At 39.7% G+C, this 57,671-nt stretch carries 56 protein-coding genes (1 of these 56 running past the window's edge); 11 read left to right on the forward strand and 45 right to left on the reverse strand.

Annotated elements, in window-relative coordinates:
• From ACO1D1_RS06625 to ACO1D1_RS06700, 16 genes are all read right to left on the reverse strand, one after another.
• On the reverse strand, positions 1-531 hold a 531-nt coding region (locus ACO1D1_RS06625), incomplete at its 3' end, for a carbohydrate ABC transporter permease (protein WP_423335329.1).
• Between the two features lie 107 nt (positions 532-638).
• Positions 639-803, reverse strand: a complete 165-nt coding sequence (locus ACO1D1_RS06630; RefSeq protein WP_423335330.1) for a hypothetical protein — start codon at positions 801-803, stop codon at positions 639-641.
• On the reverse strand, positions 800-1,429 hold the full coding sequence (locus tag ACO1D1_RS06635) for a carbohydrate ABC transporter permease (protein ID WP_423335331.1): 630 nt from the start codon (positions 1,427-1,429) through the stop codon (positions 800-802). Before ACO1D1_RS06635 ends, ACO1D1_RS06630 begins: the two co-directional genes overlap by 4 nt.
• A gap of 107 nt (positions 1,430-1,536) precedes the next feature.
• Positions 1,537-1,722: a hypothetical protein gene (locus ACO1D1_RS06640; protein ID WP_423335332.1), complete on the reverse strand. Its 186-nt coding sequence runs from the start codon at positions 1,720-1,722 to the stop codon at positions 1,537-1,539.
• An 88-nt stretch (positions 1,723-1,810) separates the two neighbouring features.
• Positions 1,811-3,103, reverse strand: a complete 1,293-nt coding sequence (locus ACO1D1_RS06645; RefSeq protein ID WP_423335333.1) for an ABC transporter substrate-binding protein — start codon at positions 3,101-3,103, stop codon at positions 1,811-1,813.
• Between the two features lie 27 nt (positions 3,104-3,130).
• The gene (gene gcvPB, locus ACO1D1_RS06650) at positions 3,131-4,705 is read right to left on the reverse strand and encodes an aminomethyl-transferring glycine dehydrogenase subunit GcvPB (protein ID WP_149868559.1); all 1,575 of its coding nucleotides are present in this window, start codon (positions 4,703-4,705) and stop codon (positions 3,131-3,133) included.
• A 16-nt stretch (positions 4,706-4,721) separates the two neighbouring features.
• On the reverse strand, positions 4,722-6,110 hold the full coding sequence (gcvPA, locus tag ACO1D1_RS06655) for an aminomethyl-transferring glycine dehydrogenase subunit GcvPA (protein ID WP_423335334.1): 1,389 nt from the start codon (positions 6,108-6,110) through the stop codon (positions 4,722-4,724).
• Positions 6,111-6,146: 36 nt separating this feature from the next.
• Entirely contained in the window at positions 6,147-6,926 is a 780-nt protein-coding gene (locus ACO1D1_RS06660; RefSeq protein WP_423335335.1) for an SDR family NAD(P)-dependent oxidoreductase, read from the reverse strand.
• Between the two features lie 65 nt (positions 6,927-6,991).
• Positions 6,992-8,260: an ABC transporter substrate-binding protein gene (locus tag ACO1D1_RS06665; protein ID WP_423335336.1), complete on the reverse strand. Its 1,269-nt coding sequence runs from the start codon at positions 8,258-8,260 to the stop codon at positions 6,992-6,994.
• A gap of 133 nt (positions 8,261-8,393) precedes the next feature.
• A complete protein-coding gene (locus tag ACO1D1_RS06670) occupies positions 8,394-9,152 on the reverse strand; it encodes a helix-turn-helix domain-containing protein (protein ID WP_423335337.1) in 759 nt (252 codons plus the stop codon).
• A complete protein-coding gene (locus ACO1D1_RS06675) occupies positions 9,145-9,531 on the reverse strand; it encodes a response regulator (protein ID WP_423335338.1) in 387 nt (128 codons plus the stop codon). Before ACO1D1_RS06675 ends, ACO1D1_RS06670 begins: the two co-directional genes overlap by 8 nt.
• 5 nt (positions 9,532-9,536) lie before the next feature.
• Positions 9,537-10,817, reverse strand: coding sequence for a sensor histidine kinase (locus ACO1D1_RS06680; RefSeq protein WP_423335339.1), 1,281 nt, complete (start codon positions 10,815-10,817; stop codon positions 9,537-9,539).
• Positions 10,818-10,881: 64 nt separating this feature from the next.
• Complete coding sequence (locus tag ACO1D1_RS06685) at positions 10,882-11,271, reverse strand: hypothetical protein (RefSeq protein ID WP_423335340.1); 390 nt, start codon at positions 11,269-11,271, stop codon at positions 10,882-10,884.
• A gap of 77 nt (positions 11,272-11,348) precedes the next feature.
• Positions 11,349-12,347 (reverse strand): LacI family DNA-binding transcriptional regulator, encoded by a 999-nt coding sequence (locus tag ACO1D1_RS06690; protein WP_423335341.1) that lies wholly within the window; start codon positions 12,345-12,347, stop codon positions 11,349-11,351.
• 11 nt (positions 12,348-12,358) lie between these two features.
• Positions 12,359-13,243, reverse strand: coding sequence for a DMT family transporter (locus ACO1D1_RS06695; RefSeq protein ID WP_423335342.1), 885 nt, complete (start codon positions 13,241-13,243; stop codon positions 12,359-12,361).
• Positions 13,244-13,262: 19 nt separating this feature from the next.
• Positions 13,263-13,418, reverse strand: a complete 156-nt coding sequence (locus ACO1D1_RS06700) for a hypothetical protein (protein ID WP_423335343.1) — start codon at positions 13,416-13,418, stop codon at positions 13,263-13,265.
• A gap of 433 nt (positions 13,419-13,851) precedes the next feature.
• On the opposite strand from ACO1D1_RS06700, the gene ACO1D1_RS06705 reads away from it, so the two are divergent.
• Both ACO1D1_RS06705 and tatC read left to right on the forward strand, forming a co-directional pair.
• Positions 13,852-14,052, forward strand: a complete 201-nt coding sequence (locus ACO1D1_RS06705) for a twin-arginine translocase TatA/TatE family subunit (RefSeq protein WP_149868551.1) — start codon at positions 13,852-13,854, stop codon at positions 14,050-14,052.
• Positions 14,053-14,122: 70 nt separating this feature from the next.
• A complete protein-coding gene (tatC, locus tag ACO1D1_RS06710; protein ID WP_423335344.1) occupies positions 14,123-14,848 on the forward strand; it encodes a twin-arginine translocase subunit TatC in 726 nt (241 codons plus the stop codon).
• Here tatC and ACO1D1_RS06715 read toward each other — a convergent pair.
• Positions 14,845-17,037 (reverse strand): alpha-galactosidase, encoded by a 2,193-nt coding sequence (locus tag ACO1D1_RS06715; protein ID WP_423335345.1) that lies wholly within the window; start codon positions 17,035-17,037, stop codon positions 14,845-14,847. The two genes, tatC and ACO1D1_RS06715, sit on opposite strands and share 4 nt — an antisense overlap.
• Positions 17,038-17,199: 162 nt before the next feature.
• Between ACO1D1_RS06715 and ACO1D1_RS06720 the strand changes: the two genes are divergently transcribed.
• On the forward strand, positions 17,200-17,826 hold the full coding sequence (locus tag ACO1D1_RS06720) for a DedA family protein (protein ID WP_423335346.1): 627 nt from the start codon (positions 17,200-17,202) through the stop codon (positions 17,824-17,826).
• A 309-nt stretch (positions 17,827-18,135) separates the two neighbouring features.
• Here ACO1D1_RS06720 and ACO1D1_RS06725 read toward each other — a convergent pair whose 3' ends face one another.
• The 13 genes from ACO1D1_RS06725 to cysC form a co-directional block, all read right to left on the reverse strand.
• Positions 18,136-18,909, reverse strand: coding sequence for a TPM domain-containing protein (locus ACO1D1_RS06725; protein ID WP_423335347.1), 774 nt, complete (start codon positions 18,907-18,909; stop codon positions 18,136-18,138).
• Complete coding sequence (locus ACO1D1_RS06730) at positions 18,909-19,484, reverse strand: LemA family protein (protein ID WP_423335348.1); 576 nt, start codon at positions 19,482-19,484, stop codon at positions 18,909-18,911. Before ACO1D1_RS06730 ends, ACO1D1_RS06725 begins: the two co-directional genes overlap by 1 nt.
• Before the next feature lie 82 nt (positions 19,485-19,566).
• Positions 19,567-20,322 carry an NRDE family protein gene (locus ACO1D1_RS06735; RefSeq protein ID WP_423335349.1) on the reverse strand — a complete coding sequence of 252 codons (756 nt, stop codon included), beginning with the start codon at positions 20,320-20,322 and terminating at the stop codon, positions 19,567-19,569.
• A 73-nt stretch (positions 20,323-20,395) separates the two neighbouring features.
• Positions 20,396-21,424 (reverse strand): YheC/YheD family protein, encoded by a 1,029-nt coding sequence (locus tag ACO1D1_RS06740; RefSeq protein WP_423335350.1) that lies wholly within the window; start codon positions 21,422-21,424, stop codon positions 20,396-20,398.
• 12 nt (positions 21,425-21,436) lie between these two features.
• Positions 21,437-21,547 carry a hypothetical protein gene (locus tag ACO1D1_RS06745; RefSeq protein WP_423335351.1) on the reverse strand — a complete coding sequence of 37 codons (111 nt, stop codon included), beginning with the start codon at positions 21,545-21,547 and terminating at the stop codon, positions 21,437-21,439.
• A complete protein-coding gene (locus ACO1D1_RS06750) occupies positions 21,510-22,676 on the reverse strand; it encodes an ATP-grasp domain-containing protein (protein ID WP_423335352.1) in 1,167 nt (388 codons plus the stop codon). Before ACO1D1_RS06750 ends, ACO1D1_RS06745 begins: the two co-directional genes overlap by 38 nt.
• Positions 22,677-22,776: 100 nt before the next feature.
• Entirely contained in the window at positions 22,777-24,165 is a 1,389-nt protein-coding gene (locus ACO1D1_RS06755; RefSeq protein ID WP_423335353.1) for a UDP-N-acetylmuramoyl-tripeptide--D-alanyl-D-alanine ligase, read from the reverse strand.
• Between the two features lie 5 nt (positions 24,166-24,170).
• Positions 24,171-25,247, reverse strand: coding sequence for a YheC/YheD family protein (locus ACO1D1_RS06760; protein WP_423335354.1), 1,077 nt, complete (start codon positions 25,245-25,247; stop codon positions 24,171-24,173).
• A 47-nt stretch (positions 25,248-25,294) separates the two neighbouring features.
• Entirely contained in the window at positions 25,295-26,608 is a 1,314-nt protein-coding gene (locus ACO1D1_RS06765; protein WP_423335355.1) for a YheC/YheD family protein, read from the reverse strand.
• Between the two features lie 32 nt (positions 26,609-26,640).
• The gene (locus ACO1D1_RS06770) at positions 26,641-27,381 is read right to left on the reverse strand and encodes a glycosyltransferase family 2 protein (RefSeq protein ID WP_423335356.1); all 741 of its coding nucleotides are present in this window, start codon (positions 27,379-27,381) and stop codon (positions 26,641-26,643) included.
• Positions 27,382-27,401: 20 nt separating this feature from the next.
• On the reverse strand, positions 27,402-28,118 hold the full coding sequence (locus ACO1D1_RS06775) for a glycosyltransferase (RefSeq protein ID WP_423335357.1): 717 nt from the start codon (positions 28,116-28,118) through the stop codon (positions 27,402-27,404).
• 160 nt (positions 28,119-28,278) lie between these two features.
• Positions 28,279-29,421: a sulfate adenylyltransferase gene (sat, locus tag ACO1D1_RS06780; RefSeq protein WP_423335358.1), complete on the reverse strand. Its 1,143-nt coding sequence runs from the start codon at positions 29,419-29,421 to the stop codon at positions 28,279-28,281.
• A 5-nt stretch (positions 29,422-29,426) separates the two neighbouring features.
• Complete coding sequence (gene cysC / locus ACO1D1_RS06785; protein WP_423335359.1) at positions 29,427-30,056, reverse strand: adenylyl-sulfate kinase; 630 nt, start codon at positions 30,054-30,056, stop codon at positions 29,427-29,429.
• Positions 30,057-30,311: 255 nt separating this feature from the next.
• Between cysC and ACO1D1_RS06790 the strand changes: the two genes are divergently transcribed.
• Both ACO1D1_RS06790 and ACO1D1_RS06795 read left to right on the forward strand, forming a co-directional pair.
• On the forward strand, positions 30,312-31,079 hold the full coding sequence (locus ACO1D1_RS06790) for a sulfite exporter TauE/SafE family protein (protein ID WP_423335360.1): 768 nt from the start codon (positions 30,312-30,314) through the stop codon (positions 31,077-31,079).
• A gap of 22 nt (positions 31,080-31,101) precedes the next feature.
• Positions 31,102-31,926: a hypothetical protein gene (locus tag ACO1D1_RS06795; protein ID WP_423335361.1), complete on the forward strand. Its 825-nt coding sequence runs from the start codon at positions 31,102-31,104 to the stop codon at positions 31,924-31,926.
• A gap of 92 nt (positions 31,927-32,018) precedes the next feature.
• On the opposite strand, the gene ACO1D1_RS06800 is transcribed toward ACO1D1_RS06795, so the two are convergent.
• The 4 genes from ACO1D1_RS06800 to ACO1D1_RS06815 all read right to left on the reverse strand — a co-directional run bounded on the left by ACO1D1_RS06800 (position 32,019) and on the right by ACO1D1_RS06815 (position 37,876).
• Complete coding sequence (locus ACO1D1_RS06800) at positions 32,019-33,368, reverse strand: YheC/YheD family protein (protein ID WP_423335362.1); 1,350 nt, start codon at positions 33,366-33,368, stop codon at positions 32,019-32,021.
• Positions 33,346-34,692, reverse strand: a complete 1,347-nt coding sequence (locus ACO1D1_RS06805) for a YheC/YheD family protein (protein ID WP_423335363.1) — start codon at positions 34,690-34,692, stop codon at positions 33,346-33,348. Before ACO1D1_RS06805 ends, ACO1D1_RS06800 begins: the two co-directional genes overlap by 23 nt.
• Positions 34,658-37,000, reverse strand: a complete 2,343-nt coding sequence (locus ACO1D1_RS06810) for a YheC/YheD family protein (protein WP_423335364.1) — start codon at positions 36,998-37,000, stop codon at positions 34,658-34,660. The genes ACO1D1_RS06805 and ACO1D1_RS06810 overlap by 35 nt, the downstream gene beginning before the upstream one ends.
• Before the next feature lie 138 nt (positions 37,001-37,138).
• On the reverse strand, positions 37,139-37,876 hold the full coding sequence (locus ACO1D1_RS06815; RefSeq protein ID WP_423335365.1) for a YheC/YheD family protein: 738 nt from the start codon (positions 37,874-37,876) through the stop codon (positions 37,139-37,141).
• Positions 37,877-38,142: 266 nt separating this feature from the next.
• Between ACO1D1_RS06815 and ACO1D1_RS06820 the strand changes: the two genes are divergently transcribed.
• The 3 genes from ACO1D1_RS06820 to ACO1D1_RS06830 all read left to right on the forward strand — a co-directional run bounded on the left by ACO1D1_RS06820 (position 38,143) and on the right by ACO1D1_RS06830 (position 41,447).
• The gene (locus tag ACO1D1_RS06820; protein WP_423335366.1) at positions 38,143-38,745 is read left to right on the forward strand and encodes a hypothetical protein; all 603 of its coding nucleotides are present in this window, start codon (positions 38,143-38,145) and stop codon (positions 38,743-38,745) included.
• Positions 38,746-38,897: 152 nt separating this feature from the next.
• Positions 38,898-40,013 (forward strand): GDP-mannose 4,6-dehydratase, encoded by a 1,116-nt coding sequence (gmd, locus tag ACO1D1_RS06825; RefSeq protein WP_423335367.1) that lies wholly within the window; start codon positions 38,898-38,900, stop codon positions 40,011-40,013.
• A 57-nt stretch (positions 40,014-40,070) separates the two neighbouring features.
• Complete coding sequence (locus ACO1D1_RS06830; protein ID WP_423335368.1) at positions 40,071-41,447, forward strand: sugar phosphate nucleotidyltransferase; 1,377 nt, start codon at positions 40,071-40,073, stop codon at positions 41,445-41,447.
• An 11-nt stretch (positions 41,448-41,458) separates the two neighbouring features.
• Here the strand turns inward: ACO1D1_RS06830 and ACO1D1_RS06835 are convergent, their stop codons facing one another.
• From ACO1D1_RS06835 to ACO1D1_RS06845, 3 genes are all read right to left on the reverse strand, one after another.
• The gene (locus ACO1D1_RS06835; RefSeq protein ID WP_423335369.1) at positions 41,459-42,394 is read right to left on the reverse strand and encodes a GDP-L-fucose synthase family protein; all 936 of its coding nucleotides are present in this window, start codon (positions 42,392-42,394) and stop codon (positions 41,459-41,461) included.
• A gap of 14 nt (positions 42,395-42,408) precedes the next feature.
• Positions 42,409-43,413, reverse strand: a complete 1,005-nt coding sequence (locus ACO1D1_RS06840; protein ID WP_423335370.1) for a glycosyltransferase family 10 domain-containing protein — start codon at positions 43,411-43,413, stop codon at positions 42,409-42,411.
• 254 nt (positions 43,414-43,667) lie between these two features.
• Entirely contained in the window at positions 43,668-44,513 is an 846-nt protein-coding gene (locus tag ACO1D1_RS06845; protein ID WP_423335371.1) for a VOC family protein, read from the reverse strand.
• Between the two features lie 248 nt (positions 44,514-44,761).
• On the opposite strand from ACO1D1_RS06845, the gene ACO1D1_RS06850 reads away from it, so the two are divergent.
• The gene (locus tag ACO1D1_RS06850; RefSeq protein WP_423335372.1) at positions 44,762-45,580 is read left to right on the forward strand and encodes a UDP-glucose dehydrogenase family protein; all 819 of its coding nucleotides are present in this window, start codon (positions 44,762-44,764) and stop codon (positions 45,578-45,580) included.
• Between the two features lie 24 nt (positions 45,581-45,604).
• On the forward strand, positions 45,605-46,135 hold the full coding sequence (locus tag ACO1D1_RS06855; protein WP_423335373.1) for a phosphatase PAP2 family protein: 531 nt from the start codon (positions 45,605-45,607) through the stop codon (positions 46,133-46,135).
• 88 nt (positions 46,136-46,223) lie between these two features.
• On the opposite strand, the gene ACO1D1_RS06860 is transcribed toward ACO1D1_RS06855, so the two are convergent.
• The 5 genes from ACO1D1_RS06860 to ACO1D1_RS06880 form a co-directional block, all read right to left on the reverse strand.
• Positions 46,224-47,606: an L-cystine transporter gene (locus ACO1D1_RS06860; RefSeq protein WP_423335374.1), complete on the reverse strand. Its 1,383-nt coding sequence runs from the start codon at positions 47,604-47,606 to the stop codon at positions 46,224-46,226.
• Positions 47,607-47,827: 221 nt separating this feature from the next.
• A complete protein-coding gene (locus ACO1D1_RS06865) occupies positions 47,828-49,459 on the reverse strand; it encodes a M20/M25/M40 family metallo-hydrolase (RefSeq protein WP_423335375.1) in 1,632 nt (543 codons plus the stop codon).
• 124 nt (positions 49,460-49,583) lie between these two features.
• On the reverse strand, positions 49,584-51,023 hold the full coding sequence (locus ACO1D1_RS06870; RefSeq protein WP_149868520.1) for an amino acid permease: 1,440 nt from the start codon (positions 51,021-51,023) through the stop codon (positions 49,584-49,586).
• A gap of 39 nt (positions 51,024-51,062) precedes the next feature.
• Entirely contained in the window at positions 51,063-51,824 is a 762-nt protein-coding gene (locus tag ACO1D1_RS06875) for a dimethylarginine dimethylaminohydrolase family protein (protein WP_149868519.1), read from the reverse strand.
• A 23-nt stretch (positions 51,825-51,847) separates the two neighbouring features.
• On the reverse strand, positions 51,848-52,702 hold the full coding sequence (locus tag ACO1D1_RS06880) for a dimethylarginine dimethylaminohydrolase family protein (RefSeq protein WP_423335448.1): 855 nt from the start codon (positions 52,700-52,702) through the stop codon (positions 51,848-51,850).
• Between the two features lie 186 nt (positions 52,703-52,888).
• Here ACO1D1_RS06880 and ACO1D1_RS06885 point away from each other — a divergent pair, with 186 nt between their 5' ends.
• The gene (locus ACO1D1_RS06885) at positions 52,889-53,626 is read left to right on the forward strand and encodes an IclR family transcriptional regulator (RefSeq protein WP_149868517.1); all 738 of its coding nucleotides are present in this window, start codon (positions 52,889-52,891) and stop codon (positions 53,624-53,626) included.
• A 101-nt stretch (positions 53,627-53,727) separates the two neighbouring features.
• On the opposite strand, the gene ACO1D1_RS06890 is transcribed toward ACO1D1_RS06885, so the two are convergent.
• The 3 genes from ACO1D1_RS06890 to ACO1D1_RS06900 all read right to left on the reverse strand — a co-directional run.
• Entirely contained in the window at positions 53,728-55,353 is a 1,626-nt protein-coding gene (locus ACO1D1_RS06890) for an ATP-binding protein (protein ID WP_423335376.1), read from the reverse strand.
• A gap of 150 nt (positions 55,354-55,503) precedes the next feature.
• Complete coding sequence (locus ACO1D1_RS06895) at positions 55,504-56,925, reverse strand: sigma-54 interaction domain-containing protein (RefSeq protein ID WP_423335377.1); 1,422 nt, start codon at positions 56,923-56,925, stop codon at positions 55,504-55,506.
• A gap of 113 nt (positions 56,926-57,038) precedes the next feature.
• On the reverse strand, positions 57,039-57,671 hold the 3' portion of the coding sequence (locus ACO1D1_RS06900) for a 3-hydroxybutyrate dehydrogenase (protein ID WP_423335378.1). The gene runs 153 nt beyond the window's last position; only the last 633 of its 786 coding nucleotides appear in the window; its start codon lies off the right edge, out of view; the stop codon is at positions 57,039-57,041.

Here is a 57,671-nt window from a genome sequence, read left to right on the forward strand (position 1 = left end):
TCTTGAGATAAATTGCTTTTGCAGCAATAAAAAGAAAATCATAATGGGAATAGTTGACAGAGTGGTCCCCAACATTAATTCCCCATAATCGATTCGTGCCATCCCAATTAAGCTGGATAACGCTACAGGCAGTGTAAACATGTCCTTAGAGTTTAGCGTGATGAGCGGCCATAGTAAGCTGTTCCACTGTGACATAAATTGGAAGATTGCAACAGCAGCCAATGCTGGTCTTGTTACTGGTAAAATAACGGAAAAGAAAATCTTTAATTCCCCTGCCCCATCGACACGGGACGCCTCAATAATAGAGTCTGGAACCGCCTTCATATTTTGCCTCATCAAATAAATCGAAAATGGAGCAGCCAAACTCGGTAAAATAATCGCTTGATACGTATTTAACCAGTCAAATGTCACCATCATTTCAAATAACGGAATTAATGTTACTTGGAAAGGAATCATCAATGAACATAAAATGACAAAAAAGAATATTTTTTTCCCCTTAAAACGGAATTTAGCAAAGGCATACCCTGCCATTGCGCTAATAAGCGTACTTAACAGTGTATAGACAACGGCAATATATAAGGAATTCCAAAAGATTTTTGCAATTCCTAAAGACTCACTAAGTGACTGGAAGTTTTTAGCTAAATAATCACCAGAAGAAGCCTTGGCGGCACACGGAAAATCTCCCCGGAAGGAAGAGTTGCTCCGACAATCATCCAGTAGAATGGAGCGATTGACAGGATTACACCTACGATCAATAAAATATAAATACAGATTTTAGTTGAAAGCTTTTTTGAAGTAATCATTCCTCTGTGTCACCTACCAATTTCATCTGAATCCACGAAATGATTGCAGTTATGAGGACGAGAACATAGGCAATGGCTGAGGCATAACCAAAATCAAAAAACTTAAATCCAGCCTCATATAAATATAGCGTTATGGTCATGGTCGCACTGTTCGGACCGCCATGTGTTAATATAAATGGCTCGTCGAATAATTGAAGTGTTCCTATTGTTGACATTACCACTGTAAAAATGAACACCGGTTTTAATTGTGGAATGGTAATCAGGAAAAATTGTTTTATTTTACCTGCTCCGTCAATACTTGCCGCTTCGTATAAATCAGCTGGAATATTTTGCAGCCCCGCTAAAAAAATCACCATATTATACCCTGTCCATCTCCATGTCATAACTAGAATCACTGATACCTTTGCCCAAAATGGGGTGGTCAGCCATGGAATATTTTCTACTCCAATGAAGGAAAGAAAATAGTTTACTAATCCAAAGTGTTCATCTAAAAGAATCATAAATACGATAGAGGCTGCGACAAGAGCTGTAATCGCAGGCATAAAATAGGCGATTCTAAACAGCGTCTTAGCTTTAACCAGTTTTGAATTTAGTCCAACTGCGATTAATAGAGCTAAAAAAATCATAATTGGCACTTGGACAACTAGGATTTGAAACGTATTAAGGAGAGATTTATAGAATATAGGATCATGGATTAATCGAGCATAATTAGCGAAACCCACAAACGTTTTCTCTACCCCCGAACCTCTTGGAAGCTTAAAATAAATGAGGAGATAACTGGATAAACAGTAAATATTACTATTAATAAAAACGCCGGGGCCATAAACACGTATGGGGCATTTTTGGGCGTTAATACATTTTTCTTAGGTTTAACGTGATAATTGGTTGCCGTATTTACTGCCTTTTCTGTTTGTTCCACCTAAAGGCACCTCCTTAAATCTAGGGAAAACATTGGTATGGATGGAAATGAGAGGAGCAAAAATGCCCTCTCCCATCTGATAAACCAATTATTTAATTTCATTCTCTAATTGCTTTTGAGCATCCTTTAAGGCAGCTTCTACTGATTTATTTTCTAAAAGAATAGCGGCTTGAGCGTTACTAGTAAGCTTGCTCGCCTTTGCAAAATTTTCGTTCAAATGAATTTTCGGCACATCGTCAACAATATCGGCGAACTTTTTGAATACTGGGCTATTATTGAAATACTCACTGTTTTCGGTAAACTGCGGCGCGTTATAGGTTTCTTTTAATGACGGGAAAAGCCCATATTTTTCAAAGCCCAGCATTTGTGAATCTTGATCCGTTGTAAAGAAATCAACAAAGGCATAGGCAGCAGATTGATTTTTGCTAGTAGAAGGAATTAGCAAGGATGAGCCCCCCAAATTCGCATACCTGTTACCGCCTTTTTCAAAGCTCGGTAAATAAAATACATCCCATTTTCCCTTCAAGTCTGGTGCCTGGTCCATTATAGAGCCTGTATACCAAACACCGTAAGGAACAGTTGCCACGGTACCGTTAACGGTTGCTGTAACAATGCCATCCCAGCCATTGTTATTTAAAACTAAATCCTCATCATGGAGCTTTTTAATGACGTTCATCGCACCAACAGCTTCTGGTGAATCAAGTGTGATTTTTCCATCTTGATCAAAATAAGAAAGTCCTTGCTGCTGCATCATCATTTGGAATATACCATCATAGTTGGGGATATCAATTGGCAGCATTTTTGCACCAGTTGCTTCTTTAATCTTCTTCCCTGCTGCAATATAGTCATCCCATGTCTCGATAGATTTTGGATCAACACTGGCTTTTTCAAAATAATCGACTCGGTAGAATACTCCCGCAGGACCGATATCCCATGGTGCCGCGACGAAATTCCCATCCTTATCCTGGACAGCTGCTACCTTTGCTGGATTAAACGAGTCTTTGTATTTGTCGTATCCCAGCTTGGTTAGATTTGAAAAGCCTTGCGGGAATTGAAAGGTATAGCCAGGAATACGCTCATCCTCCATTAACACAACATCTGGCAGTCCGGAACCTCTTGCTGCAAGACCAACCGTTAGCTTCTCATATAAGTCTCCGCTATTAAAATCCTCTACTTTTACTTTTACATCAGGATATTTCTTTTGAAACTTTTCAACTGAAGCCTTCATCGTTGCCGCAGCAACATCCCAGCCCCATACAGTTATCGTACCTGCGGGATGTTTGGAATCACCGGTTTTCGCTTCATTCCCGGATGAATTGTTTGAACAGGCGGATAGCATTAATAAAAGAGCGGCAAGTAAAACAGACAAATACTTTTTCATATTGATCCCCCAACTTTTATATAGTTTTTATTTAACAGTTTCACATGGTTGCGTCTTTTTTAAATAGGAACGCCAAGTAATACACCATTTCTCTGGGTGATCAAGGAAATCTTGCTCGTCCATTTTGTGAATGGTACTAGTATGCGGAGCCGTTTTGACGATTTCCGGATTTTCGTAGGCTTCCTGTGAAATTTGCTCCAATGCATGAATATATTCATCCAGATCCTCTTTGGAATAGGACTCAGTCGGCTCTAAAGTGAACGGCTGTTTTACAATGTATGGGTGATGACTTGTCCAATAATGGAGACCAAAATCAGTCATTCTCCTCGTAACGTCTTCTGTCGTTACGCCCGTTTCCATTGTCATTTGCTCCCAGCTATAACGGACCTGTTCAAGGCGGTGCCCCTCGACATATGGTGCGCTGGCGCCGCGAATATCTAAGACTTTATGGTACATATAGTTATTATTTAGGACAGCAATCTTTGCCACTTCCTTAAGACCCTCAGCTCCAAGAGCGCGAATCCAAGCATACGCACGCAAAACAGTTTGTGCAACACCATGGAAGGAACGAACCTTTCCTATGGAATGCTCTAGATTGTATTGAAGTGAATATTTGCCGTTATGATGCTCAACAATTGGCGCCGGCAGGTACTCTTTCAATTCTGCAACAACACCAAGTGCCCCAGTTGCTGGTCCGCCGCACATATGTGGTGCCGCAAACGTTTTGTGAAGATTGAAGAAACACATATCAAAGCCTGCTTCTTTTGCTCTCGTCATTCCTAAAAGACCGTTTGCATTCGCTTGGTCGTAAAAGCAAAGACCACCAGCTTGGTGAATGATATCGGTAAATTCTTTAATATTTGGGTTAAAGATTCCTGTATCTTCAGGGTTTGCCACCACAAAACCTGCTGTCCTCTCTGACACAACTGCCTTTAGCTTCTCGATATCAGGAAATCCATTTTCATCTGGATGCAGAGTAATAATTTTATAGCCCTTTACTGCTGCCGTTGCTGCTTGTGACGGATGCGAGAAAATGGTCGTGATGATTTCATCCCGCTTCTCTCCTTCACCTCTTGTTTCATGATATTTTCTTACAATCGATGCCATCGCAAATAGCGCCTGTGTCCCACTACTTGGCTGGAATGAGAAATAATCCATCCCTGAAATTTCGCGCATACATAAATCTAGATTATGAAAAATTTCAAGCATTCCTTGAACTGTCTCTTCATTTTGTAACGGGTGCAGTTCCATCATTTTTGGGTCACGAACTAATAGCTCATTAATTTTTGGAATGTACTTCATCGTACATGTCCCTTGGCCAATTTCAACATTAAAATCGGAACCTAGTGTTTCCTGCGAAAGTCTTACATAATGTCGTAATACACGCGCCTGGCCAATTTCAGGCAAGTTCGGCTTTTCCTTTCGCTGCATCGTTTCAGGAATAACCGATAGTCCATCCCCTACAGATAATGCAACTTCTTTATTAACAGGCGGAATCTCTACACCTTTTTCTCCAGGCTGATGAAGTTCGAAAATAATCGGCTCATTCCATTTCGCTTGATGGAAATCCCTGGTTTTGCTCGTGCGCTTGATCCTTTTCATATCAAAAAACTCCTCTCTATTTTGTTAAAACCTCTTTAATAGATTGAATAAGGGTGTCAATATCCTCTTTCATATGAACCTCGGTTACGCAAAATAGTGCCGACTGCCCAAACTCAGGAAACTCTTGCGAAAGGTCTTTACCGCCAAAAATATTCTTCTCTAACAATCTTTGATTGATTTGTTCCACTGAAAGTCCTGTTTGATTAAAATCGACGATAAACTCTTTAAAAAATGGCGAAACTAAACGAGAACCAGTTACACCGGTAATTTGATTTAGTTCCTGTACTGCATATTGGCTATTTTGCATAATGGTTTTTCCAACCTCCTGCATGCCATCCGGACCAAGCAATGCTAAATATACACCCGCTGTAATTCCCCATAATGCCGTTTGTGTACCAACCGATTCTTTTCCTTTTTCTCTTAAGGCAAATGATGTCCGTTCATATGCAACATCGCCAAATCCGTATTCTCCTTCTTTTATGGTTGGAACGATTCCGAATAGGCGGGATGGATACTCTTGTACAAATTTCACCTCATCACGAGTGGCAATAAATCCCGCCTGACCACCGCTAAAATTCATATGCATGCCAAGCGGCTGCAGATCGCCACAGACAATATCAGCACCATACTGACTTGGCGGTGCCAGCACACCAAGGGAAATTGGATCTACCCCAACTACCATTAGGGAACCATTTTCCTTCAACAATTTTGAAATCTCTGGTCCTTGTGACTCAATAAAACCGAGATATGATGGATTTTCAAAATAAACTGCAGCAACATCGTCTGTTAATTTTGCTTTTAAATCTACTAAATCCATCGCGCCTGATTGGGTATCAAATTGAATAAATTCAAATTCCAATTGCGGTGTGCCATAGTTAATCATAATTTTGCTGCGTTCAGGGGCAACGGATTTGGCGAGCAAAACCTTTTTCCTTCCGGTAATCCGCGCTGCCATTCTGACAGATGTAGCTGCTGCTTGTCCCCAATCAAATGTTGGTACATTCACAACATCCATATCTACTAATTCTGCTACTAAACTCTGATACTCAAAAAGTGCCTGGAAACGGCCGTGATCCTCATACGGCTCCCCAGCATAGGCGGTTAAAAATTCAGAGCGCTGATTGATTTCATCACAAACTGCTGGAATAAAATGCTGCCAGCAGCCTGCTCCAAGAAAATTCAAATATTCCTTTGTACTTGTATTTTTATTAAGGATCCCTTCAATATGGCGTCTAAGCTCATACTCTGTTAAGGCGGCAGGAATCTTCATATCTTCCTTAAGCATTAATTCATCTGGTATGCAGGAATATAACTCCATAATAGATTCAGCACCGATTACTTTTAACATTTCAGCCTGTACTTCAGGAACCATATTTGGTATATAAGGATGAACCTTTTGTGTCATGAAAATATCCTCCTTGTTATCACTTTTTTAATAAAATTATGCCAATCCTCCGCCATCGACAATTAAATCAGTACCTGTAATCCAGGATGACAGATCACTTGCAAGGAATAATACACCTTTCGCAATGTCTCTTGGTGTTCCTAGTCTTTCCAATGGGCGTCCTTTGGCGGACGATACTAAGAAAGCATCTTCTTGAAGGTTTAATTGCTTTGCTTCACTTCTAAGTAACGGGGTATCTGTGTCTCCTGGACAAATACAGTTCACACGAATATTTTGTGGACCATGATCGATTGCCATTGCTTTTGTTAAATTCACTACCCCAGCTTTAGCTGCACAATAGGCTGCAGCTTGGTCGCCGCCTTTTAGCCCCCACCCTGAGCCAGTGTTGATAATACTCCCGCCGCCATTCTTTGACATAAGCGGAATTAAACTTTTTGAAAGAAGATAGACTCCCTTTAACGATACATCGATGACCAAATCCCATTCAGACTCTTCTAAGTCGACAACCGTCTTTCGTCTAATGACACCTGCGTTGTTAAAAAGGACATCGACTTTACCGTAATTCTCTTCAATATGATTTCTTACTGAAGCACAGTCATCTGCATTTGTTACATCACAATGAACAAATTCAACTTTATAATCGTTCAATCGCAGTTCAGCCGCTGCTTTTCGTCCATTTTCTTCATTAATATCTAGCAGAATGACCCTCGAACCAACTTCAGCCAACAGCGTTGCCGTAGCTAAACCTATTCCTGATGCAGCACCTGTTACCACACAAACTTTATCCTCTAATTCGAAATAATCTTGACTTGTCATTCAAATCCCCTCCTGAAATGATTTAGTTGATTTATCTTTATGAATCATTCAACCCGTTTTTTAATTTACTGCCCTAAATATTTCTCAGAATCCTTCACAGCATTATTCAATAATGTTTCAACATCTTGTTCCTGCAATATCGCATTTATTGCCGCAGATAAATTTCGATCGATTTCATCCCAATTCTTATTTAGGAGAAATGCTGGGGTAACATTTGATCTTTCTAGCATTTTATAAAATGGATCTAGTAAAGGGTCTTGCTCTGTTTTCATTTCTTTCACCATGCTAATACGAACCGGTAAATCATTCGTTCGCAGCTTTATGGCCGCTGGTGAATTGTAAAATTTCACGAATTCCCATGCTAGATCCTTATTCTTTGAATCCTTCGCGATTGAAATCGCTGAAGAAGAAATAACACCTTTCACTGGTTTTCCGGGAAAAGCAGGCATTTCCACGGTTCCAAAATTCATCTTGGCCTTTTTAAATCCCTCTAACGGTCCAATACCGCTTTCCCACATTGCCATTTTCCCTGCTTTAAAAAACTCCTCACCACTTTGTTGATTTTTACCGCCTACAAGCACTGCACTCTTAGCCTGAACCAAGTCTGCCAACACTTTTATCGCTTCAATCGTTTGTACACTATTCATATATCCGGCGATTTCCATCCCATCTTCACTTATAAAACTAGAACCATTGCTCCAAACAATTCCCTGAAGGCTATAGGAATCTAACTCTGGACTTAATCCAAATCCATACTGCTCTTTATCTAGATTGGTTAATTCTTTTGCTATACTCTTAAAGTCATCCCATGTCCACCCATCATTGGGGTACGCAATCCCCGCTGCATCAAATAAATCCTTGTTATAATAGATTACTCTTGTGGTAAATCCTGCAGGCATACCGTACAGTTTTCGATACATCGTCGAATAGTTAAAGAGCCCTTGGTAAAAATCATCTACGTCAATAAAGGGATCCCTTTTAATAAAATTATCGAGAGGTTCCAGCAGCTGAAAGTAGGCTGGAAAATTCCTCATATACATGACATCTGGAGGATTCTTTGCACCAAATGAAGCAGTCAGCTTTTGGTCAAACTCATCACCGTAGGCCTCAACTTGTACTTTTATATACGGATTTTTTTCTTCAAATTTTTCAGCAATCACTTTTTGAATTTCTAATGCATCTCCTGTCTCTCCTGTTGCAAAACGAAGATGAATGATGTCGAATTGGTCCTTTTCAGTTTCTGTTGTCTCTTTTTTGTTAGACAGATTATTTGAACAAGCAGCAGTTATACAAACCAGCATAAGGGCAACAATTGTTATCCAACATTTGTTCATGATTAGTTCCTCTTTTTTTATTTATAGTAGAAACCGCTTTCATTGTAACGTGAATGAAAGCGGTTTAGAACTTACTATTATCTTGAATTTTTCGGAAAATTGTTTGAACATTTTAAAAATACTAGTAAATCTGTTAGCTTACATTCGTCTTTTTGTTCTGCCTATAATCGGATGGTGTTCTGCCAATACATTTTTTAAACCATTTGCTGAAATACTTTCCATCCTGAATACCAATTTTTTCGCCGATTTCCTGCAAAGGGAGCGAGGTATTCTCAAGAAGATCACAAGCCGCTTGAATTTTCATCTTTTCTGTAAAACCGCTAAAGCTATCCCCAACCGCCTTTTTAAACATTGTGCTAAAGTGGCTCCTGCTTAGCCCAACTTCTTTTGCAATAGAACTAGAGGATAGAGATTGGTCTAATTGGTCGATCATAATCTGAACTGCCTTTTGAATTGGAGTCGGCCAATCCTCCATCGAAAATTTAAATTTCTTTTCGAATTTTAATTGGTGATAGAGCTTTAAAACTCCCTCCATCCAATTAGCCATTCCTTGATTAGGACCATTCACCTTCCAGCGAATGGATGAATCTTTACTTCTTGATTCTATTAAAAGATGCTCAAACCATTCTTGTGATGGTTCTGGAATAAAAATAAATGCTTGATCCTGTCCACAAGGAATTTCTGCATATTGTCTTTCCTCATACATCTCTTGAAAAAGCTCACCACTATTTATTCCATTTATTAAATAAATAAAATACGTCTGCATCATCCAGTTCCACTCTTTAGAAAAGAGTTTTTCTAGTCGTTTTGGAAAAGAATTCTCGAAATCACATAACCATTCATAGAATTCAGTGGCTAAAGATGGCGAATGACTGGTATTTCCATTATTCAAATAATTCGAGTTCGTTTTTAAACCGTTCCAGATAATCTTCAAACTCTTGATCCTGAAAGGCGGTTTTGACGATATACCCAGAAGCACCTATATTCATTCCCTCTTGTGCAAAAGTGAAATCTCGATGACAGCTTAGCAACAATATTTTTACATCCGGGGAACGTTGTTTAATTTTTCTAGCAAACTCTATTCCATTCATTTCTGGCATGACAATATCCGTTATCACCACTTCAGGCGAATATTCTTTGAACAATTCCAACGCCTTTAGCCCGTTTGGGGCATCTGCAACAACCTTCATGCCATATTTCTCCCAATCCACCGTTGCGATTAATCCTTTTCTAACAATTAACTCATCATCTGCAATTAGTACTTTAATCAACTTGCTTACCTCCTTTTTGGCCATTTAATGGTAAAAATCGTCTTGAGACCCACAACGGATTCGATTGATAAGCCATAATCTGTTCCAAAGTGAAGCTTAATGCGTTGATCTACATTATAAACACCGATTCCCTTCCCTTTTTCCTCATGGTGATTTGGGTCAAGCAGCTTTCTTATCATTTCTGCATTCATTCCTTTGCCGTTATCGCAGAGGGTAAGTTCCAAATATTCCTGTTTGGCGTTTACCGCTAGCTCAATTCGGCCTTGGCCATCCTCAAAGGCATGAAAAAAGATATTTTCAAATAAAGGCTGAAGGGTCATCCTAGGGATTAAATAGTCTAGGCAATCTTCTTTCATTTCTTCTATATATTCAAATGTGTTTCCGTAGCGAACCTCTTGGACTTTCAAATAGTGCAATATCGTCTGCAATTCTTTTTTTAATGGAATTAACTCATCGGAAAAATTTAAATTTTCATGGAGAACCTCTGTTAAATGATAAATCATCTCTTGAACTTCCTTAACTCCTGAGAGTCTAGCTTTCCATTGAATAGAATTTAAAGTATTAAATAATAAATGGGGATTTATTTGATAATGGAACGCCCTTAATTCAGCTTGTCTTTTTAAACGTTCTGTTTGGCTAATTTGATCGATTAATTCCTTAATTTGATTGACCATATCATCAAAACTTTGCGCTAACACTCCTAATTCATCATTTGAAGTATCCGCTATTTGCGTATTGAGATCCCCTTCACTTACCTGTTTCATTGAGGATTTAAGACGTTTAATCCGCTTCGTGAACGGTATGGAAAAGACGGCAGCTAAGATACATACAAGAATAATAGAGAATATGATAGCTAGTAGGGTATAACGATAAATTACATTTGATGATTGATAATAGAATTCCTCTGGAATGCGAATATGGATATCCCACCCATATGCATCAAAATGTCTATTCCAGACAATGTCCGTTGCCAATTCTTTTGGTGAATTCTTCGTCTTATACACTACCTGATGCTCGCCATTTTTTAGGGTGACCGAGGAATGAAGTTTATTCTCTAGAAAGCCTATATAAGAGAATAACTCCTCAGCATCAGTCTCAATTAAAAGTTTACTTCCTTTTAACACCCCAAATTGGCTTTCAATTGGAAAAACCAGCCCCATTAACTGCTTATCTTTCTCACCTGTGTAATAATGGTCAGCCGTATAAAATCCTATCCAAAGATCCCCTTCTTTTAAACTATTTGTTTCCTTCCAAAAAGGTTTTTGAAAGAGTTTATGAATATCCAATCGACTATTCCCATAATAGTAGCCTGTATTGGTAATTAAATAGATACCCTTGGTATTGTACGTCTTATGTGCTTCCAAATATCTTTTCGAAGTTTTTATTCTCAATAAACCCTGTATATGTTCGCGGTATTTCCTCATTTAAGATAACCAGCGTTGGGTCGGATAAATAATGATTGATGTCTTTCGAGACAACATACATTTGCTCAAATGTGTTTTCAATTTGTTTATTGAGCTGAGAAACAGCAAATTGTTCATAATCATTAAATTGTTTATTCACGATTTCGGACGACTTTTCGTATGATAGCAGCCCAAATAGAATTAATGGAATGAGGGCAACCATAAGGAAAAACAACACCATTTTTGCCCGTATGCTCCTATAAAGTTGGCTTTTTACTTTTTCTTCTAGCTTTTTATAAACCGAAATCACACAGATCCCGCCTCCTTTGGCATACATTCCATGAAAAAAAAGCGAGGAGCATCAATATATACTCTTCGCTTCATTTCGTTTAAAATAACCCGCTAAATATCTCCTTATTTCTTTCGTGGAGCTGCTGCACTTTCTCTTATAATCAATTTCGTATTAATCGTGATTTTCTTACTAACTTCCCTTTTGGTGGACAGTTTATCTATCAGTAAATCTACCGCCGTTTCTCCCATAATTTCTGTATATAGTTTAACTGTTGTCAGAGGAGGAACCATATATTGTGCGGTAGCGACATCGTTAAAGCCAACAATGCTTAGTTCAGCCGGAATTTTTATACCAAGCTCATAAGCCGCTTTATAGCATCCAACAGCAATGGTGTCATTAGCAACAAATATAGCAGTAGGCTTTTGTTCACCGGCTAACATTTCTTTTAAAAGGGTATATCCATCTTTCGGATCATAACCGCCAATTTTCACTAATTCTTCTTTAAAAATATTCTTTTGCTTTAAATAATTTTCAAAAACGTCCTGACGCAAATCTTTAAATCGATTTCCATACATATCCGTTTCGACTCCACCGATAAAACCGATACTCTTATGACCTAATTCTGTTAAATACTGAAGAGCATTTTGGGTAGCCGAAGGGAAATCGATAATAACCGAATCAAAATACCGTTGGTCCGGATTTGAATCGATAAAGACACACGGTTTGTCAAAGTTCTTGATCTTGTCGATATCCTTGCTTTTGAACGTTCCAAGACATATAATGCCGTCGATTTTTTTACTATAATCAGCATTGCCGCCCTTATCAATGCGATAGAAGTCAATGCCTTTTAATTTCAGTTTCTTTTCCAAGGCAACCCTAATCGATAGGTAATAGGTATCGACTAATTCCTCCTCCAGCGAGAAAGAATCGTATAAACCTATCTTCCATTTACTTTTTGCCTTTTTCTTTGGTGTGATTACATAGGATAATTCCTCTGCCGCTTCAAAGACTCTTTTTCTTGTTCCTGGTGAGACATTTAATGTTTCATCGTAGTTTAATACTCGTGATACGGTAGTTATTGAAACATTAGCTAAAGTGGCTATCTCTTTTATTGTGGCCATTATTTCTCTACCTACCTTGTCAGTTCCTTTAATTTATTTCTTTTTAAAAAAGGAATTTTTGTTTCCGATATGATAATAGCACTAAGAATGAGGATGGCACCAAACACCATTTTAATGGTCATCACCTCATTTAAAATGATAACGGAAAATACCATGCCCCAAAACGATTCTGTCGAAAGGATAATGGCAGCTTTTGTTTCTGAAATCATTTTTTGAGCAACGGTTTGCAATAAAAAGGCAACTGATGTAGAAAAAACCCCAAGGTAAAGGAGTGATAACATCCCGTCCATCTTGACTGCGGTGAAGGTTTCTCCTTTGAAGAAGACAACGATCATTCCAATGACGGCTGCGGACATCATTTGGATAAGCGTTAAGAGAATCGGATCGGAATCCTTCACAAATTTTGCCGTATAGAAAATATGGAACGCAAAGCCAACGGCACAGCCTAATGTCAGCAAATCTCCAATATTGATATCGGACGATAATTTCAACGATAACACACCGACACCGACCATCGCTAAGACAGCCCCCGTCAGTTCATAAAAATCCATTCTTCGTTTATACAATAGGAAGCCGATAAACGGAACAATTACGACATTTACGGCTGTTAAGAAGGCATTTTTTGATGGTGTCGTAAATTGAAGACCCACCGTTTGCAGAGCAAACGCAAAATATAAAAAGACCCCCAATATCGCTCCTTTAATGATGGTGCTTTTATTAATCATTTTTATTTTCCTATGGAAAATAACACCTAGGATGACAGCTCCTACTAAAAACCGGCCTGCTAAAATTTGGTACGGAGTGAAGTGCTCCAAGGCAATCGCACTCGCCACAAAGCCACTGCCCCAGATAATCGCAGTAATCGTAAGAGCAAGTTCCCCGAAATACTTATGCATTTAATCCCCCCTAACTTTATTAGCCAACAGCAGCAAAAATACACTCGATGTCCATGTAAAGGAGGTTATCTACTAAACCTTTACCTGTAAGCAGATCAAAGTTTTCCGCCATTCCGCCTACAAGAGTGAGCTCGAGAAACTTATCCCGCAAGCGGTTCCCTGCTTCTGAACCCATTTTAAACGATGGTCAACCTTACCTTTTTCATCTTATCTATCGTAGAACTTTATAGGATTATTATAATTGCAATTTTACTAAAGGTAAACGCCTTTAATTGGTATTTTACTAAAATATATTTTGTCAATTTGCAATTATTACATTTTACTATATAGGTAAAACTTATTTCCAATACTGTTTTTCACTAATTTAAATGGTTCGCCCTGGAATTGTTGTTTATGGTCGTGCTCCTCGTAATTTACAAATAGTTAAGAAAGTTCATCATCTCTTATTATTTCTTTACACTCTCTTCATTCATCTTTTACAGTACTGCCCTATACTCAGAGTTGTGAGCGACCAAATCACCTCAAAAGGAGAGCAAAGTATGTACTGTTTAATACCATTCATCAAAGGATGAAAATAAAGGAAGCTATCTAATTGGAGGTAATCTGCCATGCTTCAAAACATAGGCATTCCCGGCTTAATTCTTGTTCTTGTGATTGCACTAATTATTTTTGGTCCATCAAAATTACCGGAATTAGGCCGTGCCGTTGGTTCAACCTTAAAGGAATTTAAAAAGTCCACACGTGACTTGGTTTCTGAGGATGAGCCCGCCAAAGAACTATCTAAGAAAAAAGAAGAAAAAACGATCTAGTTCAAATCATTTTTAGAAGATGCCAGCAGAATGTGTGCTCGCATCTTCTTTTACCTAAAGGAGGGGTATTGTGAATAATCATGAAATGGACCTTATCGGTCATTTTGAAGAATTGCGGAAACGGCTAATTTACATCTTAGGCACGTTTATCCTTTTGTTTATCCTATCCTTTGTGTTTGTCCAAGATATTTATAACTTTCTTGTTCAAGGATTAGAGGTGAAGCTGGCAATCTTAGGCCCAAGTGATATTTTATGGGTGTACTTGATCCTTTCTTGCATCTGTGCGTTTTCTGGGACGATTCCGATGGCTGCCTATCAAATCTGGCTGTTTGTCCGCCCGGCATTGAAAGCGGCTGAGCGAAAAATAACTTTGGCATATATTCCGGCATTATTCATCTTATTTCTTGTTGGAATCTGCTTCGGCTACTTCGTGATTTTCCCAATGGTCTATAAATTCCTGCTGTCTTTATCGGCGGATATGTTTATGACCTTTTTTACGACCGAAAAATATTTCCGTTTCTTAATACACACCACCCTTCCATTCGGATTTTTATTCGAACTGCCGGTGATCATCATGTTTTTGACAAGTTTAGGGGTGTTAAATCCGTACCGATTGCAAAAGATGAGAAAATACTCCTACTTTGGATTAATCGTGACTGCGGTCATAATTACGCCGCCGGACTTATTATCCGACATTTTGGTCGTCATCCCTTTGCTATTTTTATATGAATGCAGTGTTTTATTATCAAAGGTCGTGTACCGGCGGAAACAACGGCAATTAAACTTGGCGGCCTAGCATCGTATTGCTTCAATCTGAAAAATGAATGAAGTATAATCCTTTTTGATCAGCGGCATGGCTAAACCAATTTGCATGAGTTCGGAGCCATAGTACAGCTGCTCACCGCTGTTTATTTTGTATTTAAAGTTTGGATTTAGCCCGCGTAGTTTGAGACGAAAAAAAGGCGGATTTGGCATTGCCAATATTTTGTAGTAAAAAACGACTGCCTGATTCCGATTCGGTTTCACATACATCCAGGCTGTGTCCATTCCGACGAATGGATTTAACAGCCGATACAGGTCACCGAAAAGGACGATCTCCTTTATTTGATGGTAAAGACTGATTTGATCGTGCACAACTGTTTTATCCTTAGACCCGAGTTTATCGACATTTAGTTCGAAACCTAAATTGGCTGCCATCGCCACATGACACCTCATTTGTAGAGGTGTCATTCTTCCTGTCTGATGGTTCGGCACATCCGAAACATGAGCACCCATCGTAATCGCCGGATAGACGATGCTTGTTCCATATTGAATTTTTAACCGCTCTACTGCATCCGTATCATCACTCGTCCACGTTTGCGGCATGTAATAAAGCATACCCGGATCAAAGCGTCCGCCCCCGCCCGAGCAGCTTTCAAACAAAATCTGTGGAAAGCGTTCAGTTAATTTTCTCAAAATCCAATATAGGCCAAGCATATAGCGATGAGCTGTTTCCTTTTGTCTTTCAGGAGGAAGTGCTGCCGACCCCGCCTCTGTCATATTTCGGTTCATATCCCATTTCACATAGGAAATCGGTGCGCTGGTGAAGATGCTGGTCATTGTTTCGAGCAGGAAATCACACACCTCCCTCCGGCCTAAATCCAAGACGAGCTGGTTTCGGGAAAGTGTCCGGCTTCGTCCGGGCACATGGAGGCACCAGTCGGGATGCCTGCGGTACAAGTCGCTGTCGGGTGAAACCATTTCCGGCTCGACCCATACGCCAAACTTCATTCCCTTTTTCTCTACATAATCAGCAAGCCCAGCTAAACCATGAGGCAATTTTTTCTTATTGACGACCCAATCCCCCAACGAGCTTTTATCATTGTCACGACGGCCAAACCAGCCGTCATCAAGAACAAACAGCTCCATTCCCAGTCCCTTCGCCGCATCCGCAATATCCTTTAATTTTTTCTCATTAAAATTGAAATAGGTAGCTTCCCAATTATTGATCAGAATCGGGCGCGATTGATTGCGGTAAACACCGCGGCACACCCTGGTTCGCAATAGCTTATGAAAGGTTCTCGACATTCCGCCAAGACCTTCTGACGAATAGACCATGAGTGTCTCCGGCGTTTGAAACGTTTCTCCCGGATTTAACTGCCAAATAAACTCAAACGGATTGATTCCGATGCTGAGCCTGGTTGTTTCAAAAGGATCTACTTCGATAGATGCTTGGAAATTGCCGCTGTATACAAGGCTTACGCCATAAACATCGCCATATTCTTCCGTAGTGTTCTTTGAAAGTAACGCAACAAATGGATTATGCTGATGGCTGCTCGCCCCTCTGGCAGAAGAGATCGATTGGATTCCATGATGCAGCGGCCTGCGTTCTATGTGACGCTCCCTTGCCCATGTTCCGTGAAGGTGCAGCCAGTCCCAATCCGATTGATGGAAATCGACTGACATGCTCATACATTTATGTATTTCTACGGTGTGGCTGCCTAGGTGCTCGAAAGACACCGATCTCGTAATGACATCAAGGTCACGGTAAATGGTATACATTAGATTCAGCCCGATTCCCAGTTTAGAATCTACCATGGTGATGACAAGTGTTTCTGCTTCCGAATCATCTTCAATGTAGGATGATGGCAATCCTTTAAGCGAAGGTTTCCCTTTTCGTATTTCGTGTGAATCATAGACAAACTCGGTAATCGTGGATCCGTCGTGGGTGCGAAGCTGATAGGCCGGTTCCCGGAAATCTCCATTTCCATATGCAGGGTACTCCTGCGGCAGCGTATCAAGTGAGAATTTGGGATCTTCTGGTTCCGTCGTCGGCGAAAATGCCCTTCCTTTAAAAGCAAGGATGGCTGAAGGCTGCAAAAACCGCACCCGCTTCCCCCAATACAAATGGGCTGGATACTTCCCATGAACAAGCTGAATCAAATAACTAATATTTCCATTAAACAAATGAAACACCTGATCCGCCTCACACCACTCAATCGCCATACTCCCACACTCCTAACAAACGAATTTATACTATTATATTTACGAATATGGTGACAATGATGAAATTGGTGTCAGGCACCAAAAACTGTATTTGCAACGGGATAAAGTTTAAAATTTTGAGGATGATAAGTTTGGGTAGTTTTGTTTTTTTTCTTTAAAGAAATGAATGTGGGACGTGTGATGATGCAGCATTTGAATGGTCTTATTGAGCATTTTGGCTATTTTGGAATTATTATTGCTTTATTCGGCGGGATTGTCGGCCTGCCTATTCCTGATGAGGTTCTGCTTACTTATGTAGGGTATACTGTGTTTGCTGGAAAAATGGCTTACCTGCCTTCACTCATTTGTGCTTTTATTGGGGCAGGCTGCGGGATTACGATTAGCTTCATTTTAGGTGTAAAATTAGGGGTACCGTTTTTGCATAAGTTTGGTCCTAAGCTTCATATCACTGAGGCGCGGATTGAGAGAACGAGAAAATTATTTATTAAGTTAGGGCCCTTCCTCCTGATCATTGGCTTTTTTATACCCGGGGTCCGGCATATTACGGCATATCTCGTTGGAATGAACCGCTATTCCTATAAAAAGTTTGCCTTATTTGCCTATATTGGGGCGGTTATCTGGTGTTTTACTTTTATCACCTTGGGCAGAACGCTGGGAGAGAATTGGGTTCATGTAGGAACCTACCTTTCTAGGTATAGTATCTATTTAATCGTCCTTTTCCTACTCGGATTTATTATTTTATATTCCTATCGAAGGAAAAGAAGATTACTAAAAAATGCCTCATCATGACTTCAGGAATATTACATACAAAAAAGATGCCTCCCGATAATGGAAGAGCATCTTTTTACAATATTAGAATTTATAAGTTACGACTCTGAGAAATGTCCAGCTCCAGCGCCCTAGCGGCTAGTGTCCTTCGCTCTCCGCCCTACGATAAGTCAAGCACGAATGCGCCTCCGGCTCTTCGTGTTTCCTTTATCTCAGTTGGAGCGCTCCACAAGGAACGCTTCGGCAGCATAGGCATCGCACGAAGGAAAAGCGTTAGCTTTTCCGAGGAGGCCATACGCCGCTGACCAGGGCGCTTGCGCTTTTCTTAATTTACCATCCCCGGCTGGCTCCGCCGCCTCCTGATGATCCACCGCCGCCGCCGCGTGAACCACCACCACCGCCTCCTCTGCCACCACCACGAGTGATGATAGAAAGGAGGAGGTATGTAAGGGTGCCGCCGAAGAACTTAAAATCGAGAAATACGACCACCACCACAATAATGACAAGCAGCCAAGATGGGATCCCTATCCCGCCTCCTTGGTCATTAGAGACAACCGGGCGGCCTGGAGTCGGTGCGGTTTCTGCTCCACCCTCAATGCCGTACTCCGCGAAAACTTCAGAAGCAAGAGCCTTATAGGTTTCAGCAACTGCTTTATTCGGCTGCCCGCTTTTCAAATAGGGAATCGCATATTCATCAAGAATCCGGCCTGCCTTTCCATCCGGTATCCTGCCCTCGAGCCCATAGCCCACTTCAATTCTAGCTGCCCGTTCCTTCATCGCTAACACGAGCAATACGCCATTGTTTTCTTTTTTGCTTCCGATTCCGTATTGCCGAAAGGCCTCGTTTGCAAATTCCTCTATCGATCGGTCTCCAATTGTTTCAACTGTTAACACTGCCACTTGTGCTGTTGTTTGATCTTCAATACTTCTGCCTAAATGGATTAATTCCGCCCTTTCAGCATCAGTTAATACCGCGGCAAAATCCTGTACATAAATATCTCCTATAGGAGCAGGAATTTGGAAATCCTCAGCAAGTGCCGCCTGCGCACACAGAAACATAGTGAAAAACACCAATATACAGCTGAAGACCCTATTCGTTTTCATTATCCATTGCCCCCAAAGTCAACCTTTGGTGCTTCTCCAGCTTTAGGGTCCGCTTTGAAATACTCTTTCTCGTCAAACCCGGCGATCCGCGCAATAATGGATCCCGGCATCCGTTTCACCTTTTTGTTAAAAATTGCCACTTGATCATTATAATCTTTCCGGGCAACGGCAATTCGATTTTCCGTTCCGGCCAGTTCATCCATTAATTGCGTAAACTGCTGATCCGCCTTTAGGTTGGGATAATTTTCTACGACTACAAGCAGCCGGCTTAATGCGCCCGATAATTCAGCATTAGCAGTCGCTTCCTCCTGAGGCGTGTTTGCCCCGGCAAGCCTTGCCCGGGCATCAGAAATCGATGCAATGACTTCTTTTTCATGCGAAGCATACCCTTTGACGGTATTCACTAGGTTGGGGATCAAATCCAGTCGTCTTTGCAGTTGATTTTCGATTTGAGCATGTGACTGGTCTACGTTTTCTTCTAGATTGACAAAGCTGTTATAGCTGGACATGAACATGAGGCCGAAAATAACAATAATGGCGACCACGATTCCAATTCCTAACCATCCTTTTTTCAAACGAATCACGCTCCCTTCTCACTTATAGTATATATCAACGCACTAATATCTTCCCTTTTTTCGCAGAAAGAAAACCTTTCTTTCAACTCATTAGGCGAAACTCCCGGTCCTCTGACCCATCCATCGAAAAGACCCGTTCCACATATTGAATCTCTTCATCAGACATTAGGAGGACCGTCGAACTTCTTGTCCCGTATTGCTCACTTTTTATAAAAAGCGGCGAAAGCATTCGTTCCCATTCCAGCGATACACCTGTACTTGGCAGGGATTCATCCGGGGCGGGATCTGCATTTTTCAATAGGGAAAACAGCTGTTCAACCAATCCCTCCCTATTTCCACCGATAATGTTCGCCAAGTCTGTCTTTCCCTTTTTCACTTTTGGCCATTCCGTGTCTAATAAATGATTACTAACCCCGTAGATCCCCGGCTTCAGCTTTTGAAGCTCCCCTCCAACATTGGAATAATAGTACAGTTCATTTGCATCGCCTGATAATAAGTTATAGCCCGGATACTGATGCTTATTTATCTCTAGAGTTTTCATATAATCGGCGATCTTTCCTTGATAGGCCAAGGCATCTGCCACCAGTTCACCGCGTGAACGTTTTCCTTCTCTTTCTTCCAAAGGGTCGCGATAATTAGTCAGGGCGGCAAAACGTCCAGTCTTTGTGACCCCCATCCAAGTACCCATTCTTTCTAAATCACGGCCGGCAAGAATTTCAGGCTGATCCATCCAAAACTGTGCCGGAGCAGTGGGTCTTTGATGAAATTCATCCCGGTTAGCAGCAACAATCAGCTTATAAATAGGATGGGCCTGATACGCAAACAGGATTAAGCACATTCACTAAACACCGTCCTTCGTGGTCGTTATTTGCTATCCATTGTATCATGGCTTACAACCATTGGGCGGCTGCTCACGAAAGTTTAGTATCTAATCCTTTCTCCGCTAAAAATCGGCAATAAGGAATCAGCCGTTTCCCTACATCAAACTCTCGGTTTTTTGAACCAGGACGCCAATTCACTTCAAATATCCACAGCTTTTGCTGCTGATCTACCCCAATATCGATCCCCAGCTCATCAAATGGTTTCGGATAAAGCGAGTCGAAATGGGCGGCAAACGTTAAAGCAAATTCTTCCAATGTCTGTTTCATTTTCAGCGAATCCTCACCGAATTCCGCTTTGAGAAATGGATCCAGTTCTCCGCGATACCCGCCGCTGCTGATATTACTAACCATCCTCGAATTGCCGCTTATACGCGGATAGATTAACGTGATTTCCCATTGTCCCGTACCATTTTTTTGTACATGGAGCCGAAAGTCGTAGGTTAATCCTGACTTCGTTTTACATTCAATAAAAGGCTGCAGTAAATATTTCTGATTGGTTATTACTTGTAAAATCAAAGCCTTCAATTCTTCTTTTTTATACAAATGAACGTTTAACCCATCTGTCCATTTGTACATCTCATCTATATTATTAATAAAATAGATTCGTTTACCGTGATTCCCCGACAAAGGTTTTAAAACAGCGGCGGAATGTTTTTCTAAGAAGGAAAAAAGGTCATTTGCATCATTAACCACTATCGAAGGAATTAAGTAGGGGGCAAAAGTTTTGGCCTTTTTTACCTTCCGATAAACTTTAATTTTATTGCCGACCGGGTAACTGGTAAACACGGCAAATTTTTTTAACCGTTCTACAATCATAGATTGTTTATTGTTTTTGGGATTACAGCTGTTGATAATAACCTTAGGAATTTCCGTCTGTTTTGTGACCCATTTTCCTTGCTCATAGACCAAGCCCTTCACGATTTTTTTATTAAAATCGACATCATTGTAAGTAAAATAGATAAAGTCCAGCCCTTCCATCTTTGCAACTGCCGCAAATGGATAGGCTTTCTTCACTGTATCTGGATTGTAATGATAGTGCAGCATCCCGATCAGCACCATAACCTCACGTCCTTAAAGGGGTTCTAAATAAAATTTTATTTCATTCGCGGCAGAAACAGCGGCAAGTCTTGCACCTTCCTCCGTATCAGCAACAGCAATAACATAGGCATACCGATCCCCCATTGCAGCGGGGTTCCCTTAATACCGCTCCTTTTTTAGGCTTAACGAATACTTCTTTGATCCCCTCATGTTTTAACGCTCTATTTTTACCCGTCACCTTCATTAACTTTCCTTTCGCCTCAACAATCAGATATTTGGCATAAACATATTTCATAAAGGATTTTTCCAGGATAGGTTCGATACCTATGAATAACTTGATGGTTTCTTTGACCAAGTTAATCCCGGTTCCTTCTTGAATAATGCGATTCATGGCCCCGCCGGACATTCTCGGGTTGATTTCAATCAATTTCCACTGGCTATTCACATATCTCATTTCAAGGTGACATGTTCCATTTATTAATTCAAGCTCGCGGATGATACTTATCACGGCAAGTTCCAATGTCTCATTTTCTTCCATGTTTAATAAGGCAGGAAACATATATCCGGTGATAATGAAACGGTTCCCATTTAAAATTTCTTGTTCAATAACGGCGATAATCGAGATTTCCCCATTTACCACCATCACTTCAATTAAATATTGCGGTCCGACAAGATATTCTTCCATTAATATATCAATTTTTGGAAACCCTTTTTTTAATACTTGTAATCCTTCACTTAATTCATTAAATGTATGAACCAGCAGCACATCTTTTGACCCGTTGGAAACAGGTGATTTTAAAATGAGCGGAAAGGAACCTTCAAATTCTTTGATAAGTTTATCAATGGGTTCGTCGAATGGAATAACGGAAAATTGAGGGGAAACAGGAAGTCCTTTTAAGTGTGATCGAAAACGATTTTTATCCTCCATCACCGATAAAGCCTCTATTGATAAATTGCCCCGCCCAAATCCCCATGCTTGCGAGAGCCTCCCTGCATATGAGACAAATGGATCAATGAAACTAATAATTGCACAGATTTGTTTTCCTTCTTGTTCTAAATCATGAACAATCGAGAAAACTTTACCTTTCTCAAATAGGTTTTCAACAAACATCATTCGCTGAACCTCAGGGAATTCATCTCTTTGCTGAATGAATTTTTTTCGATCCGTTAATAAAACAGTGAAGTATCCCATTTCAGTGGAGGTGATGAGGGCTTCCCTGCTTGTTCCGGATTTATTGCTTCCAATAAAGACGATCGTTTGCATACCAACCATTCATCCCCTGTTTAAAAATTGTTCTATCCTAAAGTATGTACTGACTAAATTGAATGACACATAAAAGCCGCCATGAAAAACAAAGCGGCTTTTGACTCTTTTAGATAAATCGATACTTTTCTACAACCCTTCGGAATGAAGGATTCATTTTGCCGAGAGACATTTTAAATAAAATGATCATGTCTTCTCTCTGAATTTCAGCTAGGACGTCCTCCAATTCTGTTGCATTCATTACACAATGAACTTGATTTGGAGACATTCCTAATGCTATTGCCTGCTCTCCTGTCAGCCTTGCCGACGTACCTACGGTTATAAGATGATCGACCCCGCCAACATCGACGATGGTTTTCCCCATTTGAATATGCTGCTTTTTTTCCTGATTTCCGAGACGTTGCATTTTCCCAAGAACAAGTACCTCCATTTTTCCGTTCGACGTCTTTTTCAGCACATCAATAGCCGATCGGACAGAGCTGGGATTGCAGCTCCAGGTATCATCAATCACCGTCACATTCCCCGCACCATGATACATTTTTACATGGCGCTCCATTGTTCTAAAGGTGCTGAGACATTGAATTGAGTCCTCGATTGGAATGTCAAGTGCGGCTGTTGAGGCAATAGCTGCCAGACTATTATACACATTGTGCTCGCCATATCCAGGGATTGATACTTTATATTCTTTATCTTCCACATGCAAGGTATAAATCATCCGATTGTTCTCATATTGGATATTCACCGCTCGGTATGCAGCAGCTGAATCCTTGCCAAATGATAAGACCCTTCCTCTAAATGAAGCAATTGGTAAGGTTTTGATATTTTCATCATCGGCATTGATCAATAAAACTCCATCATCGGGTAGAACGTCCAACATTTCTCCCTTTGCCCTGATATAATTTCCTAACGTCCTGCAGCCTTCCAAATGGGCCTCACCAATGTTTATGATAATTCCAATGGTTGGTTTAAAATATTTCCCGCTGCTCTTAATATTCCCAGGATAAGCAACACCCATTTCAAATACCGCAGCTTCCGTTTGTTCATTTAATCCCAGCAAATAGTGTAAATTTAAATGAAGACCATTTTGACTATAAAGGGTGGAATGCACCTTCATGCTCCGATTTAATATATGCTTTATCATGTCCTTTGTCGTTGTTTTTCCACATGTACCGGTTACACCTATGACAGGAATCTGGAATTGGTTTCGATAGTAATCGATAAATCGCCAATACGAATCCTTACAATTTGCTGTCAAAATGATATTTGCAGTCCCAGATACCTTTGACATAATATCCTTATCTTCGGTTACAATGGTGTAATTCGATTTGTCCTGCAATGATTCTGCACTGATGTTTTTTTTATTGCTATGAAAATACAATGTATGTTCTTTAAGATTATTTACCTTCTTTACGATTGTTTGAATTTCATCATCAGGATTTCCTTGAAGCAGCTGGCCATTAATCGCGCTAAGAAAATCAGAAAGTTTGAGAGTTTTCATAAAAGTTACTCCTGTTCAGTCTTTAAATCTAAAAGATACCGTGCATAACTGATCGGGGTCGTATGGGTGGCTTTCCAAACATCCATCATCCCAGCCTTGCCAAAGGTAATCCGTAAATCACGTCCGTTACATTCAATAAACATGGGAAATCCATCTTCCGTTAAGCCTATATCTAAACCTACATCCGCCAAGCCAGGGAAATGAGCGGCTAATTCCTCGACTGCCTTAATGGAGAAATTTTCAATATCTTGATAGACTTTGTCTAAGTCTAGACTAGGAGAGTTGCTTACCAATTCCTGAAGTGTTTTACACGTACCGCCCTTCGCTACATTGGTCACGTAGTTTCCATGTTTAGCGACTTTTCCAACAATCCCCGTTACCTGCCAATCTCCCGAGCCATTTTTTTGCACGGACACACGTAAATCAAAGGGGCTGCCTTGATACTTGGCCAGCGGGATTCGCTGCTGAATTAAGTAATATTTATTCGCAGCCTTTTTCCGAAGCATATCCGGCCATTCAGCCGTAAAAGGCTCCCTTTTTTGATTGTAATTGAACACCCAGCCTTCATTGTCCCTATTCTCGACCATCATCACCCCGCCGCCAAGACTGCCACTATTCGGCTTAATTATCAGCTCATTATGTTTTTTCATCATCTCTTTCAAGTTTTCAAAACTTGCTCGCTTCGTTTCAGGCAAATGAGGGCGTAATTCCTCATTTTGCATGAGAATTTCATGCACCCTCATTTTCCCATAACGATTCCAGCCGTTGAAAATCATCACACCCGTTTTCTGGAGCTGTAAAAGTTTAACCTTTGCTCGCTCCGTAAAAAAAAGACCTCGATTATGAATGACCGCAGGCATCGAAACAGTTTTCAATTGATATCGGCCACTTGTTTCCCTTACTAATGCCTGAATCCATTCCGATCCCGGTGTGACATCCTTTAACCGAAAATAACATGGAATAAGTTCCAATTTTTTGCCAGCCTCTTCATAAAAAGCCAGGCGTTCAAAATAAGAATAGCCACGTCTAATTCCGTTATAAACCAATCCATCAACTAAAATCCCAATATATGAGTTTTCCAATTTATCAATCCTCCGCGGTTGTCCATCTATCTAGTTGTTCTGTAACGTTAAAATCCAGCCAGAGTCTTTGCATATTCGAAAGGAGTTGTATAGAGTGTACGAAGCAGCTGGCGCTTTTTCAGCTTAACGAGACTTTGATAGCCGAAATCTTTATTAATCTCCAGAATCCATACACGCTGATTAGCATCCACAATCACATCTATTGCAACATCGCCGTATTTGCCAAATTTCTTATCTAATTCTTCACAAACACCAATGCACTGGTTATATATCTTACTTTGGATTTTTGCAGCATTGGCATTGTCCACATGAAAGATTGTTTTAATGGCTTCAAGGCCTGGCAGCAATTTTTCTGTAAAGGATAAATTTGTGACCACCGAGCCCTTTTTGGCTAATCGGGCAATCATTCCTTGACACACCCATTGGCCCATTTTATTTTTTTGTGCATATACTCTAAAATCAACCTGCTTCTGATTAACTTCAGAATCAATGCCCTGTTGAATGATATATTTTTTGGTTTTACTTTTAGTTAGAAAATGATTTAATTGTACACCCTTTGCAAGAGAAAACACCTTTTTCCTTCTATCCATAAATTGATAATTCCCTCGTGGGTCCCTGGTTACCTTATAAATTCCGATCCCTTGTCGCCCATTTGATGGCTTTAAATAAACACATTGAAACTGTTCAATCAACCTGCTTAATTGCTCTTCCGTATCCAGCATTTCAGTATAAGGAAAATATTTTTGAAATTTTTTATCCTTTTGGCACATTTCGGCAATGTCAGCCTTTAGAAAAAAGAAAGAATTAATAATCCGATCGCCGATGGACGATATCAGATCATTGTACCGATACCCATCAATCGGTTTTCTTTTATATACTGCATTTGGATAAGGAAACACACCGTAAATCCATCTTGTAGCTGCGTTTTTACCATTAGGATTATAATAATAGCCTTCAATGGTTTTGGTAATGGGATCGATCCCGCTTGCGGCACAAATAAATATTAAGCCATTAACTTTTTGGTAATTTGTAAAACGTTGTTTATATAATTCTAGATTTTTCGGTGACATATTTCTCTTACCGCGATAGGCCACAAATGCGATAACAGGCCCAATGGTTAGGGTACGTTTATTTATAACAATTTCATAGGAAAGTTCTTCTGGAAGTGAAAAGAGCTGTTTTAATTCTTTAGGTAATCCAATTATATCCACAGGTAATTCGTCATTAATTTTCACAAACATTTCTCGAACCCAGGCACCAATTCTTATGATTAGTTTTGAAGAATTTATGTCGTGAACTTCTGCAAGATTCATAGAAAATTCAATCGTGTTGGGCTCAGCTATATAACTAATTTTAATCATTCTTCACCTTCTTTTCACCGGCTCTAGGAAAATCATTCTGGAGTAACATATGCTTGGAAATTATCAGTAAATGCGATTTGTTTTGAGGTTTGATTGAAGTAATTGGTTGAAGGGTTCCATGTATGTGAGTCATCGCCATGTCTGATATAGGCAAAATTAAATCTGCTCGTGGAAAAGATTCGATACCCTTTCGCTCGGCATCTTTGAGTAAAGCTCAATCCTTCACCAACGTTTTTATCCGGAAAAGGTATCTTTTCCATAATCTCTTTCTTAGCCATGATCGTCCCTCCTTGGAGAATCGATACGGACTTGTGTTCTCTTTTAGGAAAGCGGAGCCTTAACTCATTCGTCAGGGCATTATACATATAACATGTACGTTTTCCTACTACATCAGCATTCCTTTTTTCAAACGTGTCCATTGCCTCGGTTAAAAACTTTGAACCATAATAATCATCATCATCAAATTTTGCTATATAACCATATTTTGCTTTGTTTACCCCGAAGTTCAAGCAGCTTCCTAGCGTAATGTGATCTGAAAGTTGATAAACAGATACTTGGTTATACTTTTTTGAAATTTCCTGCCACTCCAGAAGATTCATTGAGTCATTATTTAAAATTATGATCAGTTCCTTTTCTGGCCAGATTTGATTTTCGTAGCTTGAAAAAACATTATCGATGAATTCCATTCTATTAGTTACTGTTACAATGGAAACTCCCTTACTGACTTTTTGTAATGTCTCATCATTCAAAAATACTCCCCGACCTTTCAGCATCTTAATTTCACCTAGTTATTTCAATTGATATCTTTATCAACAAACCGTTTAAAATCATTGGTATACCCGATCCTTAAAGAGGTGCTTGCTATATACCGGTATCTTGGGTTCCACGTATGTGTCCCATCCTCTCTTCTAATGACGGTATAATTGAATCGACTAGTTGAATAAATTTTTAAGCCTCGTTGCCTGCAACGGAGTAAAAAGTTTACATCTTCTCCTAAAGAAATATGTGCAAATGGTACTTTTTTGAATACCTCTTTCTTTGCCATAAGGGTTGCTCCATGAACTCTTGTTACCCACTTTCTCCCATTCCTAGGAAAACGAAGTCTTAATTGTTTAGACTTTAAATAATACATATAAGCCGTACGCTTTCCAACTACATCGGCATTCGTTGTCTCAAACGCTCTCATTGCCTCTGTTATATAGGAAGGTGCATAATAATCGTCATCATCAAATTTAGCAATATATTCATATTTCGCTTTATTAATTCCAAAATTCAGACATTCACCTAATGTATAGCTTTGCGGCAGTTGATAAACAGTTACAGACTGGTATTGTTCTGCTTTAGCTATGAAATCTTCAATTTTTAATGAATCATTGTTTAGGATGATAATTAACTCTTTATTCTCCCATTTCTGATTCTCAAAATTCAAATATATATTTTCCATGAGGCCAATTTTATTCGTACAAATAATAATGGTAACCCCATTTTTTACCTCATTCTGTTCAGTCAATATCTAGTTCACCCTTTCCGTTTACAATTCCCCTCATATCCAGATTTCTTTTTCATTTCCCCTTTTAATAGGACAGGACAATCTCATAATATTAAGGTATTCAATTAAATGAAAAATGTTTGGGGGGTTTTCCGTTTTCGTATTTATTAATTTGCAGCTTTCATTTTGAATTCTTTAACCCTTTCATTAAGATTTCTATCACTTCAGGGCGGCTAAATTCCGGAGGGGGCGTAATCCCATTACGGAGCATTTCTCGGACCTTTGTACCGGATAAATGTAAATGGTCTTTTTTGTCATGTGGGCACGTTTTACTAGAAGCCATATTTTTACATTTCGTACAATAAAAGCTGTGTTCAAAGGAAAGGATCGTGATACCCATCTCTTCAAAGCTAAACTGAGTAAAAATCTTCTGTGCATCATAGGTTCCATAATAATTACCTACTCCAGCATGGTCTCGTCCAACAATGAAATGGGTACAGCCATAATTTTTCCGAACAAGTGCATGGAAGATGGCTTCTTTTGGTCCAGCGTACCTCATAGATGCGAGAAAAACGCCTAAATAAACACGGTGGGCTGGATAATAGTTTTTTAGTAATGCCTCGTAACTTTTCAATCGAATTGCTGCTGGAATATCATCCGATTTTGTTTCACCGACTAAAGGATTGAGAAACAATCCGTCAACGGTTTCTAATGCGGTCTTTTGGATATACTCATGTGCTCTGTGAACAGGATTTCTTGTTTGGAATCCTACAACAGTGTTCCAATTCTTCTTTTCAAATTCTTTTCTTATTTCCAAAGGCGTCTTATAGTAGGGGATAAAATCAGGATGTTTTGGCGGTATTTTAATTAAAATAATTGGGCCTGCTGCATAAATATTGGGCCGATCCAAAAGCTTTTTGACGCCAGGATGTATGGGGTCTGTAGTTTGATACACTTTTTCTGCTTCCACTTTTTTATCAGGTGTATAAAGCTCTTGCAGTTCTAATACACCGTACGTTTCATGATTGAAGGTTAACCTCACCTTTTCCCCTATCTTTAGTTTCTGTGCAGCTGCTTCAGTAACAGGGAGGGTAATCGGGATACTCCAAACAAGCCCATTTGCCAATCTAATATTCTCCAAAACAGATTCATAGTCTTCTTTTCCAAGAAAGCCAACTAATGGGCTGTATGCTCCATTTGCGATTAACTCCAAATCAGATAATGCCGTTGCATCTAATGCAATTTCACTTGTAAGCGCAGAAAAATGGAAATCAAAGTCTATCCGATTAACTAACGTGCCGCCATGAGGAATACTTAATGTCACATTGTTCACTCCTTTGCATTTGGTATAAGATGAAATTGATCGAGAAGGTAGGATAAGAGGCGTTCAACAGAATCATCAATCGAGAGTTTATTTGTATCAATAACGACTTCAGGATTTTTTGGTTCTTCATATGGCTGATCGATTCCGGTAAAATGTTTTATTTCTCCTTTTCTTGCCTTTTTATAAAGCCCCTTCGGATCTCTGTTTTCACACTCCTGCAAGGAGCATTTGATATAAACTTCAATAAATTCATCTTGTTGAAAAAGTGCTCTTGCATTCAACCGCTCTTTTTCATATGGAGAAATAAGTGCTGCAAGTACAACAACACCGGCATCCACAAACAGTCTCCCGATCTCAGCTGTTCTCCTAATGTTTTCTTGTCTGTCCTCAGCCGTAAATGAGAGATTCTTATTAATGCCATGCCGGAGATTATCCCCATCTAATAAATAAACGCTGATGCCTTTTTGGAATAATTTATGCTGAAGGGCATTGGCTATAGTTGACTTTCCTGATCCTGATAGCCCCGTAAACCAAATCATGATGCTTTTATGTCCATGTTGTTTTTCTCGATCCTCTTTTTTTATTGCTGATTGATGCCAGAAAACATTATTCTCTGACTCTCCAGTATGATTCAAGGTACTCCTCTCCTTTCAAATGTTTTAACTATTCCATTAAAAAGATCCTAGCCGAGAGAACCAATAGTGAACCGTATTTCAATGTATGAATAGATGAATAAAAGGGAAACCGAATGAACGTAAAACAAGCACATGCCCAGAAAAGCAACGATTTAGGGCCATTTTTGAGCAAGATAACTAGTCCAACTTAACGTCATTTTACATATTCTGTAATAAGAACGAATCTATTGTTATGATTTGATTGGGGTAGTGAAAATGGAAATAGGAATTATTGTTATGGGGGTGTTTGTTGGGTTTCTTGTTGGTTTGACGGGAGTAGGAGGTGCAGCACTTTTAACTCCAATATTAATGCTAATAGGGATAAACCCCCTCGTGGCTGTTGGAACCGACCTATTTTATAATTCTATAACTAAATTATTCGGAACCATCCAGCATTGGAGACAGAAAACCATTAATGGCTGGTTAGTCCTGTATTTGTCTTTCGGCAGTATTCCTGGTGCAGTTATTGCAATCGTTTTACTGAGATGTTTCGATTTTAACTCACACAATTTGGAATTGATTATAAAGCATTCCATAGGGTATGTTCTGATCTTCGTCGCTACCGCCATGATGTTTCAACTTTTTTTGAGTAATCACTTTAAAACTGAATCAGTGGAAACCAATCCAATAGAAGGAAAAAAGGGGATTACTATTTTAATTGGATTCCTATTAGGGTTTGTAGTAGGTCTTACATCGATCGGGTCAGGTTCATTATTTGCACTTGCATTGTTGTACATTTATCGAATAAGAGCATCAAAAGTTGTTGGAACAGATATTGCCCATGCTTTTGCTTTAGTGACTGTAGCAGGGCTCCTGCATGCCGGTTATGGAAATGTCGATTTCCTCTTAGCGGCTAATCTGTTAATAGGATCAATACCGGGGGTGATTATAGGAAGCACCCTATCCGCAAAAGTCCCTGCAAAACCACTTCGAATCATAATGGCCATGATTATATTGATAAGCGGCGTAAAACTTATTTTCTAGTTTGAATAGGAGGCACCATTCAATGACTGAATTTAAAAAAGATGTAATTCTAACCGGAATTCCAAGAGGAGGTACAACATTATCAGCGGCTTTATTCGATAATTTAGAAAATGCAGTTTGCTTAAGTGAGCCTAACTGGCAATCAAACTGGTTTAATAGAATCAAAGATGCAAATACGGTTACGGAATATGTAGTAAATGATTACCAAAGAGTCCGCAGCCTGATTATGGAGAATAAACCAATTAAAGATCGCCGCAATAAAAATGGGAGCCCGATTACAAACTATTTTTCCGATAAAAGGAACGGGAGGCGGGTAAGACTTCTCAAACAAGGCGAGTTTACATTCCAAGTAGAAAATGAAAACTTTTTGCTAGGTATGAAACATAATGAACACTATACGAGTATTCTGCCTCAATTAATAGCAACCGATGCATTTTCTATTATTGCCATTGTCAGGCACCCCATTCCTACAATCTTGTCATGGAAATCATTAAATCTTGGTGTTAGTAATGGGAGGCTGCCCTTCGCTGAACCATTTTGGAAAGAACTTCAAGAAATAACCCGCACAAGAGATAAGTCAATTCTTACATTAGTGAAAATTTACGATTTATTTTGTGAGCGCTACTTATCTTTTAGTAACGACATACATCTTCTGAAATATGAGGAAATCATTAATAACCCGAATGTTTTTGAAGAGCTTACGGGATTATCATTTAAAAATAATGTTGAATTATCCAATCGCAACCAAAGTAAGAACTATAATTTCGCCTTAGCTGATCAAATAAAAAATGCGATTTCGAATCATGCACCGAATGCATTAAAGCTTTATCAACTTGATGAGTTTTAAACAAAGGTTTTAATGCCGGTATCAAAACCGCCAGTAAAAAAAAGATGATAACGAAAAATGACTTCGGTATACATTCGAAGTCATTTTTCAGTTCACTGCTCATAATCAGAATCAAAAAACAGGTTATTTTCCATTGCCAAATACTTTGCATATAAAACTGGATTCGATTTAACCGAATAATACATCTTTCGATCTTTTATGATTAACGGAAAGTCGTGATCAGGTCTCTTGTTCATTTCGATGACCCAGACATTATCCTCTTGGTCAATACCAACATCAATCCCTAAGTCAGCATAGGCTCCTGCCATTTCGTCTATTTTACAGGCCATCTTTGTACAAATAGAAATGATTTCTTGAGATTTCTTAAATGCCGTTAATTCGTCATAGCCAAATTGGGTCATTAACGCTAATGTCCCCTCCATGGCAAATCCATTTGCTTTAAAATTAGAGGAAATCGCATTTGTTTTGCCAAATCTCGCAATCATTCCTGTACACTGCCAATGACCTGTTCCATCTTTTTGTAATATTACACGGTAGTCAACCTTCCGGTCCTCAAAGGTATGGAGACGGATTGGCTGCTGTAATAAGGAATAGGGGTGCCTTTTTAGAAATTTAGTCATTTGCTCAGCTGATAACTGATTAATATTGTCTTGATAATTTTCCAACACGACATAAAGATCTTCATTTTTTTCAATATAATAGATTCCTTGTCCCCGTGAACCATTTTTCGGCTTTAAATAGACACCATTATATTTTTCAATGAATGAATTAAGATTAGTTAAAGTTACTTTATTTGTCGTTTCTGAGAGATGCTTTCTAAGTTCCTCATATGGCGACAGCCAATTCCAAAACTGCCATTTATCAAAATACTGGGCATTAAAAAAGCCCTTTCCCATTTTCTCCCGAAGTCCTTTTAATGTTGTTTGCGATAGTTCCACCCTTCTAAAAACGGCCTTAGGAAAGGGCAATACTGCTTCCCTCCAGTTCTCAGGTAAAGAAGGATCAAATATATAACCAGTTATTGTATCATTGGTAAAATCAATCTCCTCCTCGCAAAAAACAAATAAAATTCCATTTATTTGTTCGTACAACATGGTATATATCAAATAATGCTGCAAATTCCGTTGCAATCTGACTTGTGATTTTGCCAATAATAATCCAATGATCGGTCCTATAATTAATTCATTGTTTGAATAAACCATTTCATATTTAACATCGGTATCCAATAAGAGTTCAGATTTCACATTTTCACTAACTAAAATCGTGTAATTGTTAGCAGAAGGGACTATGTTTACGGTTACTGCCAGCCTTCTGTTTCCAAATGATAATGTAACAGTTTGCTTATCTTCAATACCGTAAAATTCCGCAGCTGATTGCGGTAAGAAAAGGGAATGGTTAGAAAAAGCTTCCGTATTTACTTCATAAAACATTGCTTTGTTCACCCCCAAAGCCTGCTAACCATTTTGCATAGTGGAATGGTGCTGATTTAATTTTATAGTAGAGTTGGAAGTCATTCGCATCTAAGGCAATCGTCATATCCGGGTTACGATTATTGATTTCAATTATCCAGAGACGATGCTCTTCGTCAATCCCAATGTCGATTCCAATATAACCGAGATGAAGTCCTTTTCTTTCCAGAACTTCACAACAAGTAAGGGCCAACTGCTCCAACTCCTTATATTTTTTAAACGCCTGCTGGGGGGCCTCCGGATACATTTCCGAGAGGGCCTGCCAGCCTTTTTCTGCTGAACCTCCGCTGGAAATATTGCTGACTATACTATTTACATCACCAAACTTTGTGACCATTCCTGGAACAGACCAAGCCCCATTTTGATCTTTAATAACAATCACCCGAATATCCATTACTCGGTTATTATTTCGAAGTAAAGGGATTTTCTGTTGAATGATATACCTCTGCAGGTTTAGTTCTGATTGCAAATACAGTTGAACGGCTTCCCAGTTTTCTAATATAGTCACGATATTTTTGTCTTTTACTCGATATCTTAATTTATACTCTTGACCGGACTTTGAAAGCTGATAGATCCCTGTCCCTTGCATGCCAGTCTTTGGCTTAATAAATGTTTTTTGATAGACATCCATTAACTGTTTAACAGCTTCCATATTTTCTGCCATGACGGTTTCCGGCAAGTTTTGCTTCAATTTTTCGTGCCCCGAAAACCATTCCCACATTTCCCATTTATTAAAAACATGGGAATTAAAAAATCTGTCGCCAATTAATTTTTGTAATTTTTTCCGCGATGATTCCTTGATGGTTTTTCTGATAAAAACTGCTGATGGAAACGGAAATATCCCTTTTATCCATTCTTTTTCGATTGGATGATAGGCATAACCGTTAATCACTTTTTTCTTATAGTTGATTCCATCAGAAGTAAAGAGGACAATAAGTCCATTAATATGTTGATAATCATTTAAATAATTCTTATAGATTTTTATTCTACTCAAGTTCATTTCATCGATATTTCCACGAACCAGCATCCCCAAGATAGGTCCAATCATCAAGAGCCCATCTTGAATGTTTATTTCATATTCAACAAATTCTGGAAGAGACATATTTTTTATTAAATCAGAAGAAATATAGATACATCGTGGTTGGTCATCATGGGATACTAAACTAGCACTTGTCTGAATAGCCCCAATCCCTATAGTAAGGACCTGTTTTTCCTTCAATGATAGTTTTTCAATTACAATCAATGGCAAAGAAATGGTGGAATTAGATGTTGGAGTTGCTTTGATGATAAATCTCATCTTCATTTCCCCCTTCTGCTTCCGTTACGGCAAATCCTTGCAAATGGACCGCATAAATAAGGGGCTGATAGCGAATCGTTAAATACGTATTAAGGTCCATTGCTTTAAAACCTTTAAAGCTTGGAAAAATGTTTGCCTCAATAATCCATGGGTATCCCTCTTGATCTAGGCCAATATCTAGACCAAACTCCGCAAAATGGACATTTTCCTTTTTATCCATTAAACTGCAGAATTTTCGACATAATTTTAATATGCCTTTTTGAACCTTTTCAAACGATAAATCAATGCCAGTCTCCTTTACCACTTCCTCCAAGGTCATTGCCTCTCCGCCTCTGGCAATATTCGTTAAGACCTCGTTCTCACCCGCAACCCTGCATTCAATTCCTGTGCAATTCCAATGTTCCTTATCATATTTTTGCATCACAACTCTAACGTCAAACGGACGATTGTTAACCTTTAATAATGGAATATACGTTTGATATAAATACTTCTCATGAAAAATATTTAAATTGCTCAGCATTTCTTTTAAGCCTTCTGCATCAGGAATGAGGTGCTGGAGCCGAAATCCTTTACGATGATCGTAAAGAATATATCCTTCACTTTCGCCTGCATTCTTTTCAATGACAAAAATGCCGCGTCCCCTGGACAGACTTACCGGCTTTAAAATTACCTTTTGCTTTTCATTTACAAATTCAATAAACTCATTCATATTTTTATATAGATGAGTATCCGGCAAATGATTTTTCATATTCTTTTCATCTTGGAACAGTAAAAGATCTGACTTTTTATAATGGTGCGAGTTAAATAATTTATCATTTGTTAATTCGATTAATTGTTTAATACGATCCGGTTTCTGATGAAAATTTCTCCGATATATGGCAGCTGGTATGGGCGCAATTCCATACTCCCATTTTTTTTGAACCGGGTCATAAATCAGTCCATAAGCAATCTTTTCCTCCCAATCGATCGAGCGGGAAGAAAAGGCCATCACTAAACCACCGAATTTTTCATAGATCCCTAGCCGGTCTGAAAACTTTTCCATATATGATGGGTTATAAAGCTGATTTTTTTCCCCTAATAGTAACCCGATAGTGGGTCCTATAATTACTTTTTCTGATGAAAAATGGAGCTGGTACACAATATTGAGTGGAATATGCAGCTTTGTTAATAAGGAACGAGATATTAAAATTTCAATAGGCGTATTAAATGTGTTGTTTTTTAAAAGAACAGCCCCTTCTTTCATAATGGTACACGGCTGTTCTTTGATGCCAAACTGAAGCACGTTAAGCTCGCTATTTTGTGACTTCATTAATTCGCCAGGCAATTTGATGGTCATCTCTTCATCCTCATAGACCCTAAGTTTAATCCAAACGTAGGAACTATCTTTTAGTATCTGTTTTATTTTTTTACTTTCTTTCACTGAGCCAGAGATAAGTTCGTTCCTTCTTATTAAATCATGAGACTGACTTTGACTATTTGTTTCTTCCGGATTGATCTTTTGCTGCATCAGTTCCTTCGCAACTTTTAAGGAAGTTTCGAAGATGGATTGACAAAGCAGCTGATCCCATCCATAAAGCTCTTTTAAAATAATATTAAATGAACAGGTGGAATCAAAAGTAATGTGTCCATTACTTTTGATTGAAAACTGCAGCCCAATCTCATAGATCCCAGGATAATAAAAATGAATGATTCTTAGCAGTCTTTCACTATGCTCATACAGGATTTTCTGTATTTCCTTTACATCTTTAGGCTCTTTCAGTAATTCTTTCAGTAAAGGTGAGGCATCTTCCAAAAACTGTTTTTGTCCACTTGTATCCTCTACATAAATAATGGGAATTTCCCATTCCCTATTTGAATATTTTTGACCTAATACATAAAATGTCACAGGAGGATGGTTATGTTCATTTTCTGTTTCACTTATTACATCCTCCTTTAGATCGGAGTGTGCCTGAATTAATTCAAACAAGTTTTTTTTCTTAATGACATGGTGCTCATTGATTATCTGCAATTCAGGATGGATAGATAGCTCTCTTAATTGTTTAATATACTTTTTTTGATAAAGTTTGGTTGGATTATAAATGATTGAGGGAATATCGATTGTTTGCCTTTTTATCTCTGAATTTTCAATTTCAATTGCTTCCGTTTTTAATAATGGAAGAGAAACGTGCTGCAGCGTAAAATAAACAACTTTCAGGTTAATCTCTTCCGCTTTTTCGGTAAACAGATGCCAAATTCCGTTCTTAGTGTCTTTATTCCGTCTTAAATGATTCCATTCTTTAATGGAAAGTAAAACCCCAATGGTTTCCATCTGCTAATTTCCGTCCTCCTTGCAAGCCGCATTTGTGACCTTTATCTTTCTTTATATTCAAAACCAATTAAATTTGTATAGGCAAAAAAGCACCCACTGCCGCTATCTAGCTGAGGATGTACCAGCCATTTTTCCTAATTATCCTCTTTGAAAGCTTCTAATTGTTTCATATGAGCCATCTTTTAAAAGTTTAAACATGAATGTTGAGGGCGATAGGTTCGCTTCAATGATCCACACTTTACCTTCTTGATCGATTCCTAAGTCAATTCCGTATACACGATTTTTTGGATATGATTTTGCTAATTGTTCTGCAACTAAGAGGGACACCTGGTCTATTTCAGCTAATATATTGTTCATTTTTTCGCTGGGAAGTGATGCTCGATTGATTGCCTCTTCGGCACCTAATAACGCCTTGGCTACATTGGTAATGACATAGTTATTGGACGCAATCTTTGCCAGTTTTCCGGTTACAACCCATTCGGATGAGTTTCTTTTCCGTTGTACCATTACACGCAAATCAAAGGGATTATTATTAATGGTGGCAAGGGGAATTTTTTGCTGTACGATATAGCGGGGCTTTTTCCTTCTAAAGTGATTCTCGTTTAAATACGCGATAGTCTCTGTTTTTCCGTTTAAAATGATTTTTTTATTTTCTTTATGAAGTTCAATCTGTTCATCTTCCAGAGCTGATAATTGGGCCACTCCGATTCCTTGATAACCGAAACATGGCTTTAATATGACTTGGCTATGTTTCTCCAGCATTTCCCGCAATGTCTCTTCTGTAAAGTATTGGGTATCAGGCAGATAACCTAAAAGCCGCTCATCGCGAGACATCAGTTTATGTTTTGTATGTTTCCCATACGAAATTTTCATCATGTTGCTCCTTTCTTTGTTATAGCTCCTATTAAATGACTTATATATAGTATGTAAGTTTCGTATATTGGCTTGTACCCTTTGACTAATCATGTATCTATTTATCCCCTGTACTCGCCCTCTTGCACCATTAAAAGTTGGTTGTTTGGTCTGACTCCCTATACGAATATAGGTTTTTTTATCATTTTGTAATGCTATAAGAAACAAGCCTATTCTTTTTTCAAAGATTTAAATAGTATATTCTATCCAAATAAAAGGAGTGTGAAAAAATGGGAATTCGTATACCTTTTTGCCCGCGTTCTCAAGGGTTTTATGCACAGCGCTTCAGTACAACTGTTTTTACTGATTTGGAAGTTTGTGATGCCATCCAATGTATTAGTGCCAATTCAGCATTCTTTAATTCTGTATTAGCAACAGAAACAACCTGTGCTACTGTTCAAGGTGGACCATGTCCTGGAAACACGGCTACTCTTGAAGCATGTGCAACTTTTATCAGAGGGTTATTAACCAACGCTGGTGCTGATGCTGTATTAACAACATTTTGTGGAGTTGGCTTTCCTTCGGCTTTGAATAGCATTTTCCGGCAATATCTTACCAACCTATTAAATATCTGTATTTCTACCACAGTACAGCCATTTGGTTGTGTTGGCGGTGTTCTAGAGGAATACCGCGTAAACTTAACAGATGCACAAAGAGCAGCTTTGGGCTTTGCGGCAGGACAATGTGTGACTGTAGCAGACATTTTAGCCTTAGCCGAGTCTGCACTTTCTTCTTGCGGCGCTGTCTCTTTTGACCTGGCAATACTTGCAACTGTTCTAGGTGATATGGCACAAGACGCTGGAACAACTATTATTGTACCAGCTTTCTGTTAAGTTCCATCATCGGGGCAAACAAAGGGTAGAGTCAATTTATTGGGGTCTACCCTTTATTTGCATGCAAAAAAATTCTATTTTAGGACAAGTTTTGGAACCCTTCACTACTTGTACCATCTTATAGAGTAATGGCAACAGACAGGAGGTATATCATGGGAAATGTGGCTTTAATAACAGGAATTACAGGGCAGGATGGAGCCTATCTTGCTGAATTATTATTGAATAAAGGATACACGGTTCATGGCTTAAAACGAAGAAGCTCCCTTTTTAATACCGATCGAATCGACCACTTATATCAAGATCCCCGTGAACCTAATGCTAAATTTTTTCTGCATTATGGAGATTTGACCGACTCTACCAATCTGATTCGATTGATTCAGACCGTCCAACCAGATGAGATTTATAATCTTGGCGCGATGAGCCATGTCCATGTTAGTTTTGATACACCGGAATATACAGCGAATGTCGATGGTCTGGGAACACTTCGCATCCTGGAGGCTGTCCGAATTCTAGGACTTACCGCTAAAACAAAAATCTATCAAGCTTCCACCTCAGAGCTATATGGTCTTGTTCAGGCAGCACCACAAACAGAGAGCACGCCTTTTTATCCCCGCAGCCCTTATGCTGTTGCTAAGCTTTATGGATATTGGATTACCATAAATTATCGAGAAGCATACGGGATGTTTGCCTGCAATGGAATCCTCTTTAATCATGAAAGCCCTATCCGCGGTGAGACATTTGTTACTCGGAAGATTACCAGGGCCACAGCCAGAATCGCCTTGGGTCTGCAGGATCAATTGTATCTTGGGAATCTAAACGCCCAGAGGGATTGGGGACATGCCAAAGACTATGTGGAGGCTATGTGGCTCATGCTTCAGCAGAAGAATCCGCAAGACTTTGTCATAGCCACGGGAATTACTACAAAGGTGAGGGAATTTGTTCGTTTGGCATTTGGCCAAGTAGGCATTGAAATAGAATTTAAGGGAGAGAACCAAGAGGAAAAGGGGTACGTTAAAACGTGCCATCATCCGGAATTTCAGCTACCGGCTGGTAAGCAAGTTGTAGCTGTTGACCCTCGATATTTCCGTCCTACAGAAGTTGATTTCTTGTTAGGGGATCCGACTAAAGCGAAACAAGAATTAGGCTGGAATCCTAAATATGATTTGGATGGGCTGATTAAAGAAATGGTAGAAAGCGATATAACGGAAGCGAGAATGGAAGAATATTTAAGAAAGGGCGGTTACCACAGACATGATCATTTTGAATAAACAGATTCAAAGACAATGCTCCAGCCACCCTCTGAAGAAAGGATGTTTGCCTCCATTATGAAAATAATCATTTTATCTGGAGGTTCAGGAAAACGACTATGGCCTTTATCAAATGATTCAAGATCAAAACAGTTCCTAAAGGTTTTAAAAAAGGATGACGGAGAGTTTGAATCCATGATTCAAAGGGTTTGGAATCAGTTGAAAGCAGTCAATCTTCATCAATCCTCGTATATCGCTACCGGTCAAGCCCAAGCCGACATAGTTCTAAGCCAGCTTGGATCCGACGCCCCCCTCATCATTGAGCCGCAGAGAAACGATACCTTTCCAGCCATAGCGCTAGCCTCCGCTTATCTTTATTCCTGTATGAACGTAAATCCCGAAGAAGTGATCTGTGTGCTCCCTGTCGATCCCTTTGTCGAAAAAGATTACTTTGAACAAATCAAGGTATTGGAAAATGTTGTTCTGGAATCCGGCGCAAATATAGCTTTAATGGGCGGTAATCCAACTTATCCATCCGAAAAATATGGATACATTGTTCCAGAAAAAGAAAGTCAAATTTCTGGAAATAAATACCATATAAAGGTAAGCAATTTTGCAGAGAAGCCAAAGGAAGATCAAGCTAGACAATTCATTCAGCAAGGCGCTCTATGGAACTTAGGCGTTTTTGCCTTCAGACTTAAGTACATGCTCACATTAATGCAACATGAGGGGATTCCCGTGGAATATGAGGAGTTGAAAAATATCTATAGCCAGCTGCCTAAAATCAGTTTTGATTATGAAGTAGTAGAGAAAGCCGAGCATATTGTCGCCATCCCCTATGACGGAAAGTGGAAGGACCTGGGGACTTGGAACACATTAACTGAAGAAATGGATACCACCCTAATCGGAAAAGGGATTATCAGCGAGGACTCTGCCAATACCCATGTTGTCAATGAATTGGACATCCCTGTTACAGTTATTGCCGTTTCGGATATTGTAGTAGCCAGCAGTCCACAAGGCATATTAGTTGCGAATAAAGCTGCCAGTCACAAAATCAAGGATATGATGAAAGATGAGAAAGAAAGGCCCATGATTGAAGAGCTCAGGTGGGGATGGTATCAAGTCTTGTCCTACACCAAGTATTCAGATAATCATGAAACTTTGACCAAAAAAGTCGTGGTGGAATCTGGAAAAAATATCAGCTACCAATACCATTCAAAGAGAAGCGAGATCTGGATGATCCTTTCCGGCGTTGGCGAGTTTGTCCTTCAGGATCAGCTTTACAATGTCAAGCAGGGAGATGTGCTGAAGATTCCTGTAGGAGCGAAGCACGGGATTAAAGCAATCAGCAGTTTAGAATTTATTTCCGTGCAAATGGGCAGTGAACTGACCGAAAAAGATAGCACTTTACTTTTTATGACATGGGAAGAAGTCATTAAACATTGTAAAAAATAAGAACAGGATGCTTATTCGGTCATCCTGTTCTTTACATACCAATCAATCGTTTTTTGTAAGCCTTCTTTCAATGTTGTACTAGCTTCAAATCCAAAAAGAGCTTTTGATTTGGCTACATCCAAGCATCTCCTTGGTTGACCGTCCGGCTTGTTGCTGTCCCATACGATTTCTCCCGTGAACCCAGTTTGATTTGCAATCATGGACGCCAAGGCATGAATGCTAATTTCCTCACCCGTTCCAACATTAACCGGTTCTGCGCCATTATATTTTTCCGTCGCCAGCACAATGGCTTCAGCGGCATCCTCTACATATATGAATTCTCTTGTTACTTTCCCCGTTCCCCAAGCTTGAATGCGCTCTTGTCCTTTTTCCTTTGCCTCCACACATTTTCGAATAAGAGCAGGAATGACATGTGAGCTTTCAAGATCAAAATTATCCCTCGGTCCATACAAATTAACCGGAAGCAGGAAAATGGAATTGAATCCGTACTGCTGACGATAGGCTTGTGATTGCACAAGAAGCATCTTTTTCGCAAGACCATATGGGGCATTAGTTTCCTCCGGATACCCCTCCCATAATGCTTCTTCTTTAAATGGGATGGCAGCAAATTTGGGATAAGCACAAATCGTTCCGCAAATTACAACCTTTTCCACTTGGTTTAGACGGGCCGCCTCCATCAAGTGAATCCCCATCGCAGCATTGTCGTAAAATAATGTTCCCGGCTTTTTACTGTTGGCGCCAATCCCCCCCACAGATGCTGCCAGATGAACGATGATATCGGGTTTGGTATCCTTCACGAGTGAAAAGGCAACAGAGGAATCCCGAAGATCGTATTGGTGGCTGCGCGGGATAATGAGCTCAGCACAGCCTTTCTCCTTAAACTGCTCTATAACATGGGAACCTAGAAAACCTGCTCCTCCTGTAACCATGATTTTTTTCCCCTTCATGTACACTCTCCTTCCTATTGAGGTTTCAACTGGATCACTTTCTTCTCGCTTGTCACTAAATTACTTTTGGCGCGAATAAAATCATCTATAATGGCGAATAAATTATATTTGTTTAATATCATCTCTTTAGCTGCTGCAATCTTGCCTATGGATTTTTCGTAGAAGTTGTTTTGAATACATGCTTCAATAGTTTTGATGGAATTCCCAACATCATGTATGTCAATGGTAGAGAAAGCGCTTGGATCAAAATAATCATTCAAATTAGGGCAGCCGCAATAGATGGGATAAGCGCCTCCCAAAAATGTATCTGCAATTTTTTCTGTCCAATAATCTGTATAATTGCTATTTTCAATTGTAATGTGATATTTATAATCAGCAATCGCATCCCATTTATCATTAATGCTCCGAATACCACTCCCAAAAATATCAAGTTGGTCTCCAAAATGATTGGATAAGGCTCTTACGAAGTTGATCCTATTTCTATGTCCTTGCGAAAACCTTTTATTAGAGGTAATAACTGACATTAACTTAGTTTTTTTATACTCTTTATGTGCTAAAAGCTGGTCATAATCCTTTGCTATTTTAAATTTTCCTGGAATATTTTGACGCATACTTTCACGTCTTTTTCTACGCCTATTTCTACGTATATTTTGATGATTATTTTTAGGCATCTCTTTAATAAGACCAATATGCCATGGCAATCCTAGCTCCATATGAAGGACATTGGGATGATCTAAATTTCTATGGCATGTAATGACAGTGTTAAATTGCTTTAAAAAATTCGGCTTAAACCGAACCAATGATGGCGGCTCCACTGTTATCAATATAATGTTTTCTGGAGGGCATCTGGCCGTCTCTACCTTGTTTAAACCTTGGAATACAATCCAATAGTCACATTCTTCAATATTCTCATTTACAAAAAACTGGCAGTCTCCCCATATTCCCTTGGACCCGGGTGTTTGCCGTAATAAAGGTATTCGAGGATTAATAAATGAAATCTTCACTTTTTTATAGTCCATAATAGGTAAAAATCCTTCCCTCGTAAATTGGGACCAGCTTCAGTTAAGCCCCTTGTGTTTATATATTTTCAAACATGATTGACTCCCTCTTCATGCTAGATATTATCCCGGTCTTCTATTCTATGTGTCGGTACTTTTAATGATTGGGTATATATAAGTCTTTAAACAAAGAAAAAACCACAGTCCAAACGACTATGGCAATTCTACAATGATATACTTAACTTTCAAGAAAATTTTACCTATAGTTGGAAATTTTAGACCACTAATCGGATTTGATTTCCTGATGGGTCATTTGTTACATAATAATCTGCTTCTTGGTTTATCGGGGCGCCAAGCAGCCTTAGCTGCTGTATTGCTTTCTCTCTTTCTGCTTCATCCGGGAAGACCAGAGTATACCAGCTTAAGCCGACACTATTTTCCGGAGGGGTTGGAGCCCCCACACCCTGCCAAGTGTTTATTGCAATATGATGATGGTATTTTCCTGTTGAAAGAAAGGCTGCCTGCGGATAATAACTGACCACTTCAAAGCCAAGCCCATTTGTGTAGAAATCTTCTGCTTTTTTCAAATCGCCAACGTGAAGATGGATGTGGCCCATAATTGTCCCGGGAGGAAGACCAGTCCATTCCGCATTACTTTCCGCAAGAATCCCTTCCGCATCCAGTTGTTCGGTTGCCATCTCCACTAAATTATTTTTCCAAGTCCACTCGCCAGATGGGCGATCTCGGTATACTTCAATCCCATTGCCGTCCGGGTCATTGAGGTAGAGCGCCTCACTGACATAATGATCCGCAGCACCCAGGGGATAGCCCGTTTGAAGCAAGTGCCTTAAAAAGACCGATAAATCGGCACGTGATGGCAATAAGATGGCAAAATGATACAAACCAGATGTATTAGCCGGCTTCGGGCTCACATCTGCAGGCTGTTCAAGCGTTAATAGCGGTTTTTTCCCGTCTGCTGTTAAAACGGCCTGCTGTACGGTTTTCTCCAATACTTGAAGTCCAATGATATTTTGATAAAAGGTAACTGAATAGTCCAGATTCTTTACCTTAATTGTGACCTCACCAACATAAATATTAGGTTCTTGATGAAACTTTTCCATTTTATCTATCCTCCACTTCTTTTTTAGAAGTTGCTTTTATTATTCTTAATTTAATTTAATATTTCATTCATATTGTCGGCATTCGCTTCACTTAAAGTGTACCTTGTATTTATCTTGAATTCAATTATTTTAAAATCAAATTACTTTTAATAACTATATATAGTCTTTATACTTTCTTTACAGTAAGTTAAGAAAATATCCATGTTTCTCTAATACAATGGAGTTAACAAACACATTGGAGGGATTGGATGAAGGTTTCAGTTGCTGGAGCAGGATATGTAGGCTTGGTCACGAGTGCTTGTTTAGCAGAATTAGGACATCAGGTAACGTGCATAGATATACAAAAAGAGAAAATCGACATGCTCCAGTGCGGACGTTCACCCATTTATGAGCCAGGATTAGAGACACTATTAGAAAAAAATCTGCGTAACGGGCAACTGCATTTTACCACGGATCCTCATCAGGCATATTCAGGTGCAGCCATCATTTTCATAGCAGTTGGAACACCTGAAACACATGACGGTTTTGCAGACCTAAAATACATACATGTGGTTGCTCATACCATTGCCAACTATATTGATCAGGATGTCATTGTCTGTACAAAAAGCACGGTTCCAGTCGGTACAAACGAGATCGTTCAACAAATTATTGACAGTAGGAAACCTCCTAACCTACATGCAGAAGTGGTGGCCAATCCCGAATTTCTACGCGAAGGCGCAGCAATTATTGACTTTTTCCACCGAGACCAAATTGTGATTGGCACCAGTCATCGTGAAACAGCAGCTTTTATGGAACAATTTTATCTGCCGTTAAATATTCCGATTATGAAGACAGACACCAGAAGTGCAGAAATGATTAAATATGCTGCTAATGCCTTTTTAGCTACAAAAATTAGTTTTATCAATGAAATAGCAGCCATTTGCGATAATGTCGGTGCGGATATAGAGGAAGTTGCTTTTGGCATCGGTCAAGATAAACGGATTGGCCATCATTTTTTTAAAACTGGGATTGGCAATGGCGGTTCCTGTTTTCCTAAGGATATTAAGCAATTGATACGTTTCGAATGAAAAATTTTTAAAGGAGCAGCGAACATGACAAGATGGATTCAGACAATGTATGGCTTTGAGTGCCGGGTGTTACTACGGGTAAACCGTCATTTTGATAAAAAGCTGTTAAATCTATTTTTCCGAACGGTTACACATCTTGGAGGAGCGGACGTCACCATTGCTTCTGCACTCCTCCTTATCTTTTTATCATCTGGTGAGGCAAAATTGACAGCAATCGCCAGTGCACTTGCGTTATCAGCGAGCCATATTCCGGTCCATATAATCAAACAGCTGTTTCCACGAAAAAGGCCGTATTTAATGATCAATGAAACCAAGTTCCCTGCGAACCCATTGCAGGATCATTCATTCCCATCGGGGCATACAACAGCAATTTTCTCTGTTGTGACCCCTTATGTATTATTCAACCCGCAATTGGCAAGTGTTCTTATTCCTTTAGGTATCTGTGTGGGAATATCGCGCATTTATTTAGGGCTTCACTATCCTTCAGATGTCCTCGCAGGAGGAATGCTTGGAGCCATTACGGGGATTTTATGCTTTTGCATTTTAGTTCTATAACAAAATGAAAAAAGGTAAAAAGGGTGTCAGGCACCATGAATATGGTGCCTGACACCCTAAATAATATATGCACGATACATTTGTTTAATTATGCTTCGACTACGTTTGGCTGTTGGTAAACTTCTGTTTCGATTTCACCTGTTGCTTTGCCTGTTAGGACACCGGCTGTTAAGGCGCCGCTTACGTTTAGGGCTGTACGGCCCATGTCGATTAACGGTTCAACAGAGATTAATAGTCCTACAATTGCAACTGGAAGATTCATAACCGAAAGAACGATTAAGGCAGCAAATGTCGCACCGCCGCCAACGCCCGCGACTCCAAATGAACTGATTGCAACTACTAGAATAAGAGTAAGAATAAATGATGGGCTGAATGGATCGATTCCTGCAGCAGGAGCGACCATTACCGCTAACATCGCTGGGTAAATACCGGCACAGCCATTTTGACCGATGGAAAGTCCGAATGAACCGGCAAAGTTGGCAATTCCTTCAGATACACCAAAGTCTTTTGTTTGTGTTTTGATTGTCATTGGCAATGTTCCCGCACTTGAACGTGAGGTAAAAGCAAAGGTTAAGGTCGGCAATGCTTTTTTCACAAAGTTTACAGGGCTCAGCTTTGCAAATGAAATAAGCAGTAAATGAACAATGAACATCAGAATAAGCGCCACATATGAGGCAATGACAAACTTACCTAACTTCGCAATCGCTGCAAAATCACTCGTTGCTGTTACCTTGGTGATAATAGCCAAAATTCCATACGGTGTAAGACGTAAAATAAGTGTAACAACCCTCATGATAATCTTATAAAAAGTATCAATAATCTTGGCAAAGAACTCTGCATGCTCGGGATCTTTTCTCTTAACTCCCAGGTAAGCCACACCAAGAAAAGCAGCAAAGATAACAACCGCAATTGTCGATGTCGGACGGGCACCTGTTAAATCTTGAAACGGATTACTTGGAATTAATTCGAGTAATTGCTGCGGCATCGTCATATTTTCAACGCTAGCCACCCGTTCCACTAACAGTTCATTCCGTGCTTTTTCGGCATCACCCTCAGCTAGATGAATACCATCAAGACCAAATCCTAAAGCAGAACCAATACCAATTGCTGCAGAAATAGCGGTTGTTCCGAGCAGGATTCCAATCACAAGAAAACTAATTTTTCCGATATTTTTAGTCAACTTTAACTTAGTAAAGGCACCGACAATTGAAATAAATACAAGTGGCATGACCACCATTTGTAAAAGTTTAACGTATCCGTACCCTACAACGTTAAACCAATCGATCGAACCAGTAGTTACTTCATGCGTTGTTCCGTAGATTAAATGAATAATAAAACCAAAAACAATACCTAACCCCAATGCAGTAAATACACGTTTTGAAAATGAAACATGTTTTTTCTGCATGATAAATAATCCAAACATTAATAATAATAGGATTGCAATATTCACAATGATTAGAATGGTATTCACAATAATCCCCCTTATTTAATTTATTGAAAATTTTAATACATTTATTCCAATGAGTCAAGTCGGAATTTAATTTTTCTTTCCCCGCTTTCTCCATGGATAATTAATCATTTAGCATTCAAATAATGTGCCATCATAGAAAATTCTATTCCAATCACTAAAAAATGGTGTCAGGCACCACTTGTGGACAAATGTCCATTTATGGTGCCTGACACCGTTTGTCCCTATTCACAAGTGGCAATAGTGGATTCATTACGAAAAAACTCTCTGATCATCCCTTCGACAAGGGCAGGGACTTCCTCAAATGCATTTTTTATATGCAGTCGCTCTGTCCGTTTGTGAGCGTCTTTTCCAAATGGACCAACATTTAAGACAGGGGCCTGCAGCTTAGCCATTGCATCAAATGGGATACTGTAGCTTCTGCCCCAGACAGGTGTATTTGCTTTGAAAGCCGTCCATCCCTCTTCTAAGTCTTGATAATTCACATAGCTTAAATCGCTGATTCCATTGAAATAATGTACTTGCCCCACATCTAAGCCAAATTGTTGAAGACCCTGTTTTTTCACGTATTCAACACACTGCTTAACCAGTGCATTCGCAGAAGAATTAACCGCAGGGTAGTATGGCGGCGCAAAAAGCAGGACCATAGCCGGGGCCAGTTCTTGACACTCGATCATCAGCGTATCGGCGATTCGAAATGACTTTTCCCGGTCATCCCACTCTGCATGTTTATTAACCGCAGCTTTAACCTCCTCCACAAAATCGGGGCCAAATTTATGAATCGCATGGTCTTGGAGATCCTCATAACGCATGACCCTGACTTCTCGGATCGCATCCACGGCTTGTGCTTTACAAACCTCCCTGTACGCAAGATTACAGGCTCTAGCTGCATCTGCTGCAACAGTTTCAAAAATCCGCATGATTTCGTCAGCATTTCGTTCCATTAAAAACACATTATACAAGGCGGCTGCCCGGTAAGGGGTTTGAACCGAATACTCCAGCTTTAAATCCTTTTGCTGAAGGGTAACCGGCAGTGGTGTTGTTTCTCCCTTCACCGTCTCTTGTAAACTCTGATTCCATTCCATCCGTTGGGTCAAAAATGATGCAATATATGGAGCGGTAATTCCACTTAGAGGTTCCCCCACATGTGTCTCTTTCCCGTAAAAAAGAGCCGATGGCATGATTTTGCCTATTGAACCGGAATACACATAATAATTACGATCACCCGGTTCTTGTGAAAATACTGGCTCCCCATTTAAGAAAAGGCTATAGGAAAGTTGATGCACTTCTTTTAATTCTAATAGTTTAGTCACTGCTGCACGCATACCGGCGGAATTGACCTCTTCATCCGGAACAGTCAAAAGGAGAAGATTAATCGGCCATTGTTCAGCAGCTGCTTTTTCGATCAACCCCATATGCATGACAAGCCCCATTTTCATATCCATGGTACCGCGTCCGAATAAATACTCACCCGATTTCAAATCTTGTTGGGCATTCTCCGGCAACTCATCCATTCTGCTTAGAAGTAATTTGGTTAATTCCTCCGGCTGATAAGCAAACTCCTCAATGTCACCATATTCTTCAGTATTCACCGTATCAAAATGACTAATCAAAACAATCGTTTCCAATGCATCAGGATGCTTATACAAAGCCGTTAAAAAATGCCGATCCAAATCAACGTCATGAAGAGACAAAAAATTAGGGTTTTCCTTATAATAAGCCAATTCCTGAAGCTTCGCTCGAACCTTTAAGGGAAATTCACGCTCTCCCTCTGTTAACGTCATACTCTTCCAACTCACCACTTCACACAATAAACGGCGCAATGCCTCTGGCGTTCCCCACATAAGCTGTTCCATTCACACCATAACTCCTTCAACAAAATGATAATAAGAAAATAGGGACAGCACCCATCAGTTCGAGCAGTGTCCATCTAGGGTGGACACTGTCCACGAATGGTGCCTGACACCCTTTAGTAACTCTCTATAGTGTTTTCGTTTCCGAGTTCGTTCCCGAGTTCGTTTCCGTTTCTATTTCTGGGCTGGTCTGCCCGCTTTTTTTGTTTTTAATGTAATAGAATAGGTAGCAGGTGAGTAGGAATCCTATGCCGACTAGGAGGCCAACTAATTGGGTTGGGTCGAATGCCAGGAATATTAGGATTGAGACACAGAAAATGATACAAATGAGCGGGATTAATGGATAAAAAGGAACTTTGTACTGTAAGTCCTCTAATTTCCCGCCGGCCTTTAGGTATTTACGACGGAACATCAATTGCGAGAGGGCAATACCGATCCAAGAAATCGTAACCGAAATCCCTGCGATAGACATTAATAGAACAAACACTGTATCAGCTGCTACAACGCTTGTCAGTAAAGATAATAGAGAGAAAATCATTGTAAACACAAGGGCTGTAAAGGGAACCTTGCGTTTGGACAATTTTCCAAACAGCTTCGGTGCCATCCCATCATGCGCCATCGCCCAAAGCAGACGTGTTGATGCATAAATACACGAGTTTCCTACTGATAAAATCGCCGTCAGGATGACAAAATTCATAATATCCGGTGCGAAAGGAATCCCCGCTAAATCCATCAATGTCACAAATGGGCTTTCTAATAAACCGAGTTCCTTGGTAGGAAATATGGCAGATAAGATAATAATCGATGCAAGATAAAAGACGATAATTCTAATAAGAACATTTCGAATGGCACGAGGGATATTTTTCTGAGGCTCCTCACTTTCTCCAGCCGCAATCCCGATTAGCTCCGACCCTTGGTAGGAAAAGATAACATTCATCATTGTAACAAACAGAATCGCAATCCCTGCTGGAAATAAACCAGTGGGTGCTAAATTCTCTAAAAATGGCGCGGGTCTGTTTTCTAACGGAATCACACCAAAAATAGCCCCGGCCCCAATAATAATAAAGAAAATAACTGCCACTACTTTAATGCCGGCAAACCAATACTCGGCTTCTGCAAAGCCTCTTGTCGTCAAGGCATTAAGGACAAATAACAATGCAATAAAAATAGCACACCAAATCCAGACAGAGATATCCGGAAACCAGCGTTTCATCAAGATACCGGCAGCGGTAAACTCAACCCCTGCCGTTGTGGCCGATCCAATAAAATACATCCACCCTAACGAAAATCCCGCCGATGGACTGATAAATTTACTAGCGTACGTTTGAAAAGAGCCAGTAACAGGCATATGAACCGCAAGCTCCCCCAAGCACACCATGACAAGGTATAAAATGATCCCGCCAAATAAATACCCTATTAAAGCTCCTCCTGCTCCCGCCTGATTAATCGTATAACCTGCGTTTAGAAACAGCCCCGTTCCAATAACTCCCCCTAACGAAAGCATAAATAAGTGCCGCCGTTTCATGGACCGATTCAATTGATTTTCCTGACCCTCTTGTCCGACCATCCTTCTCACACCCCTCGTATTGTGCTGTGCAGATTGTTCCTAAAACCGTAATGACAAGCAGCTTAATCCACCATCTAATTTTCGAAATTCCGACATTTCAAGCTCAATGGTTTGATAGCCAGCATCGTTAATTTGTTGTTTTGTAACCGGGTATCCCGCCGGAATGATGACATAATCATTCACGCGAATACAATTTGCCGCATACTCTTCCTCAGGAGGGACAATAATTTTTGAATAAGAATTGAAATCCGGATGGTCGATAAACTCCCCGGCCACAACAATCGTTTGGTTTCCTAAATAGGCAATTCCAGTTTTTAAATGAAAGAACTTATCTAAATGAACAATAGTAGCTTTATAGTTTTCTAATTCTAAAATTTGTTTTAATTGCTCAGCTCCCTGCTGGTTTGTCCTTGCAGATATTCCAATATAAAAATGATCCTCTATTTGTAAAATATCGCCGCCATCCAGCGTTCCGGGAGCTTTTATATAGTAAATATTTTCATAGAATGACTTGACTGCAGGTTCCATTTCTTGAATCTCTCCATTACGGGTAAGAGCGCCTGGATTGCTAATAACCGCAAAGCCCGGTGTCAGCACAGCGGTATCCTCAACGAATGTCGAGTCCGGATATTCGTTATTGCTAGGCAGGATGGTCACATCTACCCCGCATGTCTTCAATGCATCAATATATGCAGCATGCTGTTCTAATGCTTTTTCCAAATTAGGAATCCCTAAATCGGAAGTCGTTAATCCGTTGACATAACTTTCCCCAGGTGTTTTGACAATCGTGTTTTTAAACATGTTGGCTCCTCCCTTCATTTGTTCTACCCGCGACTTACTGGACATGTTAAGCATGTTGGTCCTCCTGTTCCTAAATAAGAGATTTCATTTCCTTCATATTCATAGACAGTTGCTCCTGCTTCGATTAACTGTTCCTTTGTGTAAGGGCTTCCATAAGCCATAACACAAACTCTTGGTGCTAAAGCAAGTACGTTGCAGCCAAGCCGGCCGTATTCATTATCTGGTACTTCAATCAGTTGAAAACCGCGCTCAATTAGCATTTGCCTTAGAAAGACAGGCATGAGTCGCGAATAAACAACTGCCAAGTTTTCATCTACAATACTGATAAAAGACATCAGATGCAGACACTCTTCTTCCCCTTGGTCATGCGGCAGCTGAACAACTATACATTCGTCGACTAAATCCTTTGTCATCTCCTTGATTTGGCGGATTGCCTCGTCATTTGTTCGATAACCGCGCCCAATTAATAATGTACGATCATCCAGCCAAACAAGATCCCCACCGTCGGCTACCGCATCACCAGACAATTCACCTAATATTGGAATCTCCTTTTCTTGTAAAAATTCCTTATACACTTCTGCTTCCGGCTGACGCAGTTTTTTTCCTGATTTTAATATAATCGCGCCCTTTTTCGTGAACTTAACAGGGTCGTGGGCATAAAGAGAATCCAAGCCGACCCGTTCGGATACTGGTAAAAACTCAATTTGGCCCACATGTTCCTTCATAATCGAAAGAAACTGTTCATATTCATTCTGTGCCTTCATAAAATTAGGTTCATTTATATAGTTGAATTTCTTCCATTCATTTCGCAGATGCTCTTGACTCTGAAAGGCATCCTTTGGGTGTTTAACGATTACAGTATTTAGTTTTTTGTACATCGACGATACCAAGTTTTTTTCCTCCCTTTTCCGTATAATGGAATGCATTTCCCCTGACAGGAAAACTTATAATATGATATTATAGGAGCAAGAAACGCATGTCAATATATTTCGAATTTACTGATAACAGATAAATCAAATTAATAACTTTCTATTGAAAGAGATAAATTTTATGGGGATGATACTGTGCAGACAATTGATAGGGCTATGCAAGTAATCAAAGTTCTTGCTAGAAATGAAACGAAAAAATGGTACTCGATTACCGATTTGTCGAAGGAATGTGACTTACCGGTTAGTACGATGCACCGGCTTTTGCAATCGATGAAATCACATGGGTTAATCCAACAGGATCCCGAGCTGAAACTCTATTCAATGGGGAACACATGGCTGGAATACGGATTGCAAATGTATGATACCTTTGATTTTGTAGGGCTGATACGTCCCGAAATGGAGCAGTTAATGCGTGAAGTGGAGGAAAGTGTTTACTTTAGTAAACCAACTGGGTTAGAATCGCTGGTCGTCGAAAGAATCGATTGTCCGCATAACCCTATCCGTATCTATGACCAACTTGGGATCCGAATTCCTTTGCATATTGGGGCGGCAAATAAAGTGATGCTCGCAAATATGCCGATGAAGGAGGCAGCCCTAATTGTTGATTCATTGGTGCCAGTGGAGGATAAAGAGGATTTCTTGCAATTATTAAGAAAGGTTCGAAAACAAGGATTTGGAGAGAGTCACGGTGAGAGAACACCGGGCACCTCTGCCGTCGCGGCCCCGCTCTTTAATCAAATGAACGAACTCATCGGCGCACTAAGCATCGGTTATGTCAATTACAATGTAACAGAAGAAAAACAAAACCTATTAACCGAAAAAGTAATCGAATACGGACTGCGGATCACCTCCAAACTCAAAACCAAATCATAGGGTGTCAGGCACCATTTGCAGTTCGCACATAGTATAAAGGGTGTCAGGCACCATTCGTGGACATTGTCCACGGGTGGTGCCTGACACCCTTACTATTATTCTCAACTTGCCAATGGCAGTTTTATTTCGACTATGGTTCCTTCTTTTAATTTGCTTTTATAGACTATGCTGCCGTGGTGCTGTTTTAGGATTTTGTGGCAGATCATGATGCCGAGTCCTGTTCCTTTTTCTTTTAAACTATAGAAAGGCTCACCTAAGCGAGGCAGTAATTCCTCGGGGATGCCGCAGCCTTGATCTTGAACAGAAATAATGCACTCATCTGTCAGCCCCTTTCGAAGGTTAACCTGAATGTCTCCGCCCTGCGGCATTGCCTCTATCGCGTTCTTGAAAATATTTAAGAACACCTGCTTTAATTGATTCTTTTCCCCTGTAATCATAAACGGTGATTCCTCAAACTGTAAGTTAAATTGAATATTGTTCAAAAGTGCCTGGGGTGATAATAATTCAAGTGTATTTTCAATTAAGTCTCTTACATCAATTACGTTGAGCTGCACGGCTTGTGGTTTCCCCAATGTGAGAAGTCCGCTAGTAATACTTTCAATCCTTTCTAATTCACTTAAAAGCAGGTCATTATATTCAATCGAACTATTTTCCGCTTTATATAACTGAACAAAGCCTTTAATGGTGGTAAGAGGATTGCGAATTTCATGGGCTACTCCGGCAGCTAATTCTCCGACAATCGAGAGCTTTTCAGATTGCAAAAGAATTTCTTCGGATTTTTTCCGTTCGGAGATATCACGGCTGATCAGGACGATATTCTCTATCGCTTCTTTTTCGCCTTTAACAGGCATACAGCGGGACTCCACTTCAATCCAGCGGTCTTCCTTATGCTTCAAACGAAACTCCAATGATTGGGACTCTTTCTGTTCAAACATCTTCAAGATTGCCATTTGAAACTTCGTCACATCGTCCGGATGAATAAACTTGCATAATTCAATCCTTTCCAGTTCACAGCATTGGAATCCTAACACATGCTCGTGCGAAGGAGAGAAATAACTGATCGACTGCTCTTTATTCATCACCATGATGAGGTCAGACGTATTCTCTGCGATAAGGCGGTACTTTGATTCACTTGCCTCCACCATTTTGTACATTTCCGATAATCGATTATTTAAGCGATACAGCTTTAAATATGACTCAATAAGTAATACCCCAATGATGACACCTAACATCACGAATAATAGATATTGAATATGGAAGAAAGGTTCATCTCTAAATACGTTAAATATGATGGGTATAATGATTATATAGATGAATAGATACGCTCCATATAGAATAACACTTTTTTTCACTGGGGTAAGACGCTTTGTATACAAATGGATGAGAGAAAAAACAATCATAATGATGGTCCATCCAATAATTGCCGGAGTCCAATGACCACTTGAAAACAGTCTGGAGGTCAAAGCAAATATCCCGGTAATAAAGCCTGGCGCGGGTCCAAAATAGGCAAAAACCAGAATGACTGGGGCGTAGCGAATGTCATAGGAGTACCCATTTTGTTGAAAAGATAGCGCTACGAGGATAACCGAAACAATTCCACCATACAATCCGACCCAAAAATCAACCTGCTTCAGCGGTTTAAGATTAATGAATGAACGAATGATTAACGGCGTACTTACTAATAGTGAAAATATTGAGAGATTAATAATGTAGTCTAAAAGAACCAACTGACTCCCACCCATACTATGTCGAATTTATCTATTCTCTCTTATCTTAAACTACAGTTTGTACTATTTCCATATGGTAGATATAATTTTTATTGGAATTTCCATCCATATAGGCAGGAAAATTTATTAGTTTGAAACCAAGCCTCATTCCTATTTAATATCATGCAATTTGCATTTTTCATAAAAACTGGTTTTTCCTATTTCCAGCAGCTTGGCGGCATCCTGCTTATTTCCATTTGTCACGGCCAGTGCTTGGAGAATCGCTTCCTTTTCAACTTTGGCAAGCGTATCCTTTAATGAAGGGATCGGTAGTTGCTTATTTACTAAAGGATCCTTCATAACCGTATTTGTTTCGTTCATTTGGCTGGCCACCAACTCTTGGTCACGTAAATATAGCGGCAGGTGGTATATGTCAATCATTTTACCGTCTAACACATTGATCGCCCGCTCAAGCACATTTTCAAGTTCACGAATGTTTCCCGGCCATGTATGCTGCATCAGCCTTTGTTCTACCTCCGTAGAAAGTTCAATTCTTCTTCGAAAAAATTTACCTTCCATCTTTTTCAATAGTGTCATAGAAATTAATGGAATGTCCGCTTTTCGCTTTCTTAGTGGAGGTATCTCGATTTTGATTACATTTAACCGGTAATATAAATCCTGACGAAACTTCCCTTCTTCCACCATTTTTTCTAAATCGCGATGGGTAGCAGCAATGATTCGGACATCAATAGGAATAGATTTTTGTCCGCCTACCCGCTGCACTTCTTTTTCTTGTAAAACTCGCAAAAGCTTACTTTGCATCGATAGCGGCATATCACCGATTTCGTCTAGAAACAAAGTTCCATTATTTGCAACTTCAAACTGCCCCTTTTTTCCGCCCCGTTTCGCACCGGTAAAAGCCCCTTCATCATAGCCGAATAATTCTGATTCTAGTAAATGCTCTGGAATCGATGCGCAGTTGATGGCAACAAATGGAAGAGTGGACCGACCGCTATCGTTGTGAATGGCATGGGCAAATAATTCCTTCCCAGTACCTGACTCACCCGTTAATAACACAGAAGAATTGCTTGCAGAGATACGTTCAGCCAGTTTTTTTGCAGCGAGAAATGATGCACTATTTCCAATTAAATCGTGAAAATGGTATTTACTTTTTAACTCTTTTTCCACTTTTGTTTTATAATATTTCAGTTCTTCCGCCAGATTCTGAATCTTTGTTTTATACATCCGCCATTCCTCAGGATTACGAAACATCACTGTTCCTAAGGCGCCTACTATTTCACCATCTACAATCAGCGGAAAGCGGTTTGCAACCATCTCACTTCCGTTTATCGGATGAACAGCAGCCAGCTCTTTTTGGCCTGTCTTAGCGACGATGTGCATACGCGTATTTTCAATCACATCTTGTACGGGGCGGTTGATGGCATCCACAACGGTCGTTCCTAAAAACTCACAATAAGCCTCATTTATATAGAGAATAATACCGTCACGATCGACCACAACAATTCGTTCTCCCAGAAGATTAATGATTTGCTCGTGCCAATTAAGTGGAATCGCTTCCATTCCTCGGTGCATCTTTTCACGCCCTTGCTAGATTTGATAAGTTCATTATAACAAAAAGTAAATTGGCTGTTACCCCGATAAAAAGAATCCTATTCCCTGTAATCGAATAGGATTCTAGAACTCTATTATTGAGCAGTGTATCCGCCATCCAAAATAACCGCCTGACCAGTAACTCCTCTGCCTTTATCACTAGCCAAAAAGACAGCATAGTCTGCAATTTCCGTTACGGATAAAAGCCTTCTTTGCGGCACGAGCGGGAATAGAACCTCTTCAATTACACTGTCTAAGCTAACATTTCTTGTTCTAGCCAAATCTCCCAGCTGATTTCGTACGAGCGGCGTATCAACATAGCCAGGGCATAGGGCATTCACGGTAATTCCATGTGCAGCACCTTCTAATGCGGCAACCTTCGTCAAACCAATTACACCGTGCTTTGCACTATTATAGGCAGCCTTCCCTGCAAACCCGATGACCCCATTAATGGAGGCCATATTAATAACTCGACCGAATCCTTGCTTTTTCATTATAGGGAATACATGCTTTATCCCGATAAACGGAGCAGTAAGCATGATTTTTAAGAGCAGCTCGAATTTTTCAGTAGGAAATTCCTCAATTGGCGAAACGTATTGCATTCCGGCATTATTCACTAAAATATCTAGGCTTCCAAATGTTTCGTATGCTGACTGAAGGCTTTTTTTGAAAGCTTCTTCATTCGTAACATCACATGGAGCTGACAATGCTTCAAACCCCTGCTCTTT

This window comes from Neobacillus sp. 19, assembly GCF_049463095.1.
Lineage (GTDB): Bacteria > Bacillota > Bacilli > Bacillales > Cytobacillaceae > Neobacillus.

What these genes read in the sequence shown, in the direction of transcription:
- ACO1D1_RS06630 (WP_423335330.1), bottom strand. Translation starts at nt 803, where the DNA reads ATGATTACTTCAAAAAAGCTTTCAACTAAAATCTGTATTTATATTTTA.
- ACO1D1_RS06635 (WP_423335331.1), bottom strand. Translation starts at nt 1,429, where the DNA reads ATGATTTTTTTAGCTCTATTAATCGCAGTTGGACTAAATTCAAAACTG.
- ACO1D1_RS06645 (WP_423335333.1), bottom strand. Translation starts at nt 3,103, where the DNA reads ATGAAAAAGTATTTGTCTGTTTTACTTGCCGCTCTTTTATTAATGCTA.
- gcvPB (WP_149868559.1), bottom strand. Translation starts at nt 4,705, where the DNA reads ATGAAAAGGATCAAGCGCACGAGCAAAACCAGGGATTTCCATCAAGCG.
- gcvPA (WP_423335334.1), bottom strand. Translation starts at nt 6,110, where the DNA reads ATGACACAAAAGGTTCATCCTTATATACCAAATATGGTTCCTGAAGTA.
- ACO1D1_RS06660 (WP_423335335.1), bottom strand. Translation starts at nt 6,926, where the DNA reads ATGACAAGTCAAGATTATTTCGAATTAGAGGATAAAGTTTGTGTGGTA.
- ACO1D1_RS06665 (WP_423335336.1), bottom strand. Translation starts at nt 8,260, where the DNA reads ATGAACAAATGTTGGATAACAATTGTTGCCCTTATGCTGGTTTGTATA.
- ACO1D1_RS06685 (WP_423335340.1), bottom strand. Translation starts at nt 11,271, where the DNA reads ATGTATGCCAAAGGAGGCGGGATCTGTGTGATTTCGGTTTATAAAAAG.
- ACO1D1_RS06690 (WP_423335341.1), bottom strand. Translation starts at nt 12,347, where the DNA reads ATGGCCACAATAAAAGAGATAGCCACTTTAGCTAATGTTTCAATAACT.
- ACO1D1_RS06695 (WP_423335342.1), bottom strand. Translation starts at nt 13,243, where the DNA reads ATGCATAAGTATTTCGGGGAACTTGCTCTTACGATTACTGCGATTATC.
- ACO1D1_RS06700 (WP_423335343.1), bottom strand. Translation starts at nt 13,418, where the DNA reads ATGGGTTCAGAAGCAGGGAACCGCTTGCGGGATAAGTTTCTCGAGCTC.
- ACO1D1_RS06705 (WP_149868551.1), top strand. Translation starts at nt 13,852, where the DNA reads ATGCTTCAAAACATAGGCATTCCCGGCTTAATTCTTGTTCTTGTGATT.
- ACO1D1_RS06715 (WP_423335345.1), bottom strand. Translation starts at nt 17,037, where the DNA reads ATGGCGATTGAGTGGTGTGAGGCGGATCAGGTGTTTCATTTGTTTAAT.
- ACO1D1_RS06720 (WP_423335346.1), top strand. Translation starts at nt 17,200, where the DNA reads ATGAATGTGGGACGTGTGATGATGCAGCATTTGAATGGTCTTATTGAG.
- ACO1D1_RS06725 (WP_423335347.1), bottom strand. Translation starts at nt 18,909, where the DNA reads ATGAAAACGAATAGGGTCTTCAGCTGTATATTGGTGTTTTTCACTATG.
- ACO1D1_RS06735 (WP_423335349.1), bottom strand. Translation starts at nt 20,322, where the DNA reads ATGTGCTTAATCCTGTTTGCGTATCAGGCCCATCCTATTTATAAGCTG.
- ACO1D1_RS06740 (WP_423335350.1), bottom strand. Translation starts at nt 21,424, where the DNA reads ATGGTGCTGATCGGGATGCTGCACTATCATTACAATCCAGATACAGTG.
- ACO1D1_RS06745 (WP_423335351.1), bottom strand. Translation starts at nt 21,547, where the DNA reads ATGGGGGATCGGTATGCCTATGTTATTGCTGTTGCTGATACGGAGGAA.
- ACO1D1_RS06750 (WP_423335352.1), bottom strand. Translation starts at nt 22,676, where the DNA reads ATGGTTGGTATGCAAACGATCGTCTTTATTGGAAGCAATAAATCCGGA.
- ACO1D1_RS06755 (WP_423335353.1), bottom strand. Translation starts at nt 24,165, where the DNA reads ATGAAAACTCTCAAACTTTCTGATTTTCTTAGCGCGATTAATGGCCAG.
- ACO1D1_RS06765 (WP_423335355.1), bottom strand. Translation starts at nt 26,608, where the DNA reads ATGATTAAAATTAGTTATATAGCTGAGCCCAACACGATTGAATTTTCT.
- ACO1D1_RS06770 (WP_423335356.1), bottom strand. Translation starts at nt 27,381, where the DNA reads ATGCTGAAAGGTCGGGGAGTATTTTTGAATGATGAGACATTACAAAAA.
- ACO1D1_RS06790 (WP_423335360.1), top strand. Translation starts at nt 30,312, where the DNA reads ATGGAAATAGGAATTATTGTTATGGGGGTGTTTGTTGGGTTTCTTGTT.
- ACO1D1_RS06795 (WP_423335361.1), top strand. Translation starts at nt 31,102, where the DNA reads ATGACTGAATTTAAAAAAGATGTAATTCTAACCGGAATTCCAAGAGGA.
- ACO1D1_RS06805 (WP_423335363.1), bottom strand. Translation starts at nt 34,692, where the DNA reads ATGAGATTTATCATCAAAGCAACTCCAACATCTAATTCCACCATTTCT.
- ACO1D1_RS06810 (WP_423335364.1), bottom strand. Translation starts at nt 37,000, where the DNA reads ATGGAAACCATTGGGGTTTTACTTTCCATTAAAGAATGGAATCATTTA.
- ACO1D1_RS06815 (WP_423335365.1), bottom strand. Translation starts at nt 37,876, where the DNA reads ATGATGAAAATTTCGTATGGGAAACATACAAAACATAAACTGATGTCT.
- ACO1D1_RS06820 (WP_423335366.1), top strand. Translation starts at nt 38,143, where the DNA reads ATGGGAATTCGTATACCTTTTTGCCCGCGTTCTCAAGGGTTTTATGCA.
- gmd (WP_423335367.1), top strand. Translation starts at nt 38,898, where the DNA reads ATGGGAAATGTGGCTTTAATAACAGGAATTACAGGGCAGGATGGAGCC.
- ACO1D1_RS06830 (WP_423335368.1), top strand. Translation starts at nt 40,071, where the DNA reads ATGAAAATAATCATTTTATCTGGAGGTTCAGGAAAACGACTATGGCCT.
- ACO1D1_RS06835 (WP_423335369.1), bottom strand. Translation starts at nt 42,394, where the DNA reads ATGAAGGGGAAAAAAATCATGGTTACAGGAGGAGCAGGTTTTCTAGGT.
- ACO1D1_RS06840 (WP_423335370.1), bottom strand. Translation starts at nt 43,413, where the DNA reads ATGGACTATAAAAAAGTGAAGATTTCATTTATTAATCCTCGAATACCT.
- ACO1D1_RS06845 (WP_423335371.1), bottom strand. Translation starts at nt 44,513, where the DNA reads ATGGAAAAGTTTCATCAAGAACCTAATATTTATGTTGGTGAGGTCACA.
- ACO1D1_RS06850 (WP_423335372.1), top strand. Translation starts at nt 44,762, where the DNA reads ATGAAGGTTTCAGTTGCTGGAGCAGGATATGTAGGCTTGGTCACGAGT.
- ACO1D1_RS06855 (WP_423335373.1), top strand. Translation starts at nt 45,605, where the DNA reads ATGACAAGATGGATTCAGACAATGTATGGCTTTGAGTGCCGGGTGTTA.
- ACO1D1_RS06865 (WP_423335375.1), bottom strand. Translation starts at nt 49,459, where the DNA reads ATGGAACAGCTTATGTGGGGAACGCCAGAGGCATTGCGCCGTTTATTG.
- ACO1D1_RS06870 (WP_149868520.1), bottom strand. Translation starts at nt 51,023, where the DNA reads ATGGTCGGACAAGAGGGTCAGGAAAATCAATTGAATCGGTCCATGAAA.
- ACO1D1_RS06875 (WP_149868519.1), bottom strand. Translation starts at nt 51,824, where the DNA reads ATGTTTAAAAACACGATTGTCAAAACACCTGGGGAAAGTTATGTCAAC.
- ACO1D1_RS06880 (WP_423335448.1), bottom strand. Translation starts at nt 52,702, where the DNA reads ATGTACAAAAAACTAAATACTGTAATCGTTAAACACCCAAAGGATGCC.
- ACO1D1_RS06895 (WP_423335377.1), bottom strand. Translation starts at nt 56,925, where the DNA reads ATGCACCGAGGAATGGAAGCGATTCCACTTAATTGGCACGAGCAAATC.